This window comes from Phreatobacter sp., assembly GCF_051860605.1.
In the GTDB taxonomy this organism is placed as follows: domain Bacteria; phylum Pseudomonadota; class Alphaproteobacteria; order Rhizobiales; family Phreatobacteraceae; genus Phreatobacter.
In genome coordinates this window covers 1-53,906 of record NZ_JBHYDR010000013.1, presented here as the reverse complement: position 1 = coordinate 53,906, position 53,906 = coordinate 1, and the positions used below count along the sequence as shown (strand labels likewise).

Below are 53,906 nucleotides of genomic sequence, written 5' to 3'. Positions count from 1 at the left end.
ATGATTGTCACGCGGCACGCCGCGCTTCTGGGCGATCTTCTGGTATTTCACGGCCGGCTTCAGCACCATGCCGTCCGACAGCTGGCTGACCATCGAGCGCTGGATTTCCTGCCAGGGCGTCTGGCTGCGCGGCATCTTGAAGCCACCATTCGCCTTCAGCTCGGCCATCCGCGCCGCATAGTCCTCGTCGGAGATGAGGATGTTGGCCGCGCGCTTCTTCAGGTCGATGCGCACCCGGTCACCGGTCCTGAGCACGGCAAGTCCGCCATTGGCGGCCGCCTCCGGCGAGGCGTTCAGGATGGAGGGCGAGCCCGAGGTGCCGGACTGACGGCCGTCGCCGATGCAGGGCAGGTCCCGGATGCCCTTCTTCAGAAGCGCCGCCGGCGGCTGCATGTTCACCACCTCCGCCGAGCCCGGATAGCCGAGCGGCCCGGCGCCGCGGATGAACAGGATGCAGGAATCGTCGATCTTCAGACCCGGATCGTCGATGCGGTGGTGATAGTCCTCCGTCCCCTCGAAGACGATGGCCCGGCCCTCGAAGGCATCCGGGTCCTTCGGATTGGACAGGTAGCGCTTGCGGAATTCCTGCGAGATCACGCAGGTCTTCATGATCGCGGAATCGAACAGGTTGCCGCTCAGCACGATGAAGCCGGCATCCTTGACCAGCGGCTTTTCCAGGGGCCGGATCACGTCCTCGTCGCTGATCCGTGCATTGCCGACATTCTCCGCGACCGTCCGGCCGGTCACGGTCAGCACGTCGCCATGGATGCGGCCGGCCTTCAAGAGCTCGTTCATCACCGCCGGCAGGCCGCCGGCCCGGTAATATTCCTCGCCGAGATAGGCACCGGCGGGCATCATGTTGACCATCAGCGGAACCTTGTGGCCATAGGTCTCCCAGTCCTGAATGCCGAGCTTGACGCCCATATGCTTGGCAATGGCATTGACGTGGATCGGCGCATTGGTGGAGCCGCCGATGGCCGAATTGACCACGATGCAGTTCTCGAAGGCCTTCCGCGTCATGATGTCGGAGGGCTTCAGGTCCTCCCAGACCATCTCGACGATGCGCTTGCCGGTGGCATAGGCGATCTGGCCACGCTCGCGATAGGCGGCCGGGATGGCCGCGCAGCCGGGAAGCGACATGCCGAGCGCCTCGGCCAGCGCATTCATGGTCGAGGCGGTGCCCATGGAATTGCAATGACCGATCGAGGGGGCCGAGCTGGTCACCACGTCCATGAAGTCCTGGACGGTCAGCGTGCCATCGGCCTGCAGCTTGCGCGCCTCCCAGACCAGCGTGCCCGAGCCGGCACGCTTGCCGTCCCACCAGCCGTTCAGCATCGGTCCGCCGGAAAGCACGAGCGAGGGAATGTTGACGGTTGCCGCCCCCATGAGCAGGGCGGGCGTGGTCTTGTCGCAGCCGGTCGTCAGCACGACGCCGTCGATCGGATATCCGTACAGGATCTCGACCAGCGACAGATATTGCAGGTTGCGGTCAAGCGCCGCCGTCGGACGCTTCAGCGTCTCCTGGATCTGGTGGACCGGAAACTCCAGCGGGATGCCGCCGGCATCCCGGATGCCGTCGCGCACGCGCTTGGCCAGTTCGAGATGGTGGCGGTTGCACGGCGAGATGTCCGAGCCGGTCTGGGCGATGCCGATGATCGGCCGGCCCGAGCGCAGTTCCTCCACCGTCAGGCCCCAGTTGACCGTCCGCTCGATGTAGAGCGCGGTCATGCCCTGATTGTCGGGATTGTCGAACCACTGGCGCGAGCGCAGGTTCTGGGGCTTCATCCGTTTGCGGCGTGCCATGACATGTCCTCCCATATTGCGCTGCAACGCCATCAAATCGATTGAACCGACATTGGCAGGCTGATTTTGATCGATTTGACCCTGCCGGTCGGAGGAAATCAACGGGAAAGGTACGGTCCGGACGCAGGGCAGATGCCAGCGCACCGGGGCGGTCCGGCGAGACCCCGCGCTCCCGTCTGCGGCGGCAGGCCATCCCGGCACGCCCTCGGCTGTTCAAGCGCGATAACTTCCGGCATAGGGACGTGAAGACCGCCCCGCGAGGCGGCCGCGCCAAGCCGGGGAACGCCTTCATGACCCTCCAGACCGTCTCGAACTTCGACCGCATCGGCGAGGAGAACGCCTTCGCCGTGCTCGCGCGCGCGACCGCGCTGGCGCGCGAGGGCAAGGACATCATCAATCTCGGCATCGGCCAGCCGGATTTCGCGACCCCTGGGAACATCACCGAGGCGGCGATCAAGGCGATCCGCGACGGCCACCATGGCTACACCCCGGCCAACGGCATCCTGCCCCTGCGCGAGGCGGTGGCCGCCGACCTCGACCGGCGTTTCGGGGTCGGCGTCTCCCCGGACGAGGTGATGATCGTGCCCGGCGGCAAGGTCACCATGTTCATGGCGATCCTGATGTTCGGCGAGCCGGGCGCGGAGATTCTCTATCCCGATCCCGGCTTTCCGATCTACCGCTCGATGATCGAATATACCGGCGCCACGCCCATTCCCGTGCCGATCCGCGAGGAGAACGGCTTCGCCTTCTCGGCGGAAGAACTCCTGTCGCTGATCACGCCGAAGACGCGCCTCGTCATCGTCAATTCACCCGCCAACCCGACCGGCGGCGTCACCCCGAAGGCCGAGATCGACAAGCTGGTGAAGGGCATGGAGCGCTACCCCGACGTCGCCATCATGTCGGACGAGATCTATGACCAGATGGTCTATGACGGCGAGGCGCATGTCTGCCTCCTCTCCTATCCCTCCATCCGCGACCGCACGATCCTGCTCAACGGCTGGTCCAAGACCTATGCCATGACCGGCTGGCGGCTCGGCTATTCGGTCTGGCCGGGCAAGCTCTACGACTATGCCCGCAAGCTGGCGGTGAACTCGTTTTCCTGCGTCAACGCGCCCTCCCAGTTCGCAGCACTCGAGGCGCTCACCGGCCCGCAGGACGCGGTGGGGAAAATGGTCGCCGAATTCGACGCCCGCCGGAAGCTGGTGGTCGACGGTCTCAACCAGCTGCCAGGCGTCTCGTGCATCGTGCCGAAGGGCGCCTTCTACGCCTTCCCGAACGTGTCCAAGACGGGCTGGAAGGCCAAGCCGCTGGCCTCCGCCCTGCTGGAGGATTCAGGCGTCGCCACCATCGGCGGGCCGGATTTCGGCGTCCACGGCGAGGGCTACATCCGCCTCAGCTATGCCAATTCGTCGGAGAACATTCTTCGGGCCCTGGACCGCATGAAGGCGTTTCTGGAGCGTCGCAACGCGGTGTGACGGGGCGCCTGGGGGGCCCGGCCATCGCGCTGCGGAACGGTTGTGCGTCCTTCGAGGCTCGCCATAGCATCGAGCGGATGCGAGATGCGTCCGCATCTCGCTCTCGCTCGCACCTCAGGATGAGGTGGGAAGCGGCTTGCAGCAGCGTCGCGGGATTTCACCCGGCAAGCCCTTGCGACATCGACGCCATTCACCAACGCCCCTCATCCTGAGGTGCGAGCGACAGCGAGCCTCGAAGGACGCAAAGCCGTTGCGCAAGGCGCCTGTTGACGCCGCCGACCCGTCCCGCTCGAATCCACCGACCCGGCTCAAGACCGGACATGAGGGAGACACGCCATGCTGCTGAAAGGCCGGATCGCCATCGTCACCGGAGGCGCCTCCCCGCGCGGCCTCGGCCTTGCCACCGCGCGGCTGTTTGCCGAGCACGGGGCCAGGGTGGCGATCACCGACATCGACCTGGCTGGTGCGCGGGACGCGGTGAAGACGCTCAAGGGCCGCGGCCACATGGCGCTGAAATGCGATGTCACCCGCAGGTCCGACTGCGACAGGGCGGTCGCCCGCGTGCTGGCCCGTCACGGCCGCATCGACGTGCTGTTCAACAATGCCGGCATCACCTCGCCGAAGCGCCTGATGGACACGGACGATGCGACCTACGACCGCGTGCTCGACATCAACATGCGCGGCACCTTCCACATGACGCAGGCCGTCGTGCCGGCCATGCGCGCGCAGAAGTCAGGCTCGATCATCAACATGAGCTCGGCCTCGGCGCAGAAGGGCGGCGGCATTTTCGGCGGCTCGGCCTATGCCGCGGCCAAGGGCGCCATCCTCGGCTATACCAAGGCCACCGCGCGCGAGTGCGGGCCGGACAACATCCGCGCCAATGCGCTCTGCCCGTCCATGATCGACACCGACATCACCGGCGGCACGCTGTCGAAGGAGCAGATGCAGGCGATCGTCGATTCGGTGCCGCTCGGCCGCCTCGGCCGGGCCGACGAGATTGCCGGCGTCTGCCTGTTCCTGGCCTCGGACCTGTCCACCTATGTCTCCGGTTCGGAGATCGACATCAATGGCGCCAGCCACATCCACTGACGGCCGTCAGCGCGCACCCGTCAGCCAGAAGCCGAGGGCCGTCAGCGCCGGAAGCGGCAGCGAGGCGGCCACCCTCAGCCAGACCACGCGCGCCGGCATGACCGGGATCTCCCAGACGAACAGCCGCTGCACCGCATAGAGCGCCCAGGCCGTGACATAGGCCGAGACCGGCACGACGCCGGCGCCGCTCTTCAGCGCCGAAGCGGCAATGGCAAAGCCGATGACCGGGCCGCCGGGCGTGATCGCGCCGGCAAGGCTTGCCAGCGCCAGCCCCGACAGGCCGGATTCCGGACCGAGCCACGAGCGCACCACCTCCTGCGGCAGCAGCGCGGCGAGGAAGCCGGCGCCGATAACGCCGATGGCAAGCCGCGGGATCAGGTAGAGGAAGTCGAGAACACCGGAGCGCGTAGCGTCCTTCAGCACCGAGCCGCCGCGCCGCCAGGCGAGCAGCGCCAGCATCGCGACGACGACCCAGAGGAAGGCGGCAACCGCGAGGACGATCACGTCTTCAGGCTCCCGGCGACGAACCGCGCCAGCGCCCTGGCGCCGAGACCTGCAAGGATCGGCATGGGTAGCGAGATCAGCATGCGCGTGGTGACGAAGTCGAAGCCGAGGAAGGGCACTTCCCAGATGATCGCCCGGTTGAGGCCGATCAGCGTCCAGCTGGTCACGAAGGCCACCACGGGGCCGATGCCGGCGCCGATCGTCAGGAAGGCCCCGGCGAGCGGATAGATCGTGAAGGGGCCGCCCGGCAGCACCGCACCGATGGCGGTGGCGATAACGAGGCCCGTCAGACCGGATTCGCCGCCGACCCAGCGGGTGACCATCTCCCGCGGCAGCAGGACGGTGACGAAGGCACCGATCAGGCAGCCGGCCAGCACTTTGGGAAGGATGTCGACGAACAGCCAGGAATCTTCGGCCAGCACATGCCAGACGCCACCCCAGCCGTCGCGCCGCCAGACGAAGAAGGCGCCGACCAGCACCAGCGTCAGCACGAACAGCGTCGAACCGTCGACAAGGCTGCGGGACTTGCCGGCCTTCTGAGGCGAGGGCGGCGGCGATGCGGGCGGAGCGGAGGATGACAAGGGGGGCGCGATGTGCGGAAGGCTGCGGGGCGGACGGAGAGGCCATGGTCACGATAGAACCGCCGCCGCGACGGGAGAACCGCTGCGGCGGCGCATCAGCTGCGCCCGATCGTCAGCCCTGCGCGCGGGCCATGGACCTCGCCGGTCAGGCGTCCCTGGCCGCCTTCGCGTCGGCGGCCGCCTGGTCGAGATGGGCGACGAGGCCCGGGGCGAGACCGAGAGCCGCGGCGAAATCCTTCAGGAACTGCCGTTCGGCGGCCGTGTCCGCCGTGATGCCCATCTGCGCGGCGATATAGGCCTGCGCCTTCATCTCGTCGGTCACGCAGGCCGCCGCGATCAGCTTCATCGAGACGGGCGCGGCGAGCATGCCGTCCAGATAGCTCTTCTCGGCCGTTCCCAGGCCCATGGAATCGAGCTGGCCGACGATCGACTGCCGTTCCTCCGGGCTCATGTGGCCGTCGGCATAGGCGCCCGCCACCATCGAGCGCAGCAGGATTTCCGCAGTCTCGTCCACCGTGCCGGCTGCATCCGCGAAGCCCTGCGGAGGCGAGCCGAGCCCGAGGATGGAGGAGACGTCGTTGATGGTGCCCTGGACGACCGGCTTGCCCTGCTGGAAATTGCGCAGCGCCACATAGGCAAGACCACCGATGGCGGCGAGGCCGCCGAGACGCGCCGCGGCGCCTGCGATCTGCCGGCCGGCGCCGGTGCCGAGAAGGAGACCGGCCAGCGTGCCGGCCGCAGCCCCGCCGCCGAAGCCGCCGCCATGTTTCTTCAGGAGGTCGCCGGCCTGGTTGAGCATGTCGCCGAGCGGCGTGCCCGCCGCCCCTGCCATGGCCGTGCCGGCCTTCTGCTGCGCGCCCTGGATCACTGACATGAGCTGGTCGAGCAACGTGCCGCCCGGGGCGCCTGCCGGGCCGCCGGAAGCAGCCTGCGCGCGCGGCGGTTCCGTGCCGCCCTGCGCATTGCGCAGCGCCGTTGCAAGCTGGTCGAACAGCGTGCTGCCACCCGCGCCGCCGCCTGAAGGGGCCTGCTGGCCGCCGCCCGACAATCCGCGCAGCAGGGCGTCGAGCCCGCCCGGCGCGGAGCCCCCCGCCGGCGTCTGGCCAAGCTGGCCGAACAGGCCGCCGCCGCCGCCGGGCTGGGTACCGCCCGACAGGACGGCCGTCAGAATCTTGGAAATGTCGGTCACCTTGGCTCTCCCTGAACGGCCCGCCCGTTGTTCACTTATGCAGGCAATCCGAGACAGCAAGGCCGGTGATCCGGGTCTTTTCGTGTCCGGCCTGCGTGAGGTGGTGGCGCTCAGGCCCTGAGCGCCCGCGCCGCGCGGGCAAGCGCCTCGATGCGGGCATAGTCGCGTGAGGCCAGGGCATCGTCCGGGACGATCCAGGAGCCGCCGACCGCGCCGACATTGGCAAGGGCGAGATAGGCAGGCGCCTTCGCCGCATCGATGCCGCCGGTCGGGCAGAACAAGAGGTTCGGCACCGGACCGGACAGGCTCTTCAGGAAGGCCGCGCCGCCGGACGGTTCGGCCGGGAAGAACTTCAGCGCCGTGAAGCCATGGGCCGCAAGCGCCATGGCCTCGGTCACGGTGGCGCAGCCGGGCAGGACAGGCACGGGCACCTCGGCAAGGGCGGCGGCGAGTGCAGCCGGCGTACCGGGCGAGACCAGGAACTGGGCGCCGGCGGCGGTCGCCGGCTGGATATCGCGGACATGGACGATGGTGCCGGCGCCGACAATGGCCTGCGGCACCTCGCGCGAGATGAGGCGGATCGCCTCCAGCGCCACAGGCGTCCGCAGCGTGACCTCGACGACCGGCAGGCCACCGGCGACCAGCGCCCGCGCCAGCGGCACGGCCTCGGCCGCCTCCTTGATGGTAAGCACCGGAATGACCGGGGCAAGGGCGAGCAGGGGGCGGGCATCGACGGGCATGGCGGCACTCACGGGACGAGCGCCAAGACCTAGCACCTGCGCAGGCGGCGGGGAATCGGGTTTGGCTATTTCACCGTGGCCGGATCGTAGAAGAACCGCTCCATGGCGATCTTCTCGCCGCGCCAGGTCTGCAGCGCCATCTCGTCGAAGCGGCGGGTTGATCCGTCGGGCAGGGTGAAGTCGAAGATCCAGTGGATGGCGACATGGTCGCCGTCGACGAGGAAGGTCCTGACCTTGTGGGTGCGGACGCTTTGTACCCGCGCCAGCGCCGCCTTCTCGTGGACCACCAGCACGTCCCGGCCGACGCGCGGTGGCGCGAGGTTCTCCTGCATCGAGGCGTCCTCGGTGTAGAACTCCTCGATGGCACGGACGTGGTCGTTGGCTTCGACCATGGCGATGAAGCGCTCGACGGTCTCGCGGCTGGGCATGGCGGGCTCCTCGCGTCGGGAGCGGCGATCCTGACGCGCCGCGGTCCAGGTGGCGAGGACGCCGGTGCCGGAATCTGTCAGTTGCGGTTGGTCAGGCCGTTGCGGATACGCGCCGCACGGATCTGGTCGGCCTCGGCAACGATCCGCCGCCGCAAGGCCTCCAGGCCCTCGCGGTTGGTCCGGACGGCATCCGGAAACGCCGAAGGCGCGGTGAAGCTGTCCGGATAGGCAAGGTCGAAGGCAAGCACCTGGGCAAGCGTGCGGTCGAGGGCGGGAATGTCGCCGAATGCATATTCGTTGATCGGCCGGCCGACCACCTCAGACAGCGAGGCGAACAGCGCGGCATCGCCGCCCGGCGGCAGGTTCGGGCGCGCCCTGAGGTGGCTGCGGTAGCGCAACTGCCCGAGATAGAACAGGAACACGGCCTCGTCCCGCCGTCCGATGCGGAACAGGTTCGCCGCCTCATGATAATAGGCCGAGGGGTGCTTGCCTGCGAAATGCGCGGCGACGCCGGCCTGACCGGATGCCTGGGCATGGGCAGGGCGCACCAGCCAAGCAATCAGTCCGGCAGATGCAAGGCCCGCCAGCAGCACACGGCGGGTCGGGATGGCGGACGGGGCGCGGCGAGCATGGGGCATGGCATGTCCAGGGAGGCTGTCGGTCGGCACAGACATCGCGGGCAAGCGTTTCAGTTGCGTTGCACCAACCCGGCGGGGCCGTTCACAACCCTTCAGCGCACCGCGAGCGGCAGCCGCGGCTCGTCCTTCAGCGTCTCCAGAACGATCGAGGAGCGCACCCGCGCCACGCTCTCGTGCGGCAGAAGCACCTCGTTGACCAGCGCCGACAGGCCCTTCAGGTCGCGCACGACGAGTTTCAGCAGATAGTCGGCATCGCCGGTCATGGCATGCGCCTCCTGCACCTCGGGCATGGCCCGGACAAGATCGCCGAAGCGGCGGGCGTTCAGGCCCGAATGGGTGGCCAGCGAGACGAAGATGTACACGGTCACGCCATAGCCGAGCCGGGTCGCGTCGAGGTCGGCCCGGTAGCGGCGGATCAGGCCCTCCTCCTCCAGCCGCTGGCGACGGCGCGAGACCTGACTGGGGGACAGGCGCACGAGATCGGCGAGTTGCTGGTTGGTCCGTGCGCCATCCGCCTGCAGCGCGTCGAGCAGGCGCAGGTCGAAGCCATCAACGCTGGTCGCTTCTTTCATCAATCACCATAAACATGCACGTTTCGTGCAGTCAATCAGCCCAAATGCCTTCCGATCTCACGCTCCTTGCGCGCCATCTGCACGATACTCATCCTCAGTCGAACGCCTTCCAGAGGAGCCTGCCATGGGTCCGTTCCCCCACGATGCCCCGCCCGCCGAAATCAGCGCCCACAACCCGATGGGCACTGATGGCTTCGAATTCGTCGAGTTCGCCCATCCCGAGCCGGCGGAACTGAAGAAGGTCCTGGAACTGATGGGCTTCACGGCGGTCGCCCGCCACCGGTCCAAGGACGTGACGCTCTACCGCCAGGGCGACGTCAACTACATCGTCAATGCCGAGCCGGACTCCTTCGCCGCCGCCTTTGCCGCCGAGCATGGCCCCTGCGCCTGCGCCATGGCCTTCCGAGTCACGGACGCCAGGCACGCCTATGAGCGTGCCATCGCGCTCGGCGCCGAGCCCTATATCGGCAAGGTCGGGCCGATGGAACTTTCGATCCCGGCGGTCAAGGGCATTGGCGGATCGCTGCTCTATTTCGTCGACCGCTACGGTGACAAGGGCTCGATCTACGACGTCGACTTCGTCTGGACCGGCGAGCGCGACCCGCACCCCGAACCGGCCGGCCTCTACTATCTCGATCACCTGACCCACAACGTCTATCGCGGCCGGATGGATCACTGGGCCGGATGGTATGAGAAGCTGTTCAACTTCCGCGAGATCCGCTTCTTCAATATCGAGGGCAAGCTGACCGGCCTGATCTCGCGTGCGCTGACCTCGCCCTGCGGCAAGATCCGCATCCCGATCAACGAGAGCCTCGACGACAAGAGCCAGATCGAGGAATATCTGAAGGAATACAAGGGCGAAGGCATCCAGCACATCGCCTGCGGCTCGCGCGACATCTACGACACCGTGGAAGCGCTGCGCACCAACGGCCTGCCCTTCATGCCCTCCCCGCCGCAGACCTATTACGAGAAGGTCGATGCCCGCGTGCCCGGCCATGGCGAGCCGGTGGAGCGCATGCAGGCCAACGGCATCCTCATCGACGGCGAAGGCGCGGTGGCGGTCGGCGACAAGGAAGGCCGCATGTCGCGCGTCCTGCTGCAGATCTTCTCCGGCACGGTGGTCGGGCCCATCTTCTTCGAGTTCATCCAGAGGAAGGGCGACGACGGCTTCGGCGAGGGCAATTTCCGCGCCCTGTTCGAGTCGATCGAGGAAGACCAGATCCGCCGCGGCGTGCTGGACGACAAGGCCGCCTGACGGGCGGCCTGGAAGGGCTCACCGCGTCGTCATGGCCGGGCTTGTCCCGGCCATGGTCAGCGGCCTGCTTCAACATGTCCGGATAAGCCCTGGCACCTGCCGGCGCGGCGGTCCTGCCTCCTTCGAGGCTCGCTTTCGCTCGCACCTCAGGATGAGGACGATTGCGGATGGCAAGAGGATTGGCCCGCCCCAGGCGATCGACTCGGTCGCGAGGCTGATGCAGCCCGCCGCCCTCCCTCATCCTGAGATGTGAGCCCGAAGGGCGAGCCTCGAAGGACGCAGAACCCGGGTGCAATGCCGCCCGTGGGCAGAACCTCACGCCGCCAGCCGCCCCTCCGTCACCGCGTGGCAGGCGACCGTTCCGAAACTGTCCGTCACGGCGGCCGGCACTTCCGCCCGGCAGCGGCCATTGGCCAGCGGGCAGCGCGGATTGAACGGGCAGCCGGGCGGTGGCGTGATCGGGTTGGGAATCTCGCCATCCACCGGCTTGCGCGCGCGGCCGGACATTTCGAGGTCCGGGATCGCGTCGAGCAGCATGCGCGTATAGGGGTGGCGCGGCGCCGAGAACATCTGGTGCGCGGGCGCGACCTCCACCAGCCGGCCGAGATACATCACGCCGATGCGCGTCGCCATGTGCCGGACGACCGCCAGATTGTGCGAGATGAACAGATAGGTCAGGCCGAACTCGTCCTGCAGGTCGCGCATCAGGTTGAGAATCTGCGCCTGCACCGAGACGTCCAGGGCCGAGGTCGGCTCGTCGCAGACGATGAATTCCGGTCTCGAGGACAGCGCCCGGGCGATGGCGACGCGCTGGCGCTGGCCGCCGGAGAACTCGTGCGGATATTTGCGCCCGTCGGCGGGGTCGAGGCCCACGGTCCTGAGCAGCCGGCCGACCTCCGCATCGATCTCGCGATTGTCGCGCATCAGGCCGAAGGCGCGGATCGGCTCGGCAATGATCCGGTCGACCCGCCAGCGCGGATTGAGCGAGGCATAGGGCGACTGGAAGATCATCTGGATCTTGCTGCGCAGGGTCCTGATGCGGCCGGCATCCGCCCGGCTCCACATGTCGACGCCGTCGATGACGACCGATCCGGCGGAGGGCTCCAGCAGGCCCACCACCATGTTGGCAACGGTCGACTTGCCGGAGCCGGATTCGCCGACGAGCGCGAAGGTCTCGCGCCGGCCGATCGTGAAGGACACATCCTGCACGGCACGCAGAAGGCGCTTCTCCTCCCGCTCGATCACGCGGTTCAGCCAGGGCTTGGAGACGTCGAAGGTGCGCGACAGGTTGCGGATGGTAACGAGCGGCTCGGTCATGCCGCCTTCTCCTTCTTCTCGTCATAGAGCCAGCAGGCGACCTCGGTCGCGCCCACCGGGATGGGGTTCGGCCGTTCGATCCGGCAGCGGTCGAAGACCTTCGGGCAGCGCGGATTGAAGGCGCAGCCCTGCGGGATGGCGGTCAGCCGCGGCATGGAGCCGGGAATCTGCACCAGCCGTTCGGCGTCGCTGGTCAGCGAGGGGATCGAGCCCATCAGTCCTTCGGTATAGGGGTGGCGGGCCCGCTTGATGACGTCCTGCACCGGGCCGATCTCGGCGATGCGGCCGGCATACATGACCGCCACGCGGTCCGCCGTCTCGGCGATCACGCCCATGTCGTGGGTGATCAGCATCACCGCCGTGCCGTGGTCCTTGCAGAGCTTCTTGAGCAGCGTGATGATCTGCGCCTGCACCGACACGTCGAGGGCGGTGGTCGGCTCGTCGGCGATCACCAGCTCGGGCTCCGCGCAGAGTGCCAGGGCCAGCACGACGCGCTGGCGCATGCCGCCGGAGAACTGGTGCGGATAGGCATCGATGCGCTTGTCCGGCGCCGGGATGCCGACCTCGGTCAGGAGGTCGATGGCGCGCTGTCGGGCCTGCTGCGCCGTCAGGCTCGTATGGGTCTGGATCGTTTCGATGAGCTGTTCGCCGACCCGGTAGAGCGGGTTCAGCGAGGTCAGCGGGTCCTGAAACACCATGCCGATGCGCTTGCCGCGAATGCGCCGCATCTGGTCGGCCGGCAGGTTGTCGATCCGCTCGCCGCGCAGCAGCACCTCGCCTCCGGCAATGCGGCCGGGCGGCTCCAGCAGGCCGATGACGGCCGTGCCGGTCATGGACTTGCCGGCCCCCGATTCGCCGACCACGCCCAGCACCTCGCCGGGCGCGATGTCGAAGGAGATGCCGTCGACCGCGGTCAGGATGCCCCGGCGTGTCGGGAACTGGACCACAAGGTCGCGGACGGAAAGGACAGGCGTTGTCATCGGACTCGTTCGGTTCAGCGCAGTTTCGGGTTGAGGGCGTCGCGCAGCCAGTCGCCGAGCAGGTTGATCGACAGGGCGAGCAGCACGAGGGCGAGCGCCGGGAAGAACAGGATCCACCACTCGCCGGAGAACAGATATTGCTGGCCGAAGCGGATCAGCGTGCCGAGCGAGGGCTGGGTGGCCGGCACGCCGACCCCGAGGAAGGACAGCGTCGCCTCCTCGATGATCGCCAGCGCCAGATTGATGGTGGCGATCACCAGCACCGGTCCGGTGACATTGGGCAGGACATGCCGGGCCATGATGAGCAGCGGCGGCCGTCCCATGACGCGCGCGGCCTGCACATATTCCTTGTTGCGCTCGACCATGGTGGAGCCGCGCACCGTGCGCGCGTACTGCGCCCAGTTGGACAGGCCGATGGCGACGATCAGCACCCAGATGGCCACCTGCTCGTGCTGGGACGGCGGAATGAGGCCGCGGGCCACGCCGAAGAACAGGAGCGCGATCAGGATGGCGGGGAAGGACAGCTGGATGTCGGCGACCCGCATGATGAAGGCGTCGATCCGCCCGCCGAGATAGCCCGCGACGAGACCGAGGCTGACCCCCATGACCACCGAGAAGGCGACCGAGGAGAAGCCGACGAACAGCGACACGCGCGAGCCGTAGAGGATGGCCGAGAACAGGTCGCGGCCCTGGTTGTCGGTTCCGAGCAGGAACACCGTGTTGGTGCCCATGCCCGCCTCGCCAGGCTTCGTATAGGCGTCGAGCAGGTTGATCGCGGCGGGGTCGAAGGCGTTCTGCGGGGCGATGAACCCGGCGAAGACGGACGCGACCAGCAGGATGGTCGCGGTCAGAGCCGCCACCATCGCCACTGGCGAATGGCGGAAGCTCCATGCGACATCCGAATCCCAGGCGCGCCGGAAGCGGCCCGCAGATGTGGGAGGCACTTCACCCGGCTGGTCGGTCACTGCCATGGGGGCCTCAATGGGCCGAGGCCCGACCCACGCCCCTCAGGCGCGGATCGAGCAGGAAATAGATGAGGTCGACGCAGAGATTCGTGACCACAAAGACGAAGGCGACGAACATCAGGTAGGCGGCCATCACCGGAATGTCGACGAACTGCACGGCCTGGACGAAAAGCGCGCCGAGCCCCGGCCACTGGAACACGCTCTCGGTGACGATGGCGAAGGCGATGACGCCGCCGAGCTGAAGCCCGGCAATCGTCGTTACCGGTACCATGGTATTCTTGAGGGCATGGCGGAACCAGATGGTCCGCTCCGGCACGCCGCGCGCGCGGGCGAACTTCACGTAGTCGGTGCGCATGGTCTCCAGCATCTCGGCGCGCACCAGCCGCATGATCAGGGTGAGCTGGTAGAAGCCGAGGGTGAGCACCGGCATAACCAGCGACTTCAGCCCCGAGACGGTGAGCAGGCCCGTGGTCCACCAGCCGATCTTCACGACGTCTCCGCGCCCGAAGGAGGGCAGCCAGCGCAGTTCCACCGCGAACAGCCAGATGAGGCCGATACCGATCAGGAAGGTCGGCAGCGACACCCCCACCAGCGAGATCGACAGGATGAGGTGCGACAGGATGCCGTTGCGCCGGATGGCGGTATAGACGCCGAGGATGATGCCCATGACCACGGCGAACAGTGCCGACAGCACGGCCAGTTCCACGGTCGCCGGCAGGCGTTCGGCGATCAGGTCGGAGACGGGACGGCCCTGCCGGTAGCTGATGCCGAACTGCAGCTGGGCGGCATTGACCACGAAGCGGGCGAACTGGAGGGGGATCGGATCGGCAAGGCCGAGGTCGCGCGCCAACTGCTCGCGATCCTCCACCGTCGCCTCCTGGCCGACCAGGTTCGAGACCGGATCGCCGACGAAGCGAAACATGGAGAAGGCGACGAGCGCGACGGTGAGCATCACCAGGACCGCCTGGGCGAGGCTCTTCACGACATAGGCGATCATGGCGCTGGCGTCCGTTCAGACGACGAAAAGGCCCTCCCCCGGCAGCACCGGGAGAGGGCCGTGGGGGACCTGATCGCTCAGGAGCCGGCGAAGCGGAACAGCTTGAACCAGGCGCCCGCATCCGGATGCACCGGCACGTCGATGCCGCCGCGCGAGGCGTGGCTGATCGACTGGAGGTGCAGCGGAATGTAGATCGCCTGCTCGCGCAGCTGCTTCTGGATATCCGCCAGTTCGGCATTGCGGCGGGCGATATCAGGCATGGTCTGGAGCGCCAGCATGCGGGTGTCGAGCGCCGGGTTGGAATAGCGGGTGCCGTTCCAGCCGCCATTGTTGGCGGTGCGCGTGTGATAGAGGAAGGTCAGGATGTACTCGGCGTCATAGGTCGGGATGCCCCAGCCGAGCAGGAAGAAGTCCAGCTCCTGCCGCTGCAGCTCCGGGAAGTGCTGGGCGGCGGGCTTGGCCACCAGGCTCGCGCGGATGCCGATCTGGCCCATCATCGCCACCACTGCCTGGCAGATGTTCTCGTCCGAGACGTAGCGGTTGTTGGGGCACTGCAGCGTCACCGAGAAGCGGGTGTTGCCGGCATCGGCGCGGCGCGGATAGCCGGCCTCGTCGAGCGCACGGTTGGCCGCGGCGGGGTCGAAGCGCGGAACGGCCGCCAGCTCCTGCGAATAGCCGGAGATGAAGGGCGAGCCGATATAGCCGATCGGCTGGCCCTGGCCGCGCATCACCACGCGGGTGATGGCTTCCCGGTTGACCGCGATGTTGATGGCATTGCGCACCCGCACGTCGGCGAAGGGGTTCTTGCCCCGGATGTCGGAGGACTTCAGCTCGGCATCGCCGACATTGAAGCCGAGGAAGATCACGCGGTTCTCGGGACCGGTGGTGACCTTCACGCCCTGGCTCTGCTGCAGGCGCGCGATGTCCTGGACCGGAACGTCATGGACCACGTCGAGTTCGCCCGACAGCAGCGCCGCGATGCGGGTCGCGTCCTGCTGGATCGGCACGACGATCAGCTCGGTGACCTGCATGGGAAACTGGTTGCGGCCCCAGTAGCCCTCGAAGCGGCGCATCACCGTGCGCACGTCCGGCTCGCGGGAGACCAGCGTGAACGGGCCGGTGCCCATGGCATTGCGGGTGGCGCCGTTCTCGGCCCGCTCGCGGATGTTCTGCGGCTCGAGGGCATTGTTCTGCTCGGCCCAGGCCTTGGACATCATGAAGATGTTGGTCAGGTTCTCGACCAGCAGCGGGTTCGGTGCCTTGGTCTTGATGCGGATCGTGTGGGCATCGACCTTGGTGACGCTCTCGATCGAGGTCAGCAGGCCGCGATAGTCGGAACTCGGCTTGCGGGCGCGCTCGAACGAGAACACGGCGTCGTCGGCGGTAAAGTCCGACCCGTTGTGGAACTTCACGCCCTGCCGGAGCTTGAACTCCCAGACGGTCGGATCCTCGGGCAGGATGCGCCATTCGGTGGCAAGGGTTGCCACCAGCTTGCCGTCATAGCCGCGGATCACCAGCGGCTCGTAGAGCTGGTGCGCGACGTTGGAGGTCGGGCCGATATTGGCCGACATCGGGTCGAGCGTCTGGGCATCGACCGAGCGACCCCAGCGAACCGTACGGGCATCGGCCGCGGTGACGAAGGTCACGGCGGCAAGGAGCACGCCGGCCAGGAGTTTGGTTCCGAAACGCATATGTCGCCTCCGCAACATGGGTTGCAGCGGGGCCTCTGCCCCGCTCCCTGGAGCGATCATAAACAGGCGTTACGAACCTGTCACGGAGGCGAAATGGGCGTAATGCCGCAGAAACGGGCAGCCTTCAGGGCTTGATTTCGATCTCGATGAAGGCAAAGGCGCGGCCGGTGGCATTGACGATGTTGTGCTCCACGCCTTCCTTCCGGAAATAGGGCTCGTGGGTCTTCATCTCATATTCCCCGCCGCTGCCGTCGGGCAGTTCGGCGATCACCTTCCCGTCGGCCAGCGGCACCACCACGTAGTCCCAGCCATGGGTATGCCACCCGGTCTCGGCGCCGTCCGAGAAGTTCCAGCGCGTCACCTTCACCCGGTCGTTGTCGACGAGCACCTGGGGATCGGCGGGCGGGCGGCAGGTGAAGGTCATGGATCGGTCCTTTCGTCGGGTGACAGCCCGGCCGAGCGGCCGGCGACAAGCCAGTGGATGAGGCCGCCGACAAGGCCGGCAGCGAGATAGACGATGAGGCGCCGGGCCGAGAAGGCCGGGTCCTCTCCGAGCAGCGGGTCGGGCTCTTCGGCGCGGGCGTTCCAGACCAGCCAGCCGAGCACGGCCGCCGCGCCGGCAAGACCGAGGCCGAGCGAGAAGGCCAGCGAACGCCAGCGGAAGATTTCCGCGGCGAAGGCAGCGATCAGCAGCGGCCAGAGCCAGGCCGCAGCGTGGAAGGCGATGTAGCCGGCAAGCAGCACCCCGACCAGCCATTCCGGCAGCCGGCCCCGGTTGAGGTCGAGCACCAGCACCATGGCTGCGGCGACGGCCAGCGCCAGGAAGAAGCCGGCGCCGATCCTCAGGAGGCGGACAAGGTAGAAGCCGTAGCGATTCATGGCGGCGATCCTAGCCCTCAGGCCGAAGCCGCGGAAGCGCAGGCCTGCCCGGCAATGCCGGCCGCGCAGGGCCGTCCGGCGAAGGGAGCCGACAGCCTCGCCAACGCTCTATGTGTTTTTTCCTATTAAAGGATAATGATCTTGACAAACGCCATGCCGTCCGCCATCTTGCCGGTTGGCGAGATGGAGGATCGGACGGTGGTTTCTGGTGCGATGGCGGGGGTCTTGACGGGCGGGACGGCAGCGCTGCTGCTGGCGGCCGTCATCATGCTCGCCGGTGCCGCGGCGGGGCTCTTGGCCCGTCTGCGGGCAGCCGGACAGCGACTGGCTGGCAGCCTTCGGCTCGCGGGCGCCCGGCACGGGGCCGGACGCCAGGAGGGAACCGAAGGAACCGCGCCGCGGGCCTGCGCCTCAGCGCACCACCGCGCCGTAGAGCAGGTTCTTGAACAGCATGCGCGAGTGCAGGCGCGTGGACGGGCCCTGCGTCATGATGATCGCCACCAGCCCCTCGCGCCGGTCGATGGTGAAGCTCGTGCCCCAGACGCCGGCCCACATGGCATCGCCGGTCGAGCCGGGGGCCACCGCGAAGCCGTCCTGAAGGCGTACGGCAAAGCCGAGGCCGAAGCCGTAGCCGGGACCGGTCGAGCCGGCCGTCGAGCCGGACATGCCGATGATGTGGTCGGACAGCATGAAATCGACCCAGCGCGGCGAGACCAGGCGCCGGCCCATGAACGCGCCGCCATCGGCGATCATCTGGGCGAATTTGAAATAATCCTCGGCGGTGCCGACGAGACCCGCGCCGCCGCGGAAATACATGTTGTGCTCGGACGGGTTCTCGAAGGCGCGCCAGCCGCCCCAGAGCGGGCGCTTGAGCGGGTCGGTGTCGAAGGCTTCGGCGAGCCGCGAGCGGCGACCCTCCGCGACGTGCCAGGTGGTGTCGCGCATGTCGAGCGGCTCGAGGATCATCTCGTTGATCAGCACGTCGAGCCGCTTGCCGGTGACGCGCTCCAGCAGCAGGCCGAGCACGTCGGTGGAGATCGAATATTCGAAGGCCGTGCCGGGCTGGTGGACGAGGGCGATCTGGCCGAGCCGGCGCAGCATCTCCTCGGAGGAGATGTTGCCGCGCATGCCCTCGATATTCTGCTGCTCGTAGAGTTCCTTCAGCCGGGGCGAGCGGATGGAGGCGGAATAGGCAAAGCCCGCAGTGTGGCGAAGCAGATCCTGAACGGTGATGGGCCGGGCCAGCGCCACGTCCTCCGTCGTGGTGGTGCCGTCGGGATTGGTGCGGCGGACCTCCACCTTCAGGTCGCGCAGTTCCGGCAGCCAGGTGACGATCGGATCGGACAGCTTCATGCGACCCTGCTCGATCAGCATGACGGCTGCCGTGGACACGATCGGCTTGGTCATGGAGGCGAGCAGGAACAGCGTGTCGCGGGTCATGGGCTGCGTCTTGGCCGCGTCACGGAAGCCATGCGCCTCGAAATGGACGATGCGGCCGCGCCGGGCGATCAGCGTCACGGCGCCGGGAAACTGGCCCTTCTCCACCTGCTCCAGCATGACCGGGCCGATGCGGCCGAGCCGCTCGCGCGACAGGCCCATGACCGTATCCTCGCGGGAGCGGCGGTCGGCCCGGCCCGGTCCGCGCCGGCCATCCTCGCGCTCGAAACGCGCGCCCCTGTCGCCCTCCCGTTCGAACCGGCCGCTCGGCTGCGCCTCGGCGACCGGCATGGCGCCCAGCGTGAAGGCAAGGGTGAGCGTGACCGCGGCCGCGACACAGCGAACGGACCTCATGGCAACCTCCCGGATTGTTGTTGGGGCCGGCAGTTCAGCCGGTTGGACCGGAACTGATCACCACCGTCGGGGGGCGGTCAAGCCGGAAGCAAGGCTGAGGGGCGGAGGCCGCCTGCTGGCGTCAGTCCACCATGGTCATGGCGCGGAAGGCATCCTGCTCGGCCTTCGACATCAGCTCGGCCCGCTCCCTGGCGCGCAGCCGCTCGGTGTCGCTCTTGAGCTGGCCGCAGGCGGCAAGGATGTCGCGCCCGCGCGGCGTCCGCACCGGAGACGAATAGCCGGCATTGAAAACAACTTCCGAGAACCGCTCGATCTGCTCCCAGTCGGAGCATTCGTAAGCGGAGCCGGGCCAGGGATTGAACGGGATCAGGTTGATCTTGGCCGGAATGCCCTTGAGCAGGCGCACCAGGCGCCTGGCATCCTCGGCGGAATCGTTGACGCCCTTGAGCATCACATATTCGAAGGTGATGCGCCGCGCATTCGACACGCCCGGATAGGTCCGGCAGGCTTCCAGAAGCTCGTCGATGGGATATTTGCGGTTCAGCGGCACCAGTTCGTCGCGCAGGTCGTCGGTCACCGCATGGAGCGAGATGGCCAGCGACACGCCGGTATCGGCGCCGACCTTGCCGATCTCCGGCACGACGCCGGAGGTCGACAGCGTGATGCGCCGCTTGGAGAACTGCAGGCCGTCCGGGTCGAGCATCACCTTCAGCGCGGTGGTGACGTTGGCGGTGTTGTAGAGCGGCTCGCCCATGCCCATCAGCACCACATTGGTGACGAAGCGGCCGCCGTCGTCCGGCACGAAGGCGCCCTCGGGCGGCGTCTCGCCCGGCCAGTCGCCGAGCCGGTCGCGGGCGACCACCACCTGCGCGACGATCTCGGCGGCGGTCAGGTTGCGCACCAGCTTCTGCGTTCCGGTGTGACAGAACGAGCAGGCCAGCGTGCAACCGACCTGGCTGGAAATGCACAGCGTGCCGCGGTCGCGTGTGGGGATATAGACGGTCTCGATCTCGTGCCATTTCTCGCCCGGCACCGAGGGCGGAATGCGCATCAGCCACTTGCGGGTGCCGTCGGCCGACACCTGCTCGACCACCACCTCCGGACGGTCGAGCGAATGGGCCTCCGCGAGCAGGGCGCGCAACTGCTTGGAGACGTTGCTCATCGCCTCGAACGAGCGGGCGCCGCGCTGGTAGATCCAGCCCCAGAGCTGCGAGACGCGCATGCGCGCCTCCTTCTCCGGCACGCCCAGCGCGACGAGCGCCGTCTTCAGCCCGGCCCTGTCGAGCCCGACGAGCGAGGGTTTTCCCGGCGCCTGGACGGGCACGGGTGCGGCAGCGGGCCTGGCATTGGCGAGGTCGAGGGTCGGCATGGGTCGGGGCTGGTCCTTGTCAGGGCGGGCCTATAGCACGAATGCGGCCGCCTCGCAGCCTGCGACCCGTTAGCCGCCGTCAGTCGGGGGTGCAGTGGCGCCGCGCCACATCGAGCGCGGGTCCGAACCCGACCAGCGAATAGCTGTCGATGGTCTCCTCGCCCAGCGCCGAAACCGAGCGGATGGCGAGCTGCCGTGCCTTGCGCATGGCGACGACCATGCGCGCCTCCTCGGCCAGCTGGCGGATCCAGGCGGTCTGCCCCTCGATCGCCAGATCGAACAGCTGCTCCGCCACCGCCACCACGGGGCGGCCGGCAAGGTCGAAGCCGAACTCCACCGACACCTCGTCCCGCACGGCATCCCCCGGGCGGGTGGTGACGAACAGGAAGCCGCGACCGCGCACGACCCCGCCGGGCTCGCGGCTGCCCGGCGCGCCGGCGGCATAGCAGACACGGCCGCGATTGGTCTCGGCGACCACCACGCGCCAGTCGCCATGGGTGGCGACGACGCGGTTCTGCCCGGTCAGCGGCTGGGCGGTCGCGAAGGAGGCTGCCGATGCCAGGACGATCGCAAAAAGGGCGGCGAGCCGGCCCTGCCTGATCAGCGGCATTCCTGCGCCACGCGATCAAGCGCCTGGCTGATCCCGGTCAGCGAATAGGTGTCGGTGGTGACATTGCCGCGCTGGGAGGTGGACCGCACGGTGAGCTGCGAGCCTGCGCGCATGGCCTGCACGAGGCGGCCCTCCTCGGCGGCGTTCTTGATCCAGGCTCCGTTGGCCTGCGTGTACATGGCGAAATTGGTGGTTCCGACGATCACCGTGGCATCACCGCGCAGCGGAAAGCCGAGGGTCAGCGAGACCTCGTTCCGCACGTTCTCGCCAGGCCGGGAGGTGAGGAAGAAGAAGGCCGGATCGCGCTGCAGGTTGCCCGGCGCGCGGGTCTTCGGCTGGGAAGCGGCGTAGCAGACCTTGCCACGCGCGGTGGTGGAGGTGAACACGCCCCAGTCGCCGAACTGGGCCACCGCCGCGCCCTGCTGCGCGCCAGCGCCCTGCTGGCGCTGCTGGGCCTCTGCGGCCATCGGCAGGGCGAAGGCCGTCAGGGCCAGGACCGTCAGGATCTTCGGGAAGCGCATCGCGACACTCGACTTCATCGTGGACCATTCCAGGGGGGCGGCGCGCGGGCCTGAGCGGCCAGCTTTCGAAGATCATGGTTAACATCGGGTTAAAAGACCCTCCCGATGGCACCCTGACCGGAAACCGGCACCCAAACCGGCACCGTGGAAAAGCCAATCGCAAGACGCCCCCGCCTGATGGAGGTAATCTAGGGCCAAACGGGGCAAGAGAATGGCGGAACCGGCATGCCGGGAGGGCCATTGGGCATTTGGAGCCGGCCGGCAGCGCTTCGACCGGTGAAAATGGCCTGAAAACCCAAGGCCCCGCACGCCGGCCTGAACCTTGGGCCCGCCCAGCGCGACTGAGGGACCAGCGGCCACCACCTCCGCATCCTCAAGCGGAGCGTTCCGGCGGCCAGACGCCACCCCCAAACCCTCTTCAAGAACCAGGACATCTCCATGACCATCGACCGCATGCGCCGGGCGAGCCTCTTCGCCCTCCCCGCCCTTGCCCTGCTCGCCGCTGCCGGCAAGGCGGACGCCCTCACCATCCGTGGCCCCGGCGGCCGGCCGGGCGGCTTCCGCCCGATCGACCCCGGCATCGGCAACGGCCAGCGCGCCTGGTCGTTGCCGCGCGGGCACCTGTCGCGCCGCGCCATCATCGGCGAGGGCGGCAACGGCCCGGACCCGCGGCCGCGCCCGATGGGCTGGCGCAACCGCCAGGGCGGGCTGCTCGGCGGACTGAACCCGCAGGCGCCGACGCCCTCCGGCTACCCCGGCTACGCCTGCCATCCGCGGCGGCGCATGGCCGGCCTCTGCTGATCGTCAGGTCGGCCCCTGCCCGGCCGCGCAGGGGCCGCCTGCCTTGTCCCGACAACCGAACATGGAAATGGCGCCCGGTCGATCGAACCGGATGGCGCGCCGGAACGACTCATCTTCAGGAAGCGTTCCAGAGGTGACGGCGGTCACAGCCGAATGGCTTGAAACCGGTACTGATGGAACCTGTCGAACCTGAAGGAGGCGGCCATGTCCGCACCAAGTCTTGCCGGCCCGTCCATCGCGCAGGCTCTGATCACCGAGCCGCTGCTCATCGGCCTCGTCCTCGTGACCGGCCTTGCGCTTGCGGCCCTGCTCTCGCTTTTCGTCATCGACATGCTCGGCCAGATCCGGCGCATGGAGGCGATGGTCCAGCCGGCGCCGGTGAAGGCGGACGCCCATGCCCGCCGCATCGCCACCCGGCTTGCCGGCATGGCGCGGTCGGTCGGTTTCATGTGAGGTGCGGGAGCAGCCGGCCCGTCAGGACCGGCTCAGCTCCGCAAGCGGCCTCAGCCCCACGTCCGGATATCGACGAAATGGCCCTCGATGGCCGCCGCCGCCGCCATGATCGGCGAGACGAGGTGAGTGCGGCCCTTGTAGCCCTGCCGGCCCTCGAAATTGCGGTTCGAGGTGGAAGCGCAGCGCTCGCCCGGCGCCAGACGGTCCGGGTTCATGGCGAGGCACATCGAGCAGCCCGCCTCGCGCCATTCGAACCCCGCCGCCTTGAAGATGACGTCGAGGCCTTCCTGCTCGGCCTGTTCCTTCACCAGCCCCGAGCCCGGCACGATCATCGCCGAGACCGTGTTCGCCACCTTCTTGTCTTTCACGACGCGTGCCACCTCGCGCAGGTCCTCGATGCGCGAATTGGTGCAGGAGCCGATGAACACCTTGTCCGGGCGGATGTCGGTGATCTTCGTGCCCGGCGTCAGGCCCATATATTCGAGCGCCCGCCACTTGGAGAGGCGCTTGTTCTCGTCCTCGATGGCGTCCGGATCGGGCACCACGCCCTGCACGGAGATGACGTCCTCCGGGCTCGTGCCCCAGGTGACGATGGGCGGCAGGTTGGAGGCGTCCAGCACCACCGTGCGGTCGAAATGCGCGCTCTCCTCGCTGTAGAGCGCCTCCCAGTATTTCACCGCCATGTCCCAGGCCATGCCCTTCGGCGCCTTGGGCTTGCCCTTGAGATAGGCATAGGTCTTCTCGTCGGGCGCGATCAGGCCGGCGCGGGCACCGCCCTCGATCGACATGTTGCAGACGGTCATGCGGCCTTCCATCGACAGCGAGCGGATGGCCTCGCCCGCATATTCGATGACCGAGCCGGTGCCGCCGGCGGTGCCGATCTCGCCGATGATGGCGAGGATGATGTCCTTGGCGGTGACGCCGTCCTTCAGCTGCCCGTCGACGCGGACCAGCATGTTCTTCGCCTTCTTCTGGATCAGCGTCTGGGTGGCGAGCACGTGCTCCACCTCCGAGGTGCCGATGCCGTGGGCGAGCGCGCCGAAGGCGCCATGGGTGGAGGTGTGGCTGTCGCCGCAGACGATGGTGGTGCCCGGCAGGGTGAAGCCCTGCTCCGGCCCGATGACGTGGACGATGCCCTGCCGGATGTCGGCGGCATCGTAATATTCGATGCCGAACTCCTTGGCGTTCTGGGCGAGCGCCTCCACCTGGGTGCGGCTTTCCTCGTCCTTGATGCCGAACTTGCGGTCCGGCGTTGTCGCGATGTTGTGGTCGACGACGGCGAGCGTCTTTTGTGGCGCGCGCACCTTGCGGCCCGCCGTGCGCAGGCCCTCGAAGGCCTGCGGGCTCGTCACCTCATGGACGAGGTGGCGGTCGATATAGAGAAGGCAGGTGCCATCGTCCTGCGTGTCGACCACGTGGTCGTCCCAGATCTTGTCGTAGAGCGTGCGCGGTGCGGCCATGGCGGACCTCCGGAAAACGAGAGGAAGTGGCGGGTCTCATACCCTCGAATGGTTCCGGAGAGAAGAGCCGGCACCGCGCATGCATGACAGGGTGGCGGCAGGTCGCAGGCGGGCCGCGGGAACTGAGACGGGGTCCCGCGCATTGCTCCTCCATCGCAGGACAGGGGATGCACGCGCGCATCGGACACCATGACCGCCACCACACGCCAACTCGCCGCGCCGCAGGGCCTGGCCGTATCTGCAGAAGGCGGCACCGTGCTTGCGCCACCCGCACTGATGCTGACGCTCATGGAAGCGCGTGCCGTTGCCGAGATGGCGGCTCTGTCGGTGGTGCGCCGGACGCTCGGCGCCATGCCCGAGGGCGACGGCCATCCGGTTCTGGTCCTGCCGGGACTGATGTCGTCGGACTGGAGCTCGCGCGCCATGCGGCGGTTTCTCGGCGCGCGCGGCTATGCCGCATATGGCTGGGGGCTCGGCACCAATCGGGGCCCGCGCGGCACGCTGGAAACAGACCTTGCGGCACTGCTGAACGCTCTCGCCGACCGCCATGGCCGCAAGGTCAGCCTGATCGGCACCAGCCTTGGCGGCATATACGCCCGGCAACTTGCCAAGGCCTTCCCCCACCTCACCCGCTCCGTGATCACGCTGGGCAGCCCGTTCGCGGGAAGCCCGCGGGCGACGCGCGCCTGGCGCGTCTATGAATGGGCCTCCGGACACGGCATCGACGCCTGCGACCGCCACATGGGCGGACGGCTGGCCACGCCGCCGCCGGTGCCCACCACGGCGATCTACAGCCGCACCGATGGCATCTGCGCCTGGCAATGCTGCGTGGAGCAGAACGGGCCGCTGTCGGAAAGCGTCGAGGTTCGCGGCAGCCATCTCGGCCTGACCCACAACCCGCAGGTCTTTCGCGTGCTGGCCGACCGGCTGGCGCAGGCCGAGGGGCGCTTCAGGCCCTACCGGGCACCGGAAGCGCCCGGCCCCGTCAGCCGTGCCCTGGCCGCCGTCCGTGCGGCGGCCGGCCGGGCCGTAGCATCCGCCCGGCCCGGGGTGGCGCAGGCCAAGCCGGCCTATGCGACCCGCCGCAGGCGATAGGACCGCCTCACACCCCGAAGCACCAGGCCAGCACGCCCTTCTGCGCATGCAGGCGGTTCTCGGCCTCGTCGAAGACGACGGACTGCGGCCCGTCCATCACCTCGTCGGTGACCTCCTCGCCGCGATGGGCCGGCAGGCAATGCATGAAGATGGCGTCGGAGTTTGCCGCGCTCATCAGCTGCTTGTTGACCTGGTAGGCCTTCAGGAGGTTGTGGCGGCGGCCGGCATCTTCGTCCCCCATCGACACCCAGCAGTCGGTGACGATGCAGTCCGCCTTGTCAACCGCCTGATAGGGATCGGAGGTCCAGGTCACATCGGCGCCTTCGCGCTGGGCGGCGGCGATCATCTCGCGGCGCGGCGCAAGCTCCTCGGGGGTCGCGATGTTGAGCCTGAAGCCGAACCGGGGCGCCGCCTGGATCCACGAGCCGAGCACGTTGTTGGCGTCCCCGGTCCAGGCCACTGTCTTGCCCCTGATCGAGCCCTTCTTCTCCTCGAAGGTCATGACGTCGGCCATGATCTGGCAGGGATGCGAAAGCTTTGTCAGGCCGTTGATCACCGGCACGCTGGCGGCATTGGCAAGCTCGCGCACGGCATTGTGGTCGAGCATCCGGATCATGATGGCATCGACATAGCGGGAGAGAACCTTCGCCGTGTCGGAGATGGTCTCGCCGCGGCCGAGTTGCATCTCGGTGCCGGTCAGCATGATGGTCTCGCCGCCGAGTTCGCGCATGCCCACGTCGAAGGAGACGCGCGTGCGGGTCGACGGGCGCTCGAAGATCATGGCGAGCACCTTGCCGGCCAGCGGCTTGCCGGCCTCGGGCGTGCGACGGACGCGCTTCAGCGCGCCCGCCTTGTCGAGAATGGCTTTCAGCTCGGCCCCGCCGAAATCGGCGAGGTCGACGAAATGACGGGGGGAGCTGGTCACTCGGCCGCTCCCTTCACCATCTGCGCCTCCAGGCTCTTGGCCGCGCGATCGAGCATGCCGACGGCCAGGTCGAGTTCCTCGTCAGAGACGACCAGCGGCGGGATCAGGCGGATGACATTGTCGCCCGCCGGCACCACCAGCAGGCCCTCGCGGCGCGCCGCAGCCGTCACATCGGTGTTGGGTAGGACGCATTTGAGGCCGGTCAGCAGGCCGGTGCCGCGCACGGTCTCGAACACCTTCGGATGCTGGTCGGCAAGCCCGGCAAGCTTCTGCTTGAACAGCAGGGCCTTGCGCTGGACCTCCTCCAGGAAGCCGGGCGCCAGAACCACGTCGAGCACGGCATTGCCGACGGCCGCCGCCAGCGGATTGCCGCCGAAGGTGGTGCCGTGCGTGCCCGGCGTGAACACGGCGGCGCATTTCTCCACCGCCAGGATCGCGCCCATCGGGAAGCCGCCGCCGATGCCCTTGGCCACCGACATGATGTCCGGCGTGATGCCCGCCCATTCATGGGCGAACAGCTTGCCGGTGCGGCCGACGCCGGTCTGCACCTCGTCGAGGATGAGCAGCATGCCATGCCGGTCGCAGAGCTCGCGCAGGTAGCGCAGCTCCTCGGTCGGCACCTCGCGCAGGCCGCCCTCGCCCTGGATCGGCTCGATCATCAGCGCCGCGGTGTCCGGGCTGATCATCGCCTCAAGCGCCGCGCGGTCGCCGAACGGCACCTGGTCGAAGCCTTCCGCCTTGGGACCGAAGCCCTCAAGGTATTTCTTCTGGCCGCCGGCGGCGATGGTCGCCAGCGTGCGGCCGTGGAAGGCACCCTCGAAGGTGATGATGCGGAAGCGGTTCTCCTCGCCGCGCACGGCGAAGTATTTACGCGCCAGCTTGATCGCGCCCTCATTGGCCTCGGCGCCGGAATTGCAGAACAGAACCGAGTCCGCGAAGGTCGCCTCGGTCAGGCGCCTGGCCAGCCGCTCGGCCTCCGGCACGTTGTGCAGGTTGGAGACGTGCCAGACCTTCTGGGCCTGCTCGACCAGCGCCTCGACGAGGTGGGGATGGGAATGGCCGAGCGAATTGACCGCGATGCCGGCGCCGAAATCGAGGACTCGTCGCCCGTCCGCCGTCACCAGCCAGCAGCCCTCGCCCCGCTCGAAGGCGAGTTCGGTCCGTGCATAGTTCGGCATCAGCGGCGTGATCACTTCGACCTCCCGTCGAAAACTCCCGGAAACCCAGAAAAAAAAGCGGCCGCCCCGAAGGGCGGCGCGCGCAAAATCTATGCGGGTGACCCTGTGGAAAGTCAAGATCGGCGGCTTTTGCCTCAGGCCGCGGGCGGCTAGGTCACCACCTCGCCATCCTCTCTTGCGAAGCGGGCGGGCGGCGCCGCGAGCAGGGCGAGGACCTGCTCGGAAGGGCGGCCAGGCCCGTGCCTCCGGGCGTCTCGGCGATCGGCCGGTTGATCAGGATCGGCTGCGCCATCATGGCATCGACCAGCCCCGCATCGGTCAGTCCGGACCGTGCCGGATCGTGGTGGTCACGCAGGCCGTTCCCGCGGCGGCGCCCCCTCGCCGGCCGTCATTGGCAGGGCAAGGGTGGTCAGCCAGCAGGCCGCCAGCATCACGGCCGAGCCGGCAAGGCAGCCGGTGATGCCGCCCACCTGGTAGAGCAGGCCCGACAGGAGCGTGCCGGTGAACCGGCCGGCCGCATTGGCGGCATAGTAGAAGCCGACATCCTCGGCCCCCTTCTCCGAGCCGGCATAGGCCAGGATCAGATAGGAGTGAACCGAGGAATTGACCGCAAAGGCGAAGCCGAAGACCGCAAGCCCCGCCACCAGGATCAGGTCCGGACGGGCAGGCCCGAGCCACAAGGCGCCGGCGATGAGAACCGGCACCAGCATGAGGCCGAGCGACCACCAGCGGGCGGCCGGCACCTCGGACGACAGCCCGTCGGGGCTGCGCCGCACCAGCGCTGGCGCCGCGGCCTGCACCACGCCATAGGCGATGGTCCAGATGGCGAGAAACCCGCCGACCATCGGGAAGGTCCAGCCATAGGCATAGAGGAACACCGGCAGGCCGACGACGAACCAGACGTCGCGCGCGCCGAACAGGCCGATGCGCGCCGCCGCCAGCAGGTTGACGCCGCGGCTCTTGCCGAACAGTTCGCGTGCCGAGCCGCTGGCCCTGGCCTTGCCCATCATGGCCGGCAGCGACAGGACGACGCCGGCGAGCACCATGGCAAGACCCGCCGCCATCAGCCAGAGCGACAGGCGGAACCCGAAGGCTTCCAGAAGCACGCCGCCGAGGAAGAAGCCGGCGCCCTTCATGGCGTTCTTGGAGCCGGTGAACCAGGCCACCCAGCGGAACAGGCGGCCATCCGCGCTGCCCCCGGCCGCCCCGCGCGCCTCCTTCTCCGTCACCTTGATCGCCGACTTCGAGGCGGTCTTGGTGAGGTCCTTGGCAACCCCGCAAATGCCCTGCGCCACCACCACCCAGGTGACCAGCAGCGCCATGTCCCAGCCCGGCGACATGGCCGACAGCAGCAGGAACCCGGCAATCTGCGTGGTAAGGCCGATGGTCAGCATCCGCGTGATGCCGTAGCGGGTGGCCAGCCAGCCGCCGAGGAAGTTGGCGACGATGCCGGCGGCCTCGTAGAGCAGGAACAGGAGCGCCAGCGTGAACGGCGAGTAGCCGAGCCTGAAGAAGGTGAACAGCACGAGCATGCGCAGCGCGCCGTCGGTGAGCGTGAAGCCCCAGTAGGCGGCCGTGACGATCGCGTAGTTGCGAACCCCCGACGCGGCGGGTGCGCCGGCCATGTCAGAGCCCCGTCCGCTCAAGGTGCAGGGCCAGATCGACCATCCGGCAGGCATAGCCCATCTCGTTGTCGTACCAGGCATAGACCTTCAGCAACACGCCGTCGGTGACCAGCGTGGACGGTCCGTCGACGATGGCCGAGCGCGTGTCGCGCGCATAGTCGGCCGAGACCAGCGGCAGGGGCTCGAAGCCGAGGATGCCGGCGAGCGGACCGGCGGCCGCCGCGGCGCGGAACAGGCTGTTGACCTCCTCCGCGCTGGTCGGCCGCTTCATCTGGAACACGCAGTCGGTCAGCGAGGCATTGAGCACGGGCGCGCGCACGGCATGGCCGTCGAGGCGGCCCTTCAGTTCCGGATAGATCAGCGCGATGGCGGTGGCGCTGCCGGTGGTCGTCGGCTGCAGCGACAGCATGGCCGAACGCGCCCGGCGCAGATCCTTGTGCGGGGCATCGACCACCACATTGGTGTTGGTCGGGTCGTGGATGGTGGTGATCTGGCCGCGCTCGATGCCGATATGCTCGTGGACGACCTTGACCACCGGGGCGAGGCAATTGGTGGTGCAGGAGGCGGCGGTGACGATCGGGTGGCTTGCCGGGTCGTAGAGGCTCTCGTTGACGCCGACGACGACGTTCAGCACGGACGGGTCCTTGACCGGCGCCGCCACGATGACCCGCTTTGCCCCGCGCTTCAGATGGCCCTCCAGCACGGCGGGCGTCAGGAACTTGCCGGTGCATTCCAGCACCACGTCGACGCCGAGATCGCCCCACGGAATTTCGCCCGGGTTGGCATGGGCGGAGAAGGACAGGCGGCGCTCGCCGATGGTCACGGCCTCCTCGCCATCGGCGGCGATCTGCCCGCGCCAGCGTCCCTGGACGCTGTCGAACTCCAGCAGGTGCGCCGTGGTCGAGGCCCCGCCCTTGATCTCGTTCAGATGCACCACGTCGAGCCGGTTGCCGGCCGCCGGATCGTCCGCGGGCCTGTGCGCCGCGCCCATGGCCGCCCGAAGGGCCAGCCGGCCGATGCGGCCCATGCCGCTGATACCCACCCGCATGAATGTCACTCCGCCTGTCATTCGCCCGGCCTGGCGGCCGGCTCACGATGCACGCCAGCACGCGGCCGGTCAGGCCGCGCTCCGGAACGCACACGCCTCACGCAACCTTGGGATCGGGGCGGCTCGTGCCTTCAAGCTGGCCGATGTCGCGCAGGCGGCTGGCCAGCGTGAGCTTGTCGAGACTGGTGAACGGCAGCGCGGCGAACACCGTGATGCGGTTCCTCAGGTAGCGGAACGCGGCCACGAAGGCGGCCTCGCGTTCCAGTTCGGTACCCTCGACGCGACCCGGATTTTCGATGCCCCAATGCGCCGTCACCGGCTGTCCCGGCCAGACCGGGGCGATCTCGCCGGCGGCTGTGTCGCAGACCGTGAAGACGAAATCCATGACCGGCGCGTCGGAGGCAGCAAACGCCTCCCAGCCCTTCGACCGCAACCCTTCGGTCGGGTAGCCGTAGCTTGACAGCACCTTGAGCGCGAGCGGGTTGACGCTGCCGGAGGGCTGGCTGCCCGCGGAGAACCCGCGAAAGCGCCCGCCACCGTCCCGGGTGAGGATCGCTTCGGCCATGATCGAGCGCGTCGAGTTGCTCGTGCACAGGAACAGCACGTTGTAGATGCGGCCGTTATCGGGCTGGGCGGTCATCGGGGGCAACCTTTTCCGGGCAGCAGGGGGTGAGCTTGTCGACAAGGGGAATGCAGATTTCCGGATGGCCGCCGCAGCAATCGTTGACCAGATGCAGCATCACCGCCCGGAACCGGTCCAGATCGGCGCGGTAGAGGATCGAACGGCTCTGACGCTCGGCGGTGACGAGCCCTGCCCGCGACAGCACGGCGAGATGGGCGGACATCGTGTTCTGCGGCACCTCCACCCGGCGCGCGAGTTCGCCGGCGGCAATGCCGTCCGGCTCGCTCGCCACCAGCAGGCGGAACGTGGTCAGCCGTGTCGGCTGGGCGAGTGCCGCGAGGGCGGTGATGGCCTCGGTATCATCCATGTATCCGGATTTATCGATGCCTTATGACGGCATCATGACGCCCTGAACGCCTTTCCCGCCGCGCGCGTCAGCGCCCGGAGGCGTGGCCCGATAGGGGCCGGAGGTCTGGGAATCTGCCCGGCTCAAACCGGTTCAAAAACAAGACGGCAGCGTGACTCAAAAAGCACACTGTCGTTAAGGTCTTGGCAAGACTCATTCATCGGCAGCGCAGATGACGTTGGGGCCTGTGGATGGATTCGCAAGAGCCCGGAACCTGCTGGGGAAAACGGTCCGCAGATTCGGCCGACTCTTGCGTCTGATTCAATCAATAGCGTAGTGTCCGGCCGTCGGCATACGACATCTCGTGCGGCGGACCTCACCTCAGGCGTATTAGCGTCCCAGCGACGGCCCCGGACGGGCCGGCGCGGGATTGCGGATTCCTGCGGCCGGACCGCGGCTCCGAAACTGGAGGAGACAGCATGCAGCAGCTGCAGTGGACCGACGAAAGGGTCGAGCTCCTGAAGAAGCTCTGGAACGATGGGCTGAGTGCCAGCCAGATCGCCGGTGAACTCGGATCGGTCACGCGCAACGCGGTGATCGGCAAGGTCCATCGCCTCGGCCTGTCCGGCCGCGCCAAGCCGACGGCGAGCACCGCCCCCAGGGCCCGCAAGACCACGCGCGCAGCGCCCTCGGCGCCGCCCCGGCCCTCGATGCCGGCGTCCCGTTCGAACCTTGCCTTCAAGCCGCGTCCCGCGCCGATGCTCCTGCCCCAGGTCGAGGCCGCAAGGCCGGCCGAGATCGACAATGTCGTTCCCATGGGCGAGCGCTGCACCATCATGGAACTGAAGGAATATTCCTGCCGCTGGCCGATCGGCGACCCCGGCAAGGACGATTTCCGCTATTGCGGCGCCCGCTCCGGGTCCGGCATTCCCTACTGCTCCTATCATGCCCGCATTGCCTACCAGCCCGTCGTCGACCGGCGTCGGGACAAGAGATCGGCCCTCGGCCGATAAGCGCGTCCTCCCGCGCGCATAGCATGGCAGTCCACTTCAGGGCCCTCCCACCGGAGGGCCCTTTTTCGTGACGCGGACGCCGCTTGGATCAGAACGGCATCATGCGCTCGACGGCGAGATAGCCGGTCAGCAGCGCCGCGCCGAACAGCATCACCGCCAGCGCCGCCGCCACTTCCGCCGCGCTCAGAGCAAGCGTCGCAAGCCCTGCCCGCGGGCTGGCGAAGCGCACGGCCAGCGCCTTCGCCCCCGAGGCAAAGGCCGCGATGGCCGCAACCGTCAGCGCCGTGCCGGCGGCCATGGCGAAGGTCGCCAGCACGCCGGCATGGACGATGCCCTGCGACAGCGCGAAGACCAGGACCAGGACCGCGCCGGTGCAAGGCCTGAGCCCCACGCTGACGATGACCGCCAGCGCCTCGCGCCACGAGTGAACCCGCGCCACCTGATCGGCCGCCGGCAGGTGCGCGCAGTTGTCGTCGCAGCCCATGCCCGCCACGGCCCGGCCGGAGCGCCAGGAGGCGAGCCGGGCGAGGAAGGCCCGCCCCTTCTGCCAGAGGAGCCGCAGCCCGATGGCGACGATCAGGCCATAGGCGAGGATCTCCACCCAGTTCACGACCTGGCTCATCGTGCGGGCGGTGGCGCCGATGATGGCGGCCAGGAACCCGACCAGCGCGATGGCGGTGAACGCCTGGACCAGCGAGGACAGCGCGGCCAGAGCGACGCCGCGTTTCACCGTCTCGCCGGTGGCAACGATATAGGAGGAGATCACCGCCTTGCCGTGGCCGGGGCCGGCGGCATGGAAGACGCCGTAGAGGAACGACAGGCTGAGCAGGCTCCACAGGGCGCCCGCATCGCCTGTTCGGATCGATCGGACGGTGAGTGAAAGCTGGCGGTAGAAACGCGCCTGCTCGGCGATGATCCAGCCGACGATCCCGTCGGGAGCCGGCGCGCGCGGCGCCCCGCCGAAGGCCGAAGGCGGTCCTTGTGCGAGCGCCACGCCGAAACCGGCCATCAGCAGGACCGCGGCGACGGCCAGCGCCGTCACCGGCAGGCGAGCCGGAGCCAGCCTCACGGGCAGGTCACCGTGAACAGGCCGGCGAACTGCTGGCCGAAATTGGCGCCCGGCCCGAGGGCCTGGAAGAAGCTTTCCGACAGCGTGCTCGCCGCCCGCTCGCCACCGCGCGGCGGCGTATAGTCGAGCCGGCAGCCCTGCGGCGCGCTCACCAGACGCAGCGGCTCGCCCTCGGCAGCAACGAAAGCGACGAAATAGTCCGGGTCGTAGATCTGCAGCGTCACCGGACGCCCCGCCGCCTGGAACGGTGTGGCGACGGGCACCGTGAACCGCAGCACCAGCTTGCCGCCCACCACCTCCGACCAGGCATCGCGCACCTCGCCGAAGGAAACGTGCCGGCGTTCGTGGCGCATCACCGTAAAGAAGCGCTGCTGACCGAGATGCTCGACATTGACGCGGGTCAGCTCGGCCAGTTCCTCGCGGCTGAACACGCCGTCCCGGTTGGCATCGAGGCCTTGCGTGGCAAAGCTCGAATAGAGCTCGTCGAACGCCCAGGCATGGCGGATCGCCATCACCTGACCCTTGTCGTCATGGATCAGTTCGGCGGAGGTCTGCACCTCGACATGCGGATGGGCCCGTGCGGGCGCGGCCAGGGCGAGCACGAAAAGGTAGATCAGGGCGAGCCGGGATCGGAACACGTCGGACCCTTGGGTTGAGCGTGGCCCCAGAAAGGGATCGAACACGGCCAAGATATGGCGGACGACAGGGTTAACGGGAGGTTGACGAAAGGCTTGTGCAGCGCGAGCAGCCCGTGGGCTCAGAGCCACCATGCCCCCCTGCGCCCTTGCGTTCCGGCCGGGCGGGTGAAAATCTCCGCTCCTCCCCTGAAGACCGACAGGCGCCCGACCAGAGGCCGGGTGCGCCGGACCCCGTACAGCCGAGGATTTCCATGCTCCCCAACCTCACCATCGACAGCCGCCGCCTGTGGGAGATGCTGATGGAGACCGCCAGGATCGGCGGCACGCCGAAGGGCGGCATCAGGCGCCTGACGTTATCGGACGAGGACCGCCGGGTGCGCGACTGGTTCCGCGCCGAATGCGAGGCGCTCGGCTGCACCGTGCATGTCGACACGGCCGGAAACATGATCGCGATCAGGCCCGGCAAGGACAACGCCCGCAAGCCGATCGCCATGGGCAGCCACCTCGATACCCAGCCCACCGGCGGCAAGTTCGACGGCGTGCTCGGCGTCCTGGCCGGGCTGGAGGCGATGAAGACGCTGCACCAGGCCGGCTACGAGACCCAGTCACCGATCGCGCTCATCAACTGGACCAACGAGGAGGGCGCCCGCTTCTCGCCGTCGATGGTCGGCTCGGCGGTCTATGCCGGCGCCCTGACGCAGGCGCAGATGGACGCCTGCAAGGACCGCGATGGCGTAACGCAGGGCGAGGCGCTGGACGCGATCGGCTACCGGGGCACCGTCGCGCCCGGCGCGATCGGCTTTGCCGCCTATTTCGAGCTGCACATCGAGCAGGGCCCGGTGCTGGAGGAGGAGGGAAGGACCATCGGCATCGTCAACGGCGTGCAGGCCATCAAGTGGTTCACCGGCCAGATCACCGGCCGGGAAAGCCATGCCGGCACCACCCCCATGACCTACCGGCGCGATGCGCTTTCCGCCTTCGCGGAAGCGGTCGTGGCGATGCGCCAGATCGCGCTCGACCATGCGCCGGGCATGGCGACCGTCGGCATCGTCTCGGCCGAGCCGGGTTCGCCCAACATCGTGCCCGGCACGGTGAAATTCACCCTCGACACCCGCCACCCGAGCAACGAGGTGCTGGGCGAGATGGTGGCGAAGATCCGGACGGCCTTCGAGGAGGCCGCAACCCGCCACAAGGGCGTGGCCGACATCCAGCCGCTGCAGGATTCGCCCGCCCAGCCTTTCGACGCGACCTGCGTGGCCATGGTGCGCCAGGCGGCCGAAAAGATCGGCGTTTCGGCCCGCGAGCTCACCTCGGGCGCCGGCCACGACGCGATGTACACGGCGCGTGTCTGCCCGTCGGCCATGATCTTCGTGCCCTGCGCCGAAGGCCTGAGCCACAACGAGACGGAGAGCGCCACGCAGGATGACTGCGCCGCCGGCGCGCAGGTCCTGCTGGAGGCCGTGCTAGCCTATGACGCTCGCGGCTGAACCGGGCGCGCCGCGAAGGCAGCCGCCCTGCCCCGCCTGCTTTCCAAGCCTCCATTGCCCTGCTAGGACGCGCATCCGAAGCGACGGGGAGTACTAGCCCATGTCCGAGATGCGTATTCTCATCGCCGGTGCCGCCGGGCACATGGGACGCACCCTTGTCCGCCTGGTTCAGGAGACGGCCGGGCTCAAGCTGAGCGGCGCCACCGAGCCCGAGGGCCATGTCGCGCTCGGCGAGGATGCGGGCCTGCTGGCCGGTGCCGGGCGCGCGCTGGTGCCGATCACGAGCGATACGGACGCAGCCCTCGCCCAGGCCGATGCGGTCATCGACTTCACCATCCCGCGCGTGTCGGTGGAGATCGCCGGTCTGGCCGCCAAGCACCGGCGCGTCCATGTCTGCGGTACCACCGGCTTCTCGGCGGCGGAGAACGAGGCGATCGCCTCCTCGGCCCGCATCGCGCCGATCGTCAAGTCCGGCAACTTCTCGCTCGGCGTGAACCTTCTGGCCGCGCTGGTGAAGCGTGCGGCAAACGCGCTCGACGAGGATTTCGACATCGAGATCGTCGAGATGCACCACAACCGCAAGATCGACGCCCCCTCCGGCACGGCGCTGATGTTCGGCGAGGCGGCAGCCGCAGGGCGCAGCATCGACCTCGCCGGCAGGTCAGCGCGCGGACGCGACGGCCAGACCGGCGCCCGCCGGCGCGGCGATATCGGCTTTGCCGCCCTGCGCGGCGGCACGGTCGTCGGCGACCACTCGGTGATCTTCGCGGGGCCGTCCGAACGCATCACGCTGTCCCACCATGCCGAGGACCGCGCGCTGTTCGCCCGTGGCGCGCTCAAGGCCGCCCTGTGGGCGCGTGCCAGGCCTGCCGGTCTCTATTCCATGGCCGATGTTCTCGGCCTCTGACCCTCACTCCGGGAATCCTCGAACATGACCGAACGCCTCCTCGTGCTCACCCGCCATGGCGAGAGCGAGTGGAATCGCCTGAACCTGTTCACCGGCTGGAAGGACCCCGGCCTGACCGAGACGGGGGTCGAGGAGGCCCACCGGGCAGGCCGCCAGCTGAAGGCCCTCGGGCTGACCTTCGACATCGCCTACACATCGGCGCTGTCCCGGGCCCAGCGGACGCTTGACCTGATCCTTGGCGAGATCGGCCAGACCGGCCTCGAGATCATCCGGGACTGGCGCCTGAACGAGCGCGACTACGGCGACCTTGCCGGCCTCAACAAGGCCGAGACGGCCGCCAAATACGGCGATGAGCAGGTGCATATCTGGCGCCGCTCCTACGACGTGCCGCCGCCCGGCGGCGAGAGCCTGAAGGACACCGTGGCGCGCGTGCTGCCCTACTACGTCGCCGAAATCCTGCCGCGGGTGATGCGCGGCGAGCGCGTGCTCGTCTCCGCGCACGGCAATTCGCTGCGCGCGCTGGCCATGGTGCTCGACCGGCTCGACGAGAAGACGATCCCCATGCTGGAACTGAAGACCGGCGTGCCGCTGGTCTACCGGCTGAATGCCGACACGACGGTGGCGTCGAAGCAGGTCCTGGACACCTGACGGCTCACGCCTTGCGCGCCTGCGCGACCTCGTCGGCAACGTCGCTCGCCGGCCGGGCCTGCCCGGTGACGATGGCCATGGTGGCGGAATCGTAGAAGCACTTGATCGACCGGATCCGCCCGCCGCGGAAGCGGATCAGGTCGCATCGCTCGCTGTCGATGATCCGCCCGTTTGGCCGGAACTCCAGGCTGGAATGCCAGTGCACGACGGCATCGTCCCCGTTGACGATGATCTTCTCGATCAGAAATTCGCGCACCACGAACATCCGGTGGAACTGCTGCAGCACCTCGAGCACGCCGGCCGGGCCGACCCGCAGCCCGGCATTGGCATTGAGGACCGGATTGCCGATGAGATTGAACTCGCAATCCTCGCTGAAGATGGAATGGAGCGCGCTGACATCGCCACGCGACCACGCCGAATAGGCCACCTTGAGCTTCTGCTCATGGCTCAGTTCGTCGGTGACAAGGCGCAGTGACATCGGTCCCCCGGCAGCAGATTGACGCAACGTCAGGCGCGATAGGGGATTCTCGCCGAAATTGACATCAGCACATTCGACGAAACAGATATCATCGGTGATGAACACTTCGTGAAGGACGCGCCCCATGCCGGCATGGAGCGGTGGAGGCGAGGCAGGCCGCGGGCCATGACGGACGAGACGACCACCCCTTTCGAGAAAGCCCACCGGGACGGCTCGCCCTGGGTGCGCGGCCAGACAGTCGACGATCTCCCGACCGGCTACTGGGAATGGTTCCGCCGCGACGGAACGCGGTTGCGCAGCGGGTATTTCGAAGCGGGCCGGCAGGTCGGCGAATGGACCACCTATGACCGCGAGGGCAAGGCCTACAAGGTCACGCGGATGAAGCCGAAGTCCTGAAGGCGCCGGGACGCCTCACATGAAGGCCGCGAGATTCCTGCGGATGCGGTCAAGCACGCGGCCCTCGTCGGGTCCGATAGCGAAAGACCGGCCGGTAATGGTCTCGAAGGCCTCGATATAGACCGCAGCCGTCGCCACGATGACATCGTCCGGGATCGGAGGAACAGGGTCCCTGTAGGGGTCGCAGCGCGCGACCACCCAGTTGCGCACGAAGTCCTTGTCGAAGCTCTCCGGCTTCTCGCCGGCGGCAAAGCGGGCCGGATAGGTCGCCGCCCGCCAGTAGCGGCTCGAATCGGGCGTGTGGATCTCGTCGGCCAGCACGATGCGGCCGGTCTCGTCCGTGCCGAACTCATACTTGGTGTCGACGAGGATGAGCCCGCGCTCGGCAGCGCGCTGCTGCCCGCGGGCGAAGAGCGCCAGGGCATAGGCGGTCAGCGTCTGCCACTGGTCCGGTGTCACAAGCCCTTGCGCCAGCACCTCGTCCGGCGTCAGCGGCTCGTCATGGCCGCCGTCGAAGGCCTTGGACGTCGGCGTGATGATCGGCTCCGGCAGGCGCTCGTTGTCGCGCATCCCGTCCGGAAAGGTCACGCCATACATCGTCCGCTCGCCCTTGCGGTAGAGGGTGAGGACCGAGGTGCCGGTGGTGCCGGCGAGGAAACCGCGCACCACGATCTCGACCGGCAGGATGGTCAGCCGCTTGCCAACGACCACATTCGGGTCGGGATAGGCGATGACATGGTTCGGGCAGATGTCCACCGTCTCCTCGAACCAGTAGCGAGCCGTCTGGGTCAGAACCTCGCCCTTGAACGGGATCGCCGCCAGGATCCGGTCGAAGGCGCTGATCCGGTCCGTGGCGATGATGACCCGGCTGCCGTCCGCGAGGTCGTAATTGTCGCGCACCTTGCCGCGGTAGTGGTTCGGCAGTTCCGGGATGGTGGCATCGTCGAGCACGCGATGCGCATTCGCCCTCAAAAGTGCCATGTCCATGGTCGCGTCTCTCCGGCCGTCAGGCCCGCTTATGGCGCCTTCATGCGGCCGCGTCGACAGGCGGCGGAGCTTGTCCACCGCCTCCTCCGGGACAGGCGCCGAGGAAAATCCGTGCATCCGCCGGCATCGCCCCGGCAAAGCGCTTGACCGCGATACGGCGATCGTCTTGGTTCGCTTGCCCCTCCGTCACCCGAGGCCCTCGTGGAAGCCTACGCCACCACCGTCATCGAGTTCGTCAAGGCCAATCAGGGCTGGGCGCCGCTCATCATCTTCCTGCTCACCTTCGCCGAATCGCTGGCTGTCCTGTCGCTGATCGTACCGGCCTGGGCGATGATCATCGCCTTCGGCCCGCTGGTCGGGGCCGGCGGCATTCCGTTCTGGCCGATCCTGATCGCGGCGGCCCTCGGCGCCATCCTCGGCGACGCGGTGTCCTACTGGGTGGGCTATTACTTCAAGGACGGGATCGGCAAGATCTGGCCGCTGTCGCGCCATCCCGACCTGCTGCCCAAGGGCCATGCATTCTTCGAGAAATGGGGCGTGTGGGCCATCTTCATCGGCCGCTTCTCCGGGCCGCTGCGCGCCTCCGTGCCGCTGGTCGCAGGCATGGTGGGCATGTCGCAGTGGAAGTTCCAGATCGCCAACGTGGTCTCGGCCTTCGTCTGGGCCGGTGCGCTGCTGGTGCCCGGCAATTTCCTCGGCCAGTACCTGAAATGGCTGCACTGACCTGAACCGGGCCGTCAGGCGAGCGAGCCGGTTCCGAGCCTGTCCAGCGGGAACCGGTGGACGTCCTTCAGGAGATCGACAAAGGCACGGGCGGTGAACTCCGTCTGCTCGCGTCCCGCCGCCGGCGTCGCGGCGGCCGCATTGCCGATGGCGCCCGCCGTCGACAGGTCCTCGCTTGCCCAGCCGAAGCCGACCGGCCCGGTTGCGCGCAGGTGCCGGTAGGCGCGCTCCATGCCGGTCGCGGCCGAACCGAAATCGCGGGCCTTCGCCATGTGAACCAGATCGCGCCGGAGATGCAGCATCTGCGCCGTCTCGATCTCCCCGCCATGGATGCCGTGCTGCCGCTCGGCATCGGAGAACAGCCCGTCGGGCGCACCGAGCCGGTGCCAGGAACAGGTCACGACCAGCATCCCGTGCCGGACCCTCAGGTCGCGCGCCACCATGTCCATCGCCGCGACATTGCCGCCATGGGAGTTGGCGATCACCAGTTTGCGGACGCCGGCCCGTGCAACACCATCGGCAAGTTCAGTGAGGAGACTGACCTGCGTCCCGGCCGACAGCGTCAGTGTGCCGGGAAAGGCCTGGTGCTCGGTGGACAGGCCCATCCAGACCGTCGGCAGGAAGGTGACGGGCAGGTCCTTCGGCAGGATGTCGCGCACGGCCTGCACATTGCCTTCGGCGATCACCGTGTCGACCGCCAGCGCCAGATGCGGCCCGTGCTGCTCGGTGGCCGCGATCGGCAGGACCGCGATCCAGGACCGCGTGTCGCCGGTGCGGAACTCCTCCGTCGTCATCTCGGCCCAGAGCTGGCGCGGCAGCATGACCGTCTCCCCCTCTTCAGGCGGCCCGTGCCGCCACGATCTCCACCTCGACCTTGAACTCGGCCCGCGTGAAGCCGGAGACGATCATCAGGGTGGAGGCCGGCGGAGGGTTCGTGACGTGCCGGTCGCGCGAGGCCATGTAGCCGGCCATGTGCGCCCGGTCCGTGACAAAGGCATTGATCCGCACGATATCGGAAAAATCCATGCCGGCCTCGGCCAGCATGTGGCCGATGGCGGCGAAGCACAGGTCCGCCTGCGCCTCGGCGCTGTCGGGCACCGTGCCGTCCGCGCCGACGCCGAGCTGGCCGGAGCAGAACATGAGGCGCGAACCGGCGGGCACTTCCACCGCATGCGAATATTTCGCAAAAGGCGCCGGCATGGCAGCGGGCGTGAGCTTTCTCAGCATGGCGTCAGGCCACCTTTCCGGCCTGGATGGGCAGGGCGGTCGTCTGCTTGATCCGCTCCATGGCAAAGCGCGATGTGACATTCTTCAGCGGCGCCTGGGCGATCAGTCGCTTGTAGAAGGCATCATAGGCATCCATATCGGCCACCACCACGCGCAGCATGTAGTCGACATCACCGGCCATCCGGTAGAACTCCATGACCTCGGGCATGGCCGCGACCATCTCGGCGAAACGGGCCAGCCAGCCCTCGGAATGGTCGGAAGTCTCGATCGACACGAAGACCGTCAGGCCGAGCCCCAGCTTGCGCGGATCGAGCAGCGCCACGCGGCCGCGGATGATGCCCTCGGCCTCGAGCTTCTGGATGCGCTTCCAGGCCGGGGTCGTGGACAGGCCCGCCCGCGACGCGATCTCGGCGATCGACAGCGAGGCGTCCTGCTGCAGCACCGCCAGGATGCGCCGGTCGGTATCGTCCATCTTCATCGCCCCCTTCATGCTCGCCCCCGCTCCTCTGGCTGATGTGCGCTTCGTCCGCTCTCCGGTCTAGACCGTCGCCCGACCGAAGGCGAGCACCGGCACGCGCCTGCACGCCAAAGGTCTATTTTGTGCGGCGCAAAAGCAGGCGTATCATCCTTCATGATTCCTCCCTCCCCGAGGAGACCGCCATGACCTCCCGTCGCTCCGTCCTGGCTGGCTTCGCTGCCGCGGCGCTGCCCGCCCCGCTGGTGAGGGCCCAGGCGCTTCAGACCGTCAGCTTCGGCACCAACTGGGTGGCGCAGGCCGAGCATGGCGGCTTCTACCAGTCGGTTGCGGACGGCACCTACCGCCGGCTCGGGCTCGACGTGACCATCGTTCCCGGCGGGCCGCAGACCAACAACCGCATGCTGATGACCGTCGGCCGGCTCGATTTCTTCATGGGCGGCAACCTGATTCAGGCCTTTGCGGCGGTGGAGCAGAACGTGCCGACGCTGGCCGTGGCCGCCCTGTTCCAGAAGGACCCGCAGGTGATGCTCGCCCATCCCGGCCAGGGCATCGAGACCTTCCGCGACCTGACGGGCCTGCCCACGCTGTTCATCTCGCAAACCGGCATCGCCACCTTCTTCCGCTGGATGAAAGCCGAATACGGGTTCCGCGACGAGCAGGTGAAGCCCTACACGTTCAACGCCCAGCCGTTTCTGGCCGACAGGCGTTCGGCCATGCAGGGCTATCTGACCTCCGAACCCTATGCGATCGAGACAACGGCCGGTTTCCGGCCGCAGGTGTTCCTGCTGGCCGATGCCGGGTTCGATCCCTATTCGACCACGATCGAGACACGCCGCGCGCTGCTCGACGAGCAGCCCTCGGTGGTGCAGCGCTTCGTCGAGGGCTCCATCATCGGCTGGTACAATTATCTGTACGGCGACAACGAAGCCGCCAATGCCATGATCCGCCGCGCCAATCCGGACATGGGCCCGGACAAGCTTGCCTATGCGCTGGGGCGCATGAAGGCCCTCGGCATCGTCGATTCGGGCGATGCCGAAACCAAGGGCATCGGGGCCATGACGGACGAGCGGGTCAAGCGCTTCTTCGACACGCTGGTGCGCATCGGCCTGTGTCGCCCCGACACCGACTGGCGGCGGGCCTTCGACCCGCGCTTCGTCAACAAGGGGCTTGGCCGGGAACTCCGGCGCGCCTGATCGCTGATCAGTTGCCGGCGTAGAAGGCGGCCGGCCAGGGCCACTGCACCGTATAGCCGGGCGAGCCCCAGAAGCGGTCACGTCCGGCCCTGCCGCGCATCGAGTTGGACATGGCCACCGGCTCCCCCGTGACGGAGAAGGGCGAATGCACCATGTCAGGCCGCATCGACAGCCGGTCGCCGGCAAAGGCGACTTTCGGCGTGATCAGCCAGCTCGGCCGGGTGACGCGCACCTCCGGCACCGCCCCTCGGCGACGCTGCTGGGCCTCAGCCTGGTGGATCGCCGCCTCGACGGCGAACAGGGCGGTCGCGGCGACAAGGCCAATGGCCAGCTTGCGGATCATGACATGCTCCAGATGCGTCGCAGGACTCTAGCGCCGCGGCGCGCTTCGGTCGATAGCCTGCCGGTCACACCTTGAGGAAGTGTGACCGGCAGGCCGCACTGCAAAGGCGACGCGGGTCAGGCTGCGCGCCGCCAGGTGGCCGACAGGTCCAGACCCTGCCAGCGGGGCGCTTCCGCCCCGGTCGGGCTGACCAGCCCGCGGGCGCCGTCCAGTGCGCCGGGGATGAGGTCAAGCCCGAGGAAGCGTGCGCGATCGACCGGTCCGGGGAGCCAGAGACGGTCCATATTGCGGGAGGAAAAGCCGAAGCGTCCGTAATAGGGCGCATCGCCCACCAGAATCACGACCCGGTGCCCGTCGTCGCGGGCGCGCCCGAGCGCCTCGCGCATCAGCATGGCACCGATGCCGGCCGAACGGATCGAGCCATCGACCGCCAGCGGTCCGAGCATCAGCGCCGGCCGCTGCGGCCCGAGGGCCACGTTCCACAGGCGCACGGTTCCGACCAGGCGTTCGCCAAGCATCGCCACCAGCGCAAGGCCTTCTGCCGGAAGGCGGCCCTCGCGCAGGCGCTCGCAGGTCTTGGCAAGGCGGGCCTCACCGAACGCCGCATCCAGCAGCGCCTCGCGCGCTTCTGCATGGCGGGCCTGCTCGTCGGCGATGACGACCGGCGTGGCGGTGAAGTCCTTCGGGGCGACATGCACGGTCATGGCCGCGGTCCTTCTCGGCAGGAGCATTTTCGGCAGAAGCGATTCTGCGCCTCAAAATGCGACCACAGGGGATCCGGAGCCGCCGCGCTCTTCGTCGAAAAGCGGAAGGCCCCAGGAGAGAGACGACAGCCCTCGTTCCGGGGAGACCCCGGCCGGTCGGGACGCTTGGGCTTTGGGAAGGGCCCCGCCCGGCAGGCCGGGCGGGTCCGGTTCAGACCGGCGTCAGATGCACACGCTCGCCAGCGGCGCGAAGCCGTTGAAGCCGACCGTCGAATAGGTCGTGGTGTAGGCGCCGGTCGCCTCGATCAGCACCTTGTCGCCGATGGAGAGCGACACGGGCAGATCGTAGGGAACCTTCTCGTACATCACGTCGACCGAATCGCAGGTCGGGCCGGCCAGCACGCAGGGGGCCTTGGCATCGCCATCCCGCTCCGTGAGGATCGGGTAGCGGATCGCCTCGTCCATGGTCTCGGCGAGACCGTGGAACTTGCCGATGTCCAGATAGACCCAGCGCACCTCGTCCTCGTCCGACTTCCTCGAGATGAGGACGACCTCGGTCTCGATGATGCCGGCATTGCCGACCATGCCGCGGCCCGGCTCGATGATCGTCTCCGGAATGCGGTTGCCGAAGTGGCGGGTCAGCGCCTCGAAGATGGAGGCACCATAGGCCTCGGCCGCCGGCACGTCCTTCAGGTAGCGCGTCGGGAAGCCGCCGCCCATATTGACCATCTTCAGCTCGATGCCCCGCTCGGCGAGCGTGCGGAAGATCGAGGAGGCAGTGGTCAGCGCCTGGTCCCAGGCCCCCATGTTGGTCTGCTGCGATCCGACATGGAACGACAGGCCATAGGCGACGAGGCCAAGCCGGTGGGCGTGCTCGAGGACGCGCGGAGCCATCTCCGCCGCGCAGCCGAACTTGCGCGAGAGCGGCCATTCGGCACCCTCGCAGTCCTGCAGGAAGCGGCAGAAGACCTTGACGTCCATGGCGCCGATGGCGGTGGCCTGGCGGGCGATCTTCTCGACCTCGGCCTCGCAATCGACCGCGAACAGCCGCACGCCGTACTGGAGGGCGCGCGCGATGTCCTTTTCCTTCTTGATCGTGTTGCCGAAGGAGATGCGGTCGGGCGTGGCGCCCGTCACCAGGACCTGCTCGATCTCGACCACGGACGCGCAGTCGAAGCTCGAGCCCATCTCGGCGAGCAGGTTGAGGACTTCGGGCGCAGGATTGGCCTTCACGGCGTAGAACACGCGCGTGTCGGGAAGCGCCCGGGCGAACTTGGCGAAGTTCTCGGCGACGACCTCCAGGTCGAGCACGAGAATGGGGCCGTCGTCACGGCGGTTGCGAAGGAACTCGCGGATACGGTCGGTCATTGAAGCCTCCCCCTCGGGCCGCCTGACGGCCCGCAAAAGGAATGGAACCCATGGGAGGTTTCGCGCTTTCCGGGTCCGCTTTGGAGACGGATGACCGGTGGCGGGCACCACCCGATGACGTTCGCCGAGACATCATATCCGGGGCACGGATCAACGATCCGCGACCGGACAGCAATGCCTTCGATTGGCTTGGGGAGACCCCGCACCGCACGGCCGGCAAGAAGAACAAGCCTCTTCGGTAGCTGGCTCTGGACACCAGCTGAGACCAAAAAAGCCCGATCGTCGTTGCTTCAAGTCGCGTCCCCTGCGGAGGGCAGGGTTCGCCGGTTCGCCTCCGGCTGCCGGTTAGGTTATCGAAGACCCCGCGTCTTGCGACGCCCCTGCCTTGGCCGGCGAACCGGATAGGCCTTGTCTTCGGGCGGCTGTCCGGCCTCTTGTCCGGATGCCCACCAACCGGCACGCAACCACAGGCACGTGCGAAATTGGGCAAGGGGGTGATAACAGATTCACACCCGGGCGCAAGCCTTTTTCGACCCCCGGCCTCACGAATTTTCGCTTGGGGCTTCATCGGCTTAACGGATGTTCATGGCGACGGCCGACGGGCGTCTTTCATGGACAATCCGCCGCGCGCCCTGATAGCCTTGCCGCACAGCAATCCTCCCCCCGGCGAGACCAGACGCAAGTGGCAGCAACCGTCGATATCGCCGCCTACAAGGATATCCTGATCATTCTCGGCACCACCGCGGTTGCCGTGCCCGTGCTCGGCCGCCTCGGCGTCAGTCCGGTCCTCGGCTTCCTCGGCATCGGGACGCTGCTCGGCCCTTCCGGCCTTGGCCAGCTTGCCGCCCAGTGGGACTGGCTGCGCTTCATCACCGCCACCGACAGCGTCCAGATCGCAGCCTTCGCCGAACTCGGCGTCGTCTTCCTCCTTTTCCTCATCGGCCTCGAACTCTCCTTCGAGCGTCTGGCCCGCATGCGCACCCTCATGCTCGGGCTCGGCTCGATGCAGGTGGTGGTGACGACGGCCGTCATTGCCCTCGCGGTTGCCTGGGTCGGACGGCCGGTGGCGGCCACCATCCTGATCGGCGGGGCGCTCGCCCTGTCGTCCACCGCCATCGTGGTCGAGCATCTGGCGGCGCGGCGGCGCCTCGCCTCGGGCACCGGACGCGCCACCTTCGCCGTCCTGCTCTTTCAGGATCTCGCGGTGATCCCGCTCCTGTTCATGGTCGGGGTCTTTGCGGCGCGCACGGATGGCGGCTCCATCTGGGGCGGCCTCACGCTGGCCGTCGCCCAGGGCGTTCTGGCCATCGTGCTGGTGGTGATCATCGGCCGCCTCATCCTGCGGCCCTTCATGCGGATGGTGGCAAGCGCCGACGAGCCGGAGGCCTTCGTGGCGGCAGCGGTACTGGTGGCGGTCGGCACCGGCGTCGTCACGGCCGCCTTCGGCCTGTCCATGGCACTTGGTGCCTTCGTCGCCGGCCTGCTGCTGGCCGAGACCGAATTCCGCCGGGCGGTGGAGGCAACGCTGGCCCCGTTCAAGGGCATTCTGCTCGGCGCCTTCTTCTTCTCCGTCGGCCTGTCGATCGATCTCGGCATCATCATTGGCAGCCCCGGCACGTTCTTCGGGCTGCTTGTCGGGCTGCTGCTGGTGAAGATGGCGATCATCGTGCCGCTGGCCCGCCTGTTCGGCCAGACCTGGACAGTGGCCATGCGCAGCGCGCTGCTGCTGGCACCGGCCGGCGAGTTCGCCTTCGTCATCATCAAGCTGTCCGTGGCCGCCGGCGTCGTCGCCGCGGCGACCGGCGCTTTCGTCACGACGCTCACAGCCGTCGGCATGGCGCTGGTGCCGCTTCTCGACAGGCTCGGCGAGCGATTCGAGAAGCGGCTGCAGGCGCCGGCGACCGTCGATCCCGAACTGCTGGTCGCCCCGCCGGAAACGGCTGGGCGGCATGTCGTCGTCGTCGGCTACGGCCGGGTCGGCCAGCTGGTCTGCGAGATGCTGCAGCGCCACGCCATTCCGTTCATCGCCATCGACCGCGACGTGCGCGAGATCGCGATGCTGCGGCGGTCCGGTCACGAGGTCTATTTCGGCGATGCCGCCTCGCCCGGCTTTCTCGGCATGTGCGGCATCCGCGAGGCCTCCGCGCTGGTGCTGACCATCCACACCGCCGGCGCCATCGACGAGATCGCCAGGGTGGCCAAGGGCCTGCGGCCGGACCTCACCATCATTGCGCGCGCCCGCGATGCCGACCACGCCCGCCAGCTCTACCGGATCGGCGTGACCGACGCCGTGCCGGAGACCATCGAGGCCAGCCTCCAGCTCTCAGAAGCCGTGCTGCTCGACCTCGGCGTGCCGGCCGGCCTGGTCATCGCCTCCGTCCACGAGCGGCGCGACCTGTTCCGCCAGGCCCTGCAGGATGCCGGAGGCGATCCGGAGCGCGTCCGCCAGGTCCTGCGCTCCTCGCGCCCGGCAGCGGCGGGCGGCAGCTGAGCGGACCGGGTCAGCGCATCAGCACGCGCGCGGCCTCGCGGGTCGTCTCCACCGCCTGGGAGACCTGGCCGACCGCCGCGGCCATGGCCCCGACGCCCGTCGCGATCTCGGCGACCGAGCGCGAGGCGCCCTGCATGCTTGCCGACATGTCGCGCGTCACGGCGCTCTGCTCCTCGACCGCAGCGGCGGTCGCGGCAACATTGCCACGCAGGATCTCGACCGATCCGCAGATCGCCCCGAGCGCCTTCACCACCTCACCCGAGATCTGCTGCACGCCGTTGATCTCCGCGCTGATCTGGTCGGTGGCGCGGCCGGCCTGATTGGCAAGGTTCTTCACCTCCTGCGCCACCACCGCGAAGCCGCGACCCGCATCGCCCGCGCGCGCGGATTCGATGGTGGCGTTCAGCGCCAGCAGGTTGATCTGTCCGGCAATGGTCGAGATGAGCGCCACGATGCCGCCCATCGCCGTCGCCGCATCGGTCAGGCGCCGGGTGAAGTCGCCCGCTGCCTCGGCCTCGCGGAAAGCCTTGTCCACCTCCTCGCGCGACTTGGACATGCTGCCGGCGATCTCCGATACGGAGGCGGCCAGTTCCTCCGCCGCCGCCGCCATGGCCTGCACGGTGCCGGACGTGGCCTCGGCGCCCTGAGAGGCAGCCTGGGACTGGCCGGTGGAATGTTTCAGCGCCTGGTCGATCTCGCCGAAGTTCCGGTCGATGATGGTCCGCAGCTGGTCCAGCAGGTGAACCTGGCTGGTGATGTCGGTGGCGAACTTGACCACCTTGTAGGGCCGGCCCGAAGCATCGAGGATCGGATTGTAGGAGGCCTGGATCCAGATCTCCCTGCCGCCCTTGCCAAGGCGACGGTATTCGGCAGCATCATATTCGCCGCGCTTCAGCCTCGCCCAGAAGGCGGCATAGTCGGGGCTTGTCCGGTAGGACGGTTCCACGAACATGCCGTGGTGCTGGCCGACAATCTCGCCGAGGCCATAGCCGACCGTCTTCAGGAAGTTCTCGTTGGCATCGAGAATGATGCCGTCGAGCGTGAACTCGATCACCGCCTGCGCCTTGCGGATGGCGGCGATCTGGCCGGCGCGGTCCGCATCGTCCCGCTTCTGTCGGGTGATGTCGGTGGCGAACTTCACCACTTTGATCGGCTTGCCGGCCCGGTCGAGGATCGGATTGTAGGACGCCTCGATCCAGACCTCGCGCCCGCCCTTCGCCAGACGGCGGAACTGGCCGGCCGAGAACTCGCCGCGCCGCAGCCGCTCCCAGAAGTCGCGATAGTCCTGCGAGTCGCGATAGGCCGGATCGACGAACAGGCTGTGGTGGCGCCCGACAATCTCCTTCAGCTCGTAGCCCGTCGCGGCAAGGAAATTGGCATTGGCGGCAAGGATGTTTCCGGACAGATCGAACTCGATGATCGCCTGGACGCGATCAAGCGCGGCGAGCCGCGCCCCGTCATCCGCTGCCCGTTTCGACTGGAAGCCCAGCATGACGTCGCCCCAAGACCCCCGCGCGCCCCTCATCCGCATGCCGCCGCACGGGGGTACGGCTGGAGGCGGTTTCATGCCCGTCGATGTTCAACTTGCGCTCGCATGGTGAAAGATGAGTTAACGCAAAGATAAGCTGGCGCTGAATACGATAGCGCACACAGCGTTTGCATGAGCATTTTTGGCTCGATACTTCCTCCTGGTCAGCTCCGCTCTGACCACCTGCCGATCGCCAGCGGCAAGCGGTGCCCCTTGCCGAACCCTGCCGGTTTTGCCAAGGTCAGGTGCTTATCGACGGCCCTCCGCCATTCCGGGACGGGGGGCCGTATCCGTTCCGGAACCCCGAGGGGATCGAGGACATGATGAGCGTCAACAAGTCGGGTCACATCAGGCTGACCTCGCATCCAGGAGCCGGCACGGCATCGCGGTTCCGCCTGAACTGGGGGGCGCCGACCCCAGAGGCGCGCGGTCCGGTGGTCGCCACCGTCAATGCCGGACCGGACCGCAATGCCATCGGCACCCATGGCGGCTCCTACGCGCTCTACCGGGCGCTGGCGGTTTCGGCCGGCGCGCTCAACCCGATCCAGCGGCCGGACCTCACCAACACCCATCCGGTCGTCCCGATCGGCCCGTTCCCGCAATGGTCCGAGCCCGGCCGCATCGTCTCGATGGATCCGTTCGGGCATCTGGTCGGCGATGCCTATCGCGATCTGATCGCCGAGGGCGTCGACATCCGCCCCTCCATCGCCATCACCAAGGCGCGCCTGACCCTTCCCGAACTGAAGGACGATATCGGCAAGCGGCTGAAGGCGGACGGCCAGATCGTCCGCGACAGCGGCGATATCGCCTGCGTCAAGATCGCCATCGATCCGGTCTGGTACCTGCCGGGCATCGCCGAGCGGTTCGGGACCTCGGAGACCAACCTGAGGCGCACCCTGTTCGAGCAGACCGGCGGCATGTACCCGGAACTGGTGACGCGGCCGGACATGACCGCCTTCCTGCCGCCGATCGGCAACATCACGGCCTATCTGTTCGGCGACCTGTCGAAGCTGGGCGATCCGAAGACCTTCATCTCCGGCCGCCTGCACGACGAGTGCAACGGATCGGACGTGTTCGGCTCCGACATCTGCACCTGCCGGCCCTATCTGGTCCACGGCATCGAGGAGGCCGCCCGCGACGCGCAGGCCGGCGGCGTCGGCTTTGTCGTCTACAACCGAAAGGAGGGCCGGGCCCTCGGCGAGGTGACGAAGTTCCTTGTCTACAATGCGCGCAAGCGGCAGGAGGGCGGCGATCAGGCCTCGACCTATTTCGAGCGCACCGAATGCGTGGCGGGCGTCCAGGATGCGCGCTTCCAGCAGCTCATGCCGGACGTGATGCACTGGCTCGGCATCCGCCGCATCGACCGGTTCATGTCCATGTCCAACATGAAGCACGACGCGCTGGTCCAGGCCGGGATCGATGTCGTCGAGCGCGTGCCGATCCCGGCCGACCTGATCCCGCCCGACGCATCGGTGGAGATGGAGGCGAAGAAGGCGGCCGGCTATTTCACGCCGGAGGCACCGCCGACCAAGGACGATCTCAGCCGGGTTGTCGGCCGCCGGATCGAGGATTTCTGAATATGGATGCCCCGTCGGCTGCGGACAGCGCGGCGTTCGCGCGCCCTTCGAGGTTCGGTGCACTCGACCGGCCACCGTTTGGGGGTGAAAATTTGCGCCACGACGAAGCCACCTCACCGGAACAGACCTGTCTTCCATCGGAGTGCCTGTGATGGCCTTCGCCATGCTCGATGCCCCGCGGGCGGCACGCTCGCTGCTTACGGCCTCCGCGGTCAGGGAGCGTGCGGCACGGATGCTCGCGCTGGGCCTGGACGACAGGCTGATCGCCTTCACCGTGGACATGGACCGGCTGCCCGCAGCGGCGGACTGCGTGGTGGACGTGATCCGGGACAATTACCCGGATCTGGTCATCCCCTTTCACGCGCGCTGGCGGCATTTCCGTGCCGGTGACCGCGATCTTGGCCGGCAATTGGTCGACGCCATCGCCGACCCGGCCGAACGCGGCCGCACCGCCTTCGATCTCGCCATCGTCTCGGTGCTGCTCGATGCCGGCGCCGGCATGGCCTGGCGCTATCGCGACGAGCCGACGGGCGCCGAACTCTCGAAATCGGAGGGTCTGGCCGTCGCCTCGCTGCGCATGTTCGAGGCCGGCGCCTTCGCCGATGACGGGCGCTCGCCGCGCGCGGATGCTGCACGCCTCGCCGCGATCTCGGCGGGCGATATCGCCGCCGGGTTTCAGGTGTCGGAGGACAATCCGCTGGTCGGGCTGGAGGGGCGCGCGAATTTGCTGAGCCGGCTCGGCATGGCCGTGCGGGACAATCCGGCCGCCTTCGCAGTGGCCGACGCTCCGCGGCCCGGCGGTCTTTTCGACCGCCTGGCCGCCGACGCGGACAACGGCGCCCTGCCTGCCACCACCATTCTTGCCGCCGTGCTGGCCCATCTCGGGCCGATCTGGCCGGGCCGCGTCATGCTGGGCGGGCTGTCGCTCGGGGACTGCTGGCACCACCCCCTGATGCGCGCAGGCGATGCCAGCGACGGCCTCGTCCCGTTCCACAAGCTCTCGCAATGGCTGTCCTATTCGCTGATCGAACCGCTGCAATGGGCCGGCCTGACGGTCACTGCCATCGACGGACTGACGGGACTGCCCGAATATCGAAACGGCGGACTGTTTCTCGATACCGGTGTCATCGCGCTGCGCGAGCCGGAGGCGGCCGCGGCCGACAACCGGATCGACAGTCCGCTGGTTGTGGAGTGGCGCGGGCTGACCGTCGCCCTCCTCGACCGCATCGCGCCCATGGTGCGCGAGCGCCTTGGCCTTGCCGCCGGGGATTTTCCGCTGGCCCGTGTTCTGGAGGGCGGCACCTGGGCCGCAGGCCGGCGCCTCGCGCGCGAAAAGCGGGCTGACGGCGGGCCGCCGATCCGCGTGGTCAGCGACGGAACCGTCTTCTGAAGCAACAGCCCGGCACAGCGTCTGGAGGGATTTCATGCCGAATGTCACCGTCGTCGATCACCCGCTGGTGCAGCACAAGCTGTCGCTGATGCGCGACAAGGCCCGCTCCACCAAAGGCTTCCGGCAGCTTCTGCACGAGATCGGCATGCTGCTGTGCTACGAGGTGACGCGCGACCTGCCAATCGAGATGGTCGAGATCGAGACCCCGCTCACCACCATCAAGGCGCCCCGGATCGAGGGAAAGAAGCTGGTTTTCGCGCCGATCCTGCGGGCCGGCCTCGGCTTTGTCGACGGCATGCTGGAACTTGTCCCCTCCGCCCGCGTCGCCCATATCGGGCTCTACCGCGACCCGCAGACGCTGACGGCGGTCGAATACTACTTCAAGGCTCCGGAAGATGTCGCCGACCGGCTGGTCATCGTCATGGATCCAATGCTGGCAACGGCCAATTCGGCCATCGCCGCCGTGGAGCGGCTGAAGGAGCGCGGCGTGTCGAACCTGCGTTTCGTCTGCCTGCTGGCGGCCCCGGAAGGCATCGACAAGTTCCACGCCCATCATCCGGACGTGGCCATCTGGACCGCCTCGGTCGACAGCCATCTCAACGACCATGGCTACATCGTGCCGGGGCTTGGCGACGCCGGCGACCGGATGTTCGGCACGAAGTAGGAGGCCGCACCGACCTGCCGCCTGCCCAGCCGATGGGTCGGAACCGGAACCGCTAATCCAGCCGTTCGATCAACGCCTTGGCAGCCGCCGGGGCCTTCGGCTTGAAGCCGTTGATCATGAACACGAAGACATCCCGCGGCCCGGCTGGGGGCGTATCCGCGGTGATCTGCGGCAGATCCTCCGGAACGCCGCCCGTGGCCCATGCGCGCGCACGTCCCGCCCAGGTGTCCAGGGCGTCGGAAGAATAGCCGGCAGGCTCGCCCTCCTGCGCGCATTGCAGGCGCAGATAAACGAAGGGCGCCGTCACGTCGAAGAAGTAGGGGTAGTCCGGCTCGTCGGCAAAAGCGGCCGCGACCTGATGCTTGCGCAGGATGGCGATGAATTCACCCGTCATGAAGCTGGCGTGCCGGACCTCGAGCACATGTTGCAACGGCATTCCGGCAACGCTCCGCGGCAGCAGATCGAGGAAGGCGTCGATGTCGTCGGGATTGAAGGCTTTCGTGGCGGCGAGCTGCCAGTTGATCGGCCCGAGCCTGTCGCCGAGCTCGCCGATGCCGCTGTCGACGAACCGGTTCACCGAGTCACCGGCCCCCTTCAACTCCCGCCGGTTCGTGGCATAGCGCGGCCCCTTCAGCGAGAACACGAAGCCGTCCGGTGTCTCCGATCGCCATTTGGCGAAGGTCTCGGGCTTCTGCGACGAATAGAAGGTGCCGTTGACCTCGATCGCGGTCACCGCCCGGCTCGCATAGGTCAGTTCGTCCTTCTGCGGCAGGCCGAAGGGATAGAAGGACCCGCGCAAGGGCTCGAAGGTCCAACCGCCAATGCCGACCCGGATCGCACCACGTGTGGCCATGTCGTCACCTCCCGGGCACAGCCTCGCACACGCCCGTAGCGAATCGTGGCAGGAGCCCGCCGCCAAGACCTGACGTGACGCAAACGAAAAAACCCCGCACGGTGACCCGTGCGGGGTGATCTTGGTTGCGGGGGCCAGATTTGAACTGACGACCTTCAGGTTATGAGCCTGACGAGCTACCGGGCTGCTCCACCCCGCGCCAACCGGACCGGCCTTGCCGCTATGCAGCACGGGCCCGAAAACGAAGAAACCGCGCGGGCAGCGCGGTTTCAGAACATCATCAAAAGAGCTTTGTCCTTGGCAGGCCTGGCAGCGACCTACTCTCCCAGGTCTTGAGACATAGTACCATCGGCGCAGAGGAGTTTAACGGCCGAGTTCGGGATGGGATCGGGTTCAGGCTCCTCGCAATAGCCACCAGGCCGGCGAAGGACAAACGAAGCAAGCTGGAATTTTGATCTTCAGTCGATGACCACAGCCCGGATGGGCATGGGTCATGAGAGCGTTCAAGCCAATCGAACGATTAGTACCGGTAAGCTGCACGCATTGCTGCGCTTCCACACCCGGCCTATCAACGTGGTGGTCTACCACGGTTCTCAAGGAAGACCTCGTCTCGAGGTGGGTTTCCCGCTTAGATGCATTCAGCGGTTATCCCGTCCACACATAGCTACGCTGCACTGCCGCTGGCGCGACAACAGCTCCACCAGAGGTGTGTCCATCCCGGTCCTCTCGTACTAGGGACAGATCCTCTCAAGTCTTCAACACCCACGGCAGATAGGGACCGAACTGTCTCACGACGT

General features: G+C 67.9%; 55 protein-coding genes, 1 tRNA gene and 2 rRNA genes (1 of these 58 running past the window's edge). 17 read left to right on the top strand and 41 right to left on the bottom strand.

The window, feature by feature from the left end:
• Nucleotides 1-1,803, bottom strand: partial view of an IlvD/Edd family dehydratase gene (locus tag ACTIFS_RS19535; RefSeq protein ID WP_439575792.1) — the 5' portion only. It extends 3 nt beyond the left edge of the window; the window shows 1,803 of its 1,806 coding nt (coding positions 1-1,803); its start codon is at nucleotides 1,801-1,803; its stop codon lies beyond the left edge, outside the window.
• 290 nt (nucleotides 1,804-2,093) lie between these two features.
• On the opposite strand from ACTIFS_RS19535, the gene ACTIFS_RS19530 reads away from it, so the two are divergent.
• Together ACTIFS_RS19530 and ACTIFS_RS19525 are read left to right on the top strand one after the other, a co-directional pair.
• Nucleotides 2,094-3,278 carry a pyridoxal phosphate-dependent aminotransferase gene (locus ACTIFS_RS19530; protein WP_439575791.1) on the top strand — a complete coding sequence of 395 codons (1,185 nt, stop codon included), beginning with the start codon at nucleotides 2,094-2,096 and terminating at the stop codon, nucleotides 3,276-3,278.
• Between the two features lie 336 nt (nucleotides 3,279-3,614).
• Nucleotides 3,615-4,367, top strand: coding sequence for an SDR family NAD(P)-dependent oxidoreductase (locus tag ACTIFS_RS19525; RefSeq protein WP_439575790.1), 753 nt, complete (start codon nucleotides 3,615-3,617; stop codon nucleotides 4,365-4,367).
• A 6-nt stretch (nucleotides 4,368-4,373) separates the two neighbouring features.
• Here ACTIFS_RS19525 and ACTIFS_RS19520 read toward each other — a convergent pair whose 3' ends face one another.
• From ACTIFS_RS19520 to ACTIFS_RS19490, 7 genes are all read right to left on the bottom strand, one after another.
• The gene (locus tag ACTIFS_RS19520; RefSeq protein WP_439575789.1) at nucleotides 4,374-4,871 is read right to left on the bottom strand and encodes a hypothetical protein; all 498 of its coding nucleotides are present in this window, start codon (nucleotides 4,869-4,871) and stop codon (nucleotides 4,374-4,376) included.
• Nucleotides 4,868-5,452 (bottom strand): permease, encoded by a 585-nt coding sequence (locus ACTIFS_RS19515; protein WP_439575788.1) that lies wholly within the window; start codon nucleotides 5,450-5,452, stop codon nucleotides 4,868-4,870. The genes ACTIFS_RS19520 and ACTIFS_RS19515 overlap by 4 nt, the downstream gene beginning before the upstream one ends.
• Nucleotides 5,453-5,597: 145 nt before the next feature.
• A complete protein-coding gene (locus tag ACTIFS_RS19510; RefSeq protein ID WP_439575787.1) occupies nucleotides 5,598-6,641 on the bottom strand; it encodes a tellurite resistance TerB family protein in 1,044 nt (347 codons plus the stop codon).
• Nucleotides 6,642-6,751: 110 nt separating this feature from the next.
• Nucleotides 6,752-7,381, bottom strand: coding sequence for a bifunctional 4-hydroxy-2-oxoglutarate aldolase/2-dehydro-3-deoxy-phosphogluconate aldolase (gene eda / locus ACTIFS_RS19505; protein WP_439575786.1), 630 nt, complete (start codon nucleotides 7,379-7,381; stop codon nucleotides 6,752-6,754).
• A gap of 65 nt (nucleotides 7,382-7,446) precedes the next feature.
• Complete coding sequence (locus tag ACTIFS_RS19500; RefSeq protein ID WP_439575785.1) at nucleotides 7,447-7,809, bottom strand: nuclear transport factor 2 family protein; 363 nt, start codon at nucleotides 7,807-7,809, stop codon at nucleotides 7,447-7,449.
• 77 nt (nucleotides 7,810-7,886) lie between these two features.
• On the bottom strand, nucleotides 7,887-8,447 hold the full coding sequence (locus tag ACTIFS_RS19495) for a hypothetical protein (protein ID WP_439575784.1): 561 nt from the start codon (nucleotides 8,445-8,447) through the stop codon (nucleotides 7,887-7,889).
• Between the two features lie 92 nt (nucleotides 8,448-8,539).
• On the bottom strand, nucleotides 8,540-9,019 hold the full coding sequence (locus ACTIFS_RS19490; RefSeq protein ID WP_439575783.1) for an Lrp/AsnC family transcriptional regulator: 480 nt from the start codon (nucleotides 9,017-9,019) through the stop codon (nucleotides 8,540-8,542).
• 124 nt (nucleotides 9,020-9,143) lie between these two features.
• Here ACTIFS_RS19490 and hppD point away from each other — a divergent pair, with 124 nt between their 5' ends.
• Nucleotides 9,144-10,274 carry a 4-hydroxyphenylpyruvate dioxygenase gene (hppD, locus tag ACTIFS_RS19485; protein WP_439575782.1) on the top strand — a complete coding sequence of 377 codons (1,131 nt, stop codon included), beginning with the start codon at nucleotides 9,144-9,146 and terminating at the stop codon, nucleotides 10,272-10,274.
• 315 nt (nucleotides 10,275-10,589) lie between these two features.
• Here hppD and ACTIFS_RS19480 read toward each other — a convergent pair whose 3' ends face one another.
• From ACTIFS_RS19480 to ACTIFS_RS19430, 11 genes are all read right to left on the bottom strand, one after another.
• Nucleotides 10,590-11,591 (bottom strand): ABC transporter ATP-binding protein, encoded by a 1,002-nt coding sequence (locus ACTIFS_RS19480; RefSeq protein WP_439575781.1) that lies wholly within the window; start codon nucleotides 11,589-11,591, stop codon nucleotides 10,590-10,592.
• Complete coding sequence (locus ACTIFS_RS19475; protein WP_439575780.1) at nucleotides 11,588-12,571, bottom strand: ABC transporter ATP-binding protein; 984 nt, start codon at nucleotides 12,569-12,571, stop codon at nucleotides 11,588-11,590. Before ACTIFS_RS19475 ends, ACTIFS_RS19480 begins: the two co-directional genes overlap by 4 nt.
• A 14-nt stretch (nucleotides 12,572-12,585) precedes the next feature.
• Entirely contained in the window at nucleotides 12,586-13,542 is a 957-nt protein-coding gene (locus tag ACTIFS_RS19470) for an ABC transporter permease (protein ID WP_439575779.1), read from the bottom strand.
• 7 nt (nucleotides 13,543-13,549) lie between these two features.
• Nucleotides 13,550-14,533: an ABC transporter permease gene (locus ACTIFS_RS19465; protein ID WP_439575778.1), complete on the bottom strand. Its 984-nt coding sequence runs from the start codon at nucleotides 14,531-14,533 to the stop codon at nucleotides 13,550-13,552.
• Nucleotides 14,534-14,610: 77 nt separating this feature from the next.
• A complete protein-coding gene (locus tag ACTIFS_RS19460) occupies nucleotides 14,611-16,224 on the bottom strand; it encodes an ABC transporter substrate-binding protein (protein ID WP_439575777.1) in 1,614 nt (537 codons plus the stop codon).
• A gap of 124 nt (nucleotides 16,225-16,348) precedes the next feature.
• Nucleotides 16,349-16,648 carry a cupin gene (locus tag ACTIFS_RS19455; RefSeq protein ID WP_439575776.1) on the bottom strand — a complete coding sequence of 100 codons (300 nt, stop codon included), beginning with the start codon at nucleotides 16,646-16,648 and terminating at the stop codon, nucleotides 16,349-16,351.
• Nucleotides 16,645-17,103, bottom strand: a complete 459-nt coding sequence (locus ACTIFS_RS19450) for a hypothetical protein (RefSeq protein WP_439575775.1) — start codon at nucleotides 17,101-17,103, stop codon at nucleotides 16,645-16,647. Before ACTIFS_RS19450 ends, ACTIFS_RS19455 begins: the two co-directional genes overlap by 4 nt.
• Before the next feature lie 411 nt (nucleotides 17,104-17,514).
• Nucleotides 17,515-18,894: a serine hydrolase domain-containing protein gene (locus tag ACTIFS_RS19445; protein WP_439575774.1), complete on the bottom strand. Its 1,380-nt coding sequence runs from the start codon at nucleotides 18,892-18,894 to the stop codon at nucleotides 17,515-17,517.
• A gap of 121 nt (nucleotides 18,895-19,015) precedes the next feature.
• Nucleotides 19,016-20,263 carry a 23S rRNA (adenine(2503)-C(2))-methyltransferase RlmN gene (gene rlmN / locus ACTIFS_RS19440; RefSeq protein ID WP_439575773.1) on the bottom strand — a complete coding sequence of 416 codons (1,248 nt, stop codon included), beginning with the start codon at nucleotides 20,261-20,263 and terminating at the stop codon, nucleotides 19,016-19,018.
• Nucleotides 20,264-20,342: 79 nt separating this feature from the next.
• Entirely contained in the window at nucleotides 20,343-20,873 is a 531-nt protein-coding gene (locus ACTIFS_RS19435) for an invasion associated locus B family protein (protein WP_439575772.1), read from the bottom strand.
• The gene (locus tag ACTIFS_RS19430) at nucleotides 20,864-21,412 is read right to left on the bottom strand and encodes an invasion associated locus B family protein (RefSeq protein WP_439575771.1); all 549 of its coding nucleotides are present in this window, start codon (nucleotides 21,410-21,412) and stop codon (nucleotides 20,864-20,866) included. Before ACTIFS_RS19430 ends, ACTIFS_RS19435 begins: the two co-directional genes overlap by 10 nt.
• Nucleotides 21,413-21,832: 420 nt before the next feature.
• Here ACTIFS_RS19430 and ACTIFS_RS19425 point away from each other — a divergent pair, with 420 nt between their 5' ends.
• Both ACTIFS_RS19425 and ACTIFS_RS19420 read left to right on the top strand, forming a co-directional pair.
• The gene (locus ACTIFS_RS19425) at nucleotides 21,833-22,195 is read left to right on the top strand and encodes a hypothetical protein (protein WP_439575770.1); all 363 of its coding nucleotides are present in this window, start codon (nucleotides 21,833-21,835) and stop codon (nucleotides 22,193-22,195) included.
• A gap of 204 nt (nucleotides 22,196-22,399) precedes the next feature.
• A complete protein-coding gene (locus ACTIFS_RS19420; protein WP_439575769.1) occupies nucleotides 22,400-22,648 on the top strand; it encodes a hypothetical protein in 249 nt (82 codons plus the stop codon).
• A gap of 50 nt (nucleotides 22,649-22,698) precedes the next feature.
• On the opposite strand, the gene leuC is transcribed toward ACTIFS_RS19420, so the two are convergent.
• On the bottom strand, nucleotides 22,699-24,108 hold the full coding sequence (gene leuC, locus ACTIFS_RS19415) for a 3-isopropylmalate dehydratase large subunit (protein ID WP_439575768.1): 1,410 nt from the start codon (nucleotides 24,106-24,108) through the stop codon (nucleotides 22,699-22,701).
• A 276-nt stretch (nucleotides 24,109-24,384) separates the two neighbouring features.
• Here leuC and ACTIFS_RS19410 point away from each other — a divergent pair, with 276 nt between their 5' ends.
• Nucleotides 24,385-25,203 carry an esterase/lipase family protein gene (locus tag ACTIFS_RS19410; RefSeq protein ID WP_439575876.1) on the top strand — a complete coding sequence of 273 codons (819 nt, stop codon included), beginning with the start codon at nucleotides 24,385-24,387 and terminating at the stop codon, nucleotides 25,201-25,203.
• Nucleotides 25,204-25,210: 7 nt separating this feature from the next.
• Here the strand turns inward: ACTIFS_RS19410 and argF are convergent, their stop codons facing one another.
• From argF to ACTIFS_RS19380, 6 genes are all read right to left on the bottom strand, one after another.
• Nucleotides 25,211-26,128: an ornithine carbamoyltransferase gene (gene argF / locus ACTIFS_RS19405; RefSeq protein ID WP_439575767.1), complete on the bottom strand. Its 918-nt coding sequence runs from the start codon at nucleotides 26,126-26,128 to the stop codon at nucleotides 25,211-25,213.
• A complete protein-coding gene (locus ACTIFS_RS19400) occupies nucleotides 26,125-27,306 on the bottom strand; it encodes an aspartate aminotransferase family protein (RefSeq protein ID WP_439575875.1) in 1,182 nt (393 codons plus the stop codon). Before ACTIFS_RS19400 ends, argF begins: the two co-directional genes overlap by 4 nt.
• A 347-nt stretch (nucleotides 27,307-27,653) precedes the next feature.
• Nucleotides 27,654-28,931: an organoarsenical effux MFS transporter ArsJ gene (gene arsJ, locus ACTIFS_RS19395; protein WP_439575766.1), complete on the bottom strand. Its 1,278-nt coding sequence runs from the start codon at nucleotides 28,929-28,931 to the stop codon at nucleotides 27,654-27,656.
• Between the two features lies 1 nt (nucleotide 28,932).
• Nucleotides 28,933-29,979 (bottom strand): ArsJ-associated glyceraldehyde-3-phosphate dehydrogenase, encoded by a 1,047-nt coding sequence (locus ACTIFS_RS19390; RefSeq protein WP_439575765.1) that lies wholly within the window; start codon nucleotides 29,977-29,979, stop codon nucleotides 28,933-28,935.
• A gap of 97 nt (nucleotides 29,980-30,076) precedes the next feature.
• On the bottom strand, nucleotides 30,077-30,619 hold the full coding sequence (locus tag ACTIFS_RS19385) for an arsenate reductase ArsC (RefSeq protein ID WP_439575764.1): 543 nt from the start codon (nucleotides 30,617-30,619) through the stop codon (nucleotides 30,077-30,079).
• Nucleotides 30,600-30,968: an ArsR/SmtB family transcription factor gene (locus tag ACTIFS_RS19380; protein WP_439575763.1), complete on the bottom strand. Its 369-nt coding sequence runs from the start codon at nucleotides 30,966-30,968 to the stop codon at nucleotides 30,600-30,602. Before ACTIFS_RS19380 ends, ACTIFS_RS19385 begins: the two co-directional genes overlap by 20 nt.
• 458 nt (nucleotides 30,969-31,426) lie before the next feature.
• Here ACTIFS_RS19380 and ACTIFS_RS19375 point away from each other — a divergent pair, with 458 nt between their 5' ends.
• Nucleotides 31,427-31,960 carry a GcrA family cell cycle regulator gene (locus ACTIFS_RS19375; protein WP_439575762.1) on the top strand — a complete coding sequence of 178 codons (534 nt, stop codon included), beginning with the start codon at nucleotides 31,427-31,429 and terminating at the stop codon, nucleotides 31,958-31,960.
• Nucleotides 31,961-32,048: 88 nt separating this feature from the next.
• On the opposite strand, the gene ACTIFS_RS19370 is transcribed toward ACTIFS_RS19375, so the two are convergent.
• Together ACTIFS_RS19370 and ACTIFS_RS19365 are read right to left on the bottom strand one after the other, a co-directional pair.
• Nucleotides 32,049-33,029 (bottom strand): nickel/cobalt transporter, encoded by a 981-nt coding sequence (locus ACTIFS_RS19370; protein WP_439575761.1) that lies wholly within the window; start codon nucleotides 33,027-33,029, stop codon nucleotides 32,049-32,051.
• Nucleotides 33,026-33,667 carry a DUF1007 family protein gene (locus ACTIFS_RS19365; protein WP_439575760.1) on the bottom strand — a complete coding sequence of 214 codons (642 nt, stop codon included), beginning with the start codon at nucleotides 33,665-33,667 and terminating at the stop codon, nucleotides 33,026-33,028. Before ACTIFS_RS19365 ends, ACTIFS_RS19370 begins: the two co-directional genes overlap by 4 nt.
• Nucleotides 33,668-33,918: 251 nt before the next feature.
• On the opposite strand from ACTIFS_RS19365, the gene ACTIFS_RS19360 reads away from it, so the two are divergent.
• The 3 genes from ACTIFS_RS19360 to ACTIFS_RS19350 all read left to right on the top strand — a co-directional run bounded on the left by ACTIFS_RS19360 (nucleotide 33,919) and on the right by ACTIFS_RS19350 (nucleotide 36,709).
• Nucleotides 33,919-35,154: a M20 family metallo-hydrolase gene (locus ACTIFS_RS19360; RefSeq protein WP_439575759.1), complete on the top strand. Its 1,236-nt coding sequence runs from the start codon at nucleotides 33,919-33,921 to the stop codon at nucleotides 35,152-35,154.
• Nucleotides 35,155-35,254: 100 nt separating this feature from the next.
• A complete protein-coding gene (dapB, locus tag ACTIFS_RS19355) occupies nucleotides 35,255-36,061 on the top strand; it encodes a 4-hydroxy-tetrahydrodipicolinate reductase (RefSeq protein WP_439575758.1) in 807 nt (268 codons plus the stop codon).
• A 24-nt stretch (nucleotides 36,062-36,085) separates the two neighbouring features.
• Complete coding sequence (locus ACTIFS_RS19350) at nucleotides 36,086-36,709, top strand: 2,3-bisphosphoglycerate-dependent phosphoglycerate mutase (protein ID WP_439575757.1); 624 nt, start codon at nucleotides 36,086-36,088, stop codon at nucleotides 36,707-36,709.
• 4 nt (nucleotides 36,710-36,713) lie between these two features.
• On the opposite strand, the gene ACTIFS_RS19345 is transcribed toward ACTIFS_RS19350, so the two are convergent.
• Nucleotides 36,714-37,187 (bottom strand): nuclear transport factor 2 family protein, encoded by a 474-nt coding sequence (locus ACTIFS_RS19345; RefSeq protein WP_439575756.1) that lies wholly within the window; start codon nucleotides 37,185-37,187, stop codon nucleotides 36,714-36,716.
• Nucleotides 37,188-37,352: 165 nt separating this feature from the next.
• Between ACTIFS_RS19345 and ACTIFS_RS19340 the strand changes: the two genes are divergently transcribed.
• Nucleotides 37,353-37,583, top strand: coding sequence for a toxin-antitoxin system YwqK family antitoxin (locus ACTIFS_RS19340; RefSeq protein ID WP_439575755.1), 231 nt, complete (start codon nucleotides 37,353-37,355; stop codon nucleotides 37,581-37,583).
• Between the two features lie 15 nt (nucleotides 37,584-37,598).
• Here ACTIFS_RS19340 and ACTIFS_RS19335 read toward each other — a convergent pair whose 3' ends face one another.
• The gene (locus ACTIFS_RS19335; RefSeq protein ID WP_439575754.1) at nucleotides 37,599-38,570 is read right to left on the bottom strand and encodes a phosphoribosylaminoimidazolesuccinocarboxamide synthase; all 972 of its coding nucleotides are present in this window, start codon (nucleotides 38,568-38,570) and stop codon (nucleotides 37,599-37,601) included.
• Nucleotides 38,571-38,771: 201 nt separating this feature from the next.
• On the opposite strand from ACTIFS_RS19335, the gene ACTIFS_RS19330 reads away from it, so the two are divergent.
• Entirely contained in the window at nucleotides 38,772-39,293 is a 522-nt protein-coding gene (locus ACTIFS_RS19330; protein ID WP_439575753.1) for a DedA family protein, read from the top strand.
• Nucleotides 39,294-39,307: 14 nt separating this feature from the next.
• Here the strand turns inward: ACTIFS_RS19330 and ACTIFS_RS19325 are convergent, their stop codons facing one another.
• The 3 genes from ACTIFS_RS19325 to ACTIFS_RS19315 are packed head-to-tail and all read right to left on the bottom strand — an operon-like array spanning nucleotide 39,308 to nucleotide 40,992.
• Nucleotides 39,308-40,114, bottom strand: coding sequence for a creatininase family protein (locus ACTIFS_RS19325; RefSeq protein WP_439575752.1), 807 nt, complete (start codon nucleotides 40,112-40,114; stop codon nucleotides 39,308-39,310).
• A 16-nt stretch (nucleotides 40,115-40,130) separates the two neighbouring features.
• Nucleotides 40,131-40,520, bottom strand: a complete 390-nt coding sequence (locus ACTIFS_RS19320) for a RidA family protein (protein WP_439575751.1) — start codon at nucleotides 40,518-40,520, stop codon at nucleotides 40,131-40,133.
• Between the two features lie 4 nt (nucleotides 40,521-40,524).
• Nucleotides 40,525-40,992: an Lrp/AsnC family transcriptional regulator gene (locus ACTIFS_RS19315; protein WP_439575874.1), complete on the bottom strand. Its 468-nt coding sequence runs from the start codon at nucleotides 40,990-40,992 to the stop codon at nucleotides 40,525-40,527.
• Between the two features lie 188 nt (nucleotides 40,993-41,180).
• On the opposite strand from ACTIFS_RS19315, the gene ACTIFS_RS19310 reads away from it, so the two are divergent.
• Nucleotides 41,181-42,191, top strand: a complete 1,011-nt coding sequence (locus tag ACTIFS_RS19310; protein ID WP_439575750.1) for an ABC transporter substrate-binding protein — start codon at nucleotides 41,181-41,183, stop codon at nucleotides 42,189-42,191.
• Between the two features lie 7 nt (nucleotides 42,192-42,198).
• Here the strand turns inward: ACTIFS_RS19310 and ACTIFS_RS19305 are convergent, their stop codons facing one another.
• The 3 genes from ACTIFS_RS19305 to ACTIFS_RS19295 all read right to left on the bottom strand — a co-directional run bounded on the left by ACTIFS_RS19305 (nucleotide 42,199) and on the right by ACTIFS_RS19295 (nucleotide 44,606).
• Nucleotides 42,199-42,534: a hypothetical protein gene (locus tag ACTIFS_RS19305; protein ID WP_439575749.1), complete on the bottom strand. Its 336-nt coding sequence runs from the start codon at nucleotides 42,532-42,534 to the stop codon at nucleotides 42,199-42,201.
• Between the two features lie 116 nt (nucleotides 42,535-42,650).
• A complete protein-coding gene (locus ACTIFS_RS19300) occupies nucleotides 42,651-43,238 on the bottom strand; it encodes a GNAT family N-acetyltransferase (protein ID WP_439575748.1) in 588 nt (195 codons plus the stop codon).
• A 222-nt stretch (nucleotides 43,239-43,460) separates the two neighbouring features.
• Nucleotides 43,461-44,606 (bottom strand): type III PLP-dependent enzyme, encoded by a 1,146-nt coding sequence (locus ACTIFS_RS19295; RefSeq protein ID WP_439575747.1) that lies wholly within the window; start codon nucleotides 44,604-44,606, stop codon nucleotides 43,461-43,463.
• A gap of 682 nt (nucleotides 44,607-45,288) precedes the next feature.
• Here ACTIFS_RS19295 and ACTIFS_RS19290 point away from each other — a divergent pair.
• Complete coding sequence (locus ACTIFS_RS19290; RefSeq protein WP_439575746.1) at nucleotides 45,289-47,097, top strand: cation:proton antiporter domain-containing protein; 1,809 nt, start codon at nucleotides 45,289-45,291, stop codon at nucleotides 47,095-47,097.
• A 10-nt stretch (nucleotides 47,098-47,107) separates the two neighbouring features.
• On the opposite strand, the gene ACTIFS_RS19285 is transcribed toward ACTIFS_RS19290, so the two are convergent.
• Nucleotides 47,108-48,589 (bottom strand): methyl-accepting chemotaxis protein, encoded by a 1,482-nt coding sequence (locus tag ACTIFS_RS19285; protein WP_439575745.1) that lies wholly within the window; start codon nucleotides 48,587-48,589, stop codon nucleotides 47,108-47,110.
• Nucleotides 48,590-48,945: 356 nt separating this feature from the next.
• Here ACTIFS_RS19285 and ACTIFS_RS19280 point away from each other — a divergent pair, with 356 nt between their 5' ends.
• The 3 genes from ACTIFS_RS19280 (at nucleotide 48,946) to upp (ending at nucleotide 52,256) form a co-directional block, all read left to right on the top strand.
• A complete protein-coding gene (locus tag ACTIFS_RS19280; protein WP_439575744.1) occupies nucleotides 48,946-50,202 on the top strand; it encodes a GTP cyclohydrolase II in 1,257 nt (418 codons plus the stop codon).
• Nucleotides 50,203-50,353: 151 nt separating this feature from the next.
• On the top strand, nucleotides 50,354-51,592 hold the full coding sequence (locus tag ACTIFS_RS19275) for a URC4/urg3 family protein (RefSeq protein WP_439575743.1): 1,239 nt from the start codon (nucleotides 50,354-50,356) through the stop codon (nucleotides 51,590-51,592).
• A gap of 34 nt (nucleotides 51,593-51,626) precedes the next feature.
• The gene (upp, locus tag ACTIFS_RS19270) at nucleotides 51,627-52,256 is read left to right on the top strand and encodes a uracil phosphoribosyltransferase (protein WP_439575742.1); all 630 of its coding nucleotides are present in this window, start codon (nucleotides 51,627-51,629) and stop codon (nucleotides 52,254-52,256) included.
• A 52-nt stretch (nucleotides 52,257-52,308) separates the two neighbouring features.
• Here the strand turns inward: upp and ACTIFS_RS19265 are convergent, their stop codons facing one another.
• The 4 genes from ACTIFS_RS19265 to ACTIFS_RS19250 form a co-directional block, all read right to left on the bottom strand.
• Nucleotides 52,309-53,109, bottom strand: coding sequence for a DUF72 domain-containing protein (locus ACTIFS_RS19265; protein ID WP_439575873.1), 801 nt, complete (start codon nucleotides 53,107-53,109; stop codon nucleotides 52,309-52,311).
• A 122-nt stretch (nucleotides 53,110-53,231) separates the two neighbouring features.
• Nucleotides 53,232-53,308 (bottom strand) — tRNA-Met (locus ACTIFS_RS19260).
• A 105-nt stretch (nucleotides 53,309-53,413) separates the two neighbouring features.
• A 5S ribosomal RNA gene (gene rrf, locus ACTIFS_RS19255) occupies nucleotides 53,414-53,528 on the bottom strand.
• 80 nt (nucleotides 53,529-53,608) lie between these two features.
• Nucleotides 53,609-53,906: ribosomal RNA gene (locus tag ACTIFS_RS19250) — 23S ribosomal RNA — on the bottom strand; the annotation flags it as partial.

What these genes read in the sequence shown, in the direction of transcription:
- leuC (WP_439575768.1), bottom strand. Translation starts at nt 24,108, where the DNA reads ATGGCCGCACCGCGCACGCTCTACGACAAGATCTGGGACGACCACGTG.
- ACTIFS_RS19420 (WP_439575769.1), top strand. Translation starts at nt 22,400, where the DNA reads ATGTCCGCACCAAGTCTTGCCGGCCCGTCCATCGCGCAGGCTCTGATC.
- ACTIFS_RS19430 (WP_439575771.1), bottom strand. Translation starts at nt 21,412, where the DNA reads ATGAAGTCGAGTGTCGCGATGCGCTTCCCGAAGATCCTGACGGTCCTG.
- ACTIFS_RS19305 (WP_439575749.1), bottom strand. Translation starts at nt 42,534, where the DNA reads ATGATCCGCAAGCTGGCCATTGGCCTTGTCGCCGCGACCGCCCTGTTC.
- eda (WP_439575786.1), bottom strand. Translation starts at nt 7,381, where the DNA reads ATGCCCGTCGATGCCCGCCCCCTGCTCGCCCTTGCCCCGGTCATTCCG.
- ACTIFS_RS19455 (WP_439575776.1), bottom strand. Translation starts at nt 16,648, where the DNA reads ATGACCTTCACCTGCCGCCCGCCCGCCGATCCCCAGGTGCTCGTCGAC.
- ACTIFS_RS19300 (WP_439575748.1), bottom strand. Translation starts at nt 43,238, where the DNA reads ATGACCGTGCATGTCGCCCCGAAGGACTTCACCGCCACGCCGGTCGTC.
- ACTIFS_RS19285 (WP_439575745.1), bottom strand. Translation starts at nt 48,589, where the DNA reads ATGCTGGGCTTCCAGTCGAAACGGGCAGCGGATGACGGGGCGCGGCTC.
- ACTIFS_RS19410 (WP_439575876.1), top strand. Translation starts at nt 24,385, where the DNA reads ATGCTGACGCTCATGGAAGCGCGTGCCGTTGCCGAGATGGCGGCTCTG.
- ACTIFS_RS19320 (WP_439575751.1), bottom strand. Translation starts at nt 40,520, where the DNA reads ATGCTGAGAAAGCTCACGCCCGCTGCCATGCCGGCGCCTTTTGCGAAA.
- ACTIFS_RS19385 (WP_439575764.1), bottom strand. Translation starts at nt 30,619, where the DNA reads ATGACCGCCCAGCCCGATAACGGCCGCATCTACAACGTGCTGTTCCTG.
- ACTIFS_RS19325 (WP_439575752.1), bottom strand. Translation starts at nt 40,114, where the DNA reads ATGCTGCCGCGCCAGCTCTGGGCCGAGATGACGACGGAGGAGTTCCGC.
- ACTIFS_RS19470 (WP_439575779.1), bottom strand. Translation starts at nt 13,542, where the DNA reads ATGGCAGTGACCGACCAGCCGGGTGAAGTGCCTCCCACATCTGCGGGC.
- ACTIFS_RS19375 (WP_439575762.1), top strand. Translation starts at nt 31,427, where the DNA reads ATGCAGCAGCTGCAGTGGACCGACGAAAGGGTCGAGCTCCTGAAGAAG.
- ACTIFS_RS19475 (WP_439575780.1), bottom strand. Translation starts at nt 12,571, where the DNA reads ATGACAACGCCTGTCCTTTCCGTCCGCGACCTTGTGGTCCAGTTCCCG.
- ACTIFS_RS19500 (WP_439575785.1), bottom strand. Translation starts at nt 7,809, where the DNA reads ATGCCCAGCCGCGAGACCGTCGAGCGCTTCATCGCCATGGTCGAAGCC.
- hppD (WP_439575782.1), top strand. Translation starts at nt 9,144, where the DNA reads ATGGGTCCGTTCCCCCACGATGCCCCGCCCGCCGAAATCAGCGCCCAC.
- ACTIFS_RS19400 (WP_439575875.1), bottom strand. Translation starts at nt 27,306, where the DNA reads ATGCCGAACTATGCACGGACCGAACTCGCCTTCGAGCGGGGCGAGGGC.
- ACTIFS_RS19445 (WP_439575774.1), bottom strand. Translation starts at nt 18,894, where the DNA reads ATGAGGTCCGTTCGCTGTGTCGCGGCCGCGGTCACGCTCACCCTTGCC.
- ACTIFS_RS19425 (WP_439575770.1), top strand. Translation starts at nt 21,833, where the DNA reads ATGACCATCGACCGCATGCGCCGGGCGAGCCTCTTCGCCCTCCCCGCC.
- ACTIFS_RS19345 (WP_439575756.1), bottom strand. Translation starts at nt 37,187, where the DNA reads ATGTCACTGCGCCTTGTCACCGACGAACTGAGCCATGAGCAGAAGCTC.
- ACTIFS_RS19530 (WP_439575791.1), top strand. Translation starts at nt 2,094, where the DNA reads ATGACCCTCCAGACCGTCTCGAACTTCGACCGCATCGGCGAGGAGAAC.
- ACTIFS_RS19460 (WP_439575777.1), bottom strand. Translation starts at nt 16,224, where the DNA reads ATGCGTTTCGGAACCAAACTCCTGGCCGGCGTGCTCCTTGCCGCCGTG.
- ACTIFS_RS19335 (WP_439575754.1), bottom strand. Translation starts at nt 38,570, where the DNA reads ATGGACATGGCACTTTTGAGGGCGAATGCGCATCGCGTGCTCGACGAT.
- upp (WP_439575742.1), top strand. Translation starts at nt 51,627, where the DNA reads ATGCCGAATGTCACCGTCGTCGATCACCCGCTGGTGCAGCACAAGCTG.
- ACTIFS_RS19340 (WP_439575755.1), top strand. Translation starts at nt 37,353, where the DNA reads ATGACGGACGAGACGACCACCCCTTTCGAGAAAGCCCACCGGGACGGC.
- ACTIFS_RS19525 (WP_439575790.1), top strand. Translation starts at nt 3,615, where the DNA reads ATGCTGCTGAAAGGCCGGATCGCCATCGTCACCGGAGGCGCCTCCCCG.
- ACTIFS_RS19280 (WP_439575744.1), top strand. Translation starts at nt 48,946, where the DNA reads ATGATGAGCGTCAACAAGTCGGGTCACATCAGGCTGACCTCGCATCCA.
- ACTIFS_RS19490 (WP_439575783.1), bottom strand. Translation starts at nt 9,019, where the DNA reads ATGAAAGAAGCGACCAGCGTTGATGGCTTCGACCTGCGCCTGCTCGAC.
- ACTIFS_RS19480 (WP_439575781.1), bottom strand. Translation starts at nt 11,591, where the DNA reads ATGACCGAGCCGCTCGTTACCATCCGCAACCTGTCGCGCACCTTCGAC.
- ACTIFS_RS19465 (WP_439575778.1), bottom strand. Translation starts at nt 14,533, where the DNA reads ATGATCGCCTATGTCGTGAAGAGCCTCGCCCAGGCGGTCCTGGTGATG.
- ACTIFS_RS19275 (WP_439575743.1), top strand. Translation starts at nt 50,354, where the DNA reads ATGGCCTTCGCCATGCTCGATGCCCCGCGGGCGGCACGCTCGCTGCTT.
- ACTIFS_RS19265 (WP_439575873.1), bottom strand. Translation starts at nt 53,109, where the DNA reads ATGGCCACACGTGGTGCGATCCGGGTCGGCATTGGCGGTTGGACCTTC.
- ACTIFS_RS19315 (WP_439575874.1), bottom strand. Translation starts at nt 40,992, where the DNA reads ATGGACGATACCGACCGGCGCATCCTGGCGGTGCTGCAGCAGGACGCC.
- ACTIFS_RS19380 (WP_439575763.1), bottom strand. Translation starts at nt 30,968, where the DNA reads ATGGATGATACCGAGGCCATCACCGCCCTCGCGGCACTCGCCCAGCCG.
- ACTIFS_RS19495 (WP_439575784.1), bottom strand. Translation starts at nt 8,447, where the DNA reads ATGCCCCATGCTCGCCGCGCCCCGTCCGCCATCCCGACCCGCCGTGTG.
- arsJ (WP_439575766.1), bottom strand. Translation starts at nt 28,931, where the DNA reads ATGGCCGGCGCACCCGCCGCGTCGGGGGTTCGCAACTACGCGATCGTC.
- ACTIFS_RS19350 (WP_439575757.1), top strand. Translation starts at nt 36,086, where the DNA reads ATGACCGAACGCCTCCTCGTGCTCACCCGCCATGGCGAGAGCGAGTGG.
- ACTIFS_RS19390 (WP_439575765.1), bottom strand. Translation starts at nt 29,979, where the DNA reads ATGCGGGTGGGTATCAGCGGCATGGGCCGCATCGGCCGGCTGGCCCTT.
- dapB (WP_439575758.1), top strand. Translation starts at nt 35,255, where the DNA reads ATGTCCGAGATGCGTATTCTCATCGCCGGTGCCGCCGGGCACATGGGA.
- ACTIFS_RS19295 (WP_439575747.1), bottom strand. Translation starts at nt 44,606, where the DNA reads ATGACCGACCGTATCCGCGAGTTCCTTCGCAACCGCCGTGACGACGGC.
- ACTIFS_RS19450 (WP_439575775.1), bottom strand. Translation starts at nt 17,103, where the DNA reads ATGAATCGCTACGGCTTCTACCTTGTCCGCCTCCTGAGGATCGGCGCC.
- rlmN (WP_439575773.1), bottom strand. Translation starts at nt 20,263, where the DNA reads ATGCCGACCCTCGACCTCGCCAATGCCAGGCCCGCTGCCGCACCCGTG.
- ACTIFS_RS19360 (WP_439575759.1), top strand. Translation starts at nt 33,919, where the DNA reads ATGCTCCCCAACCTCACCATCGACAGCCGCCGCCTGTGGGAGATGCTG.
- ACTIFS_RS19310 (WP_439575750.1), top strand. Translation starts at nt 41,181, where the DNA reads ATGACCTCCCGTCGCTCCGTCCTGGCTGGCTTCGCTGCCGCGGCGCTG.
- ACTIFS_RS19435 (WP_439575772.1), bottom strand. Translation starts at nt 20,873, where the DNA reads ATGCCGCTGATCAGGCAGGGCCGGCTCGCCGCCCTTTTTGCGATCGTC.